General features: G+C 63.7%; 51 protein-coding genes, 1 tRNA gene and 1 pseudogene (1 of these 53 cut by a window edge). 21 read left to right on the forward strand and 32 right to left on the reverse strand.

The genetic code is table 11. The annotated features are described in order from the left end of the window. The 15 genes and pseudogenes from CFR78_RS08030 to gatC form a co-directional block, all read right to left on the reverse strand. Window positions 1-750: pseudogene (locus tag CFR78_RS08030) on the reverse strand (IS3 family transposase); the annotation flags it as partial. Between the two features lie 15 nt (window positions 751-765). Beyond that, window positions 766-2,721 carry a DEAD/DEAH box helicase gene (locus CFR78_RS08035; protein ID WP_456305882.1) on the reverse strand — a complete coding sequence of 652 codons (1,956 nt, stop codon included), beginning with the start codon at window positions 2,719-2,721 and terminating at the stop codon, window positions 766-768. Beyond that, complete coding sequence (locus tag CFR78_RS08040) at window positions 2,718-3,551, reverse strand: hypothetical protein (RefSeq protein WP_110581073.1); 834 nt, start codon at window positions 3,549-3,551, stop codon at window positions 2,718-2,720. The genes CFR78_RS08035 and CFR78_RS08040 overlap by 4 nt, the downstream gene beginning before the upstream one ends. Continuing rightward, entirely contained in the window at window positions 3,548-6,319 is a 2,772-nt protein-coding gene (locus tag CFR78_RS08045) for a class I SAM-dependent DNA methyltransferase (RefSeq protein ID WP_110581074.1), read from the reverse strand. Before CFR78_RS08045 ends, CFR78_RS08040 begins: the two co-directional genes overlap by 4 nt. Before the next feature lie 111 nt (window positions 6,320-6,430). Further along, entirely contained in the window at window positions 6,431-9,205 is a 2,775-nt protein-coding gene (gene mobF / locus CFR78_RS08050) for a MobF family relaxase (protein WP_110581075.1), read from the reverse strand. After that, window positions 9,205-11,094 (reverse strand): type IV secretion system DNA-binding domain-containing protein, encoded by a 1,890-nt coding sequence (locus CFR78_RS08055; RefSeq protein WP_110581076.1) that lies wholly within the window; start codon window positions 11,092-11,094, stop codon window positions 9,205-9,207. The genes mobF and CFR78_RS08055 overlap by 1 nt, the downstream gene beginning before the upstream one ends. After that, window positions 11,091-11,456, reverse strand: coding sequence for a hypothetical protein (locus tag CFR78_RS16600; RefSeq protein WP_258366026.1), 366 nt, complete (start codon window positions 11,454-11,456; stop codon window positions 11,091-11,093). The genes CFR78_RS08055 and CFR78_RS16600 overlap by 4 nt, the downstream gene beginning before the upstream one ends. A 207-nt stretch (window positions 11,457-11,663) precedes the next feature. Continuing rightward, the gene (locus CFR78_RS08065; RefSeq protein ID WP_110581078.1) at window positions 11,664-12,173 is read right to left on the reverse strand and encodes a hypothetical protein; all 510 of its coding nucleotides are present in this window, start codon (window positions 12,171-12,173) and stop codon (window positions 11,664-11,666) included. 116 nt (window positions 12,174-12,289) lie between these two features. After that, window positions 12,290-12,496: a helix-turn-helix transcriptional regulator gene (locus CFR78_RS08070; protein ID WP_015074059.1), complete on the reverse strand. Its 207-nt coding sequence runs from the start codon at window positions 12,494-12,496 to the stop codon at window positions 12,290-12,292. 100 nt (window positions 12,497-12,596) lie between these two features. Beyond that, window positions 12,597-13,544 (reverse strand): hypothetical protein, encoded by a 948-nt coding sequence (locus CFR78_RS08075; RefSeq protein WP_258366027.1) that lies wholly within the window; start codon window positions 13,542-13,544, stop codon window positions 12,597-12,599. Continuing rightward, complete coding sequence (locus CFR78_RS08080; RefSeq protein ID WP_110581079.1) at window positions 13,510-14,721, reverse strand: tyrosine-type recombinase/integrase; 1,212 nt, start codon at window positions 14,719-14,721, stop codon at window positions 13,510-13,512. Before CFR78_RS08080 ends, CFR78_RS08075 begins: the two co-directional genes overlap by 35 nt. A gap of 137 nt (window positions 14,722-14,858) precedes the next feature. After that, window positions 14,859-14,951, reverse strand: a tRNA-Ser gene (locus CFR78_RS08085). A gap of 100 nt (window positions 14,952-15,051) precedes the next feature. Then, window positions 15,052-16,500, reverse strand: a complete 1,449-nt coding sequence (gene gatB / locus CFR78_RS08090) for an Asp-tRNA(Asn)/Glu-tRNA(Gln) amidotransferase subunit GatB (protein ID WP_034928378.1) — start codon at window positions 16,498-16,500, stop codon at window positions 15,052-15,054. Next, window positions 16,497-17,981 (reverse strand): Asp-tRNA(Asn)/Glu-tRNA(Gln) amidotransferase subunit GatA, encoded by a 1,485-nt coding sequence (gene gatA, locus CFR78_RS08095; RefSeq protein ID WP_034928376.1) that lies wholly within the window; start codon window positions 17,979-17,981, stop codon window positions 16,497-16,499. The genes gatB and gatA overlap by 4 nt, the downstream gene beginning before the upstream one ends. Window position 17,982: 1 nt before the next feature. After that, a complete protein-coding gene (gene gatC / locus CFR78_RS08100; protein WP_014104509.1) occupies window positions 17,983-18,270 on the reverse strand; it encodes an Asp-tRNA(Asn)/Glu-tRNA(Gln) amidotransferase subunit GatC in 288 nt (95 codons plus the stop codon). A 78-nt stretch (window positions 18,271-18,348) separates the two neighbouring features. Here gatC and ruvX point away from each other — a divergent pair, with 78 nt between their 5' ends. The 3 genes from ruvX (at window position 18,349) to CFR78_RS08115 (ending at window position 21,686) form a co-directional block, all read left to right on the forward strand. Continuing rightward, a complete protein-coding gene (gene ruvX, locus CFR78_RS08105) occupies window positions 18,349-18,840 on the forward strand; it encodes a Holliday junction resolvase RuvX (protein WP_034928373.1) in 492 nt (163 codons plus the stop codon). 142 nt (window positions 18,841-18,982) lie between these two features. Then, on the forward strand, window positions 18,983-19,912 hold the full coding sequence (locus tag CFR78_RS08110) for an MIP/aquaporin family protein (RefSeq protein ID WP_007400602.1): 930 nt from the start codon (window positions 18,983-18,985) through the stop codon (window positions 19,910-19,912). 139 nt (window positions 19,913-20,051) lie between these two features. Next, window positions 20,052-21,686: a dihydroxyacetone kinase subunit DhaK gene (locus CFR78_RS08115; protein WP_034928370.1), complete on the forward strand. Its 1,635-nt coding sequence runs from the start codon at window positions 20,052-20,054 to the stop codon at window positions 21,684-21,686. A gap of 53 nt (window positions 21,687-21,739) precedes the next feature. Here the strand turns inward: CFR78_RS08115 and CFR78_RS08120 are convergent, their stop codons facing one another. Together CFR78_RS08120 and CFR78_RS16235 are read right to left on the reverse strand one after the other, a co-directional pair. Next, entirely contained in the window at window positions 21,740-22,090 is a 351-nt protein-coding gene (locus tag CFR78_RS08120; protein WP_007400598.1) for a zinc ribbon domain-containing protein YjdM, read from the reverse strand. Between the two features lie 67 nt (window positions 22,091-22,157). Then, a complete protein-coding gene (locus tag CFR78_RS16235) occupies window positions 22,158-22,313 on the reverse strand; it encodes a hypothetical protein (protein ID WP_156953844.1) in 156 nt (51 codons plus the stop codon). Window positions 22,314-22,421: 108 nt separating this feature from the next. Here CFR78_RS16235 and CFR78_RS16240 point away from each other — a divergent pair, with 108 nt between their 5' ends. After that, window positions 22,422-22,724: a hypothetical protein gene (locus CFR78_RS16240; protein WP_034928364.1), complete on the forward strand. Its 303-nt coding sequence runs from the start codon at window positions 22,422-22,424 to the stop codon at window positions 22,722-22,724. 113 nt (window positions 22,725-22,837) lie between these two features. Here the strand turns inward: CFR78_RS16240 and CFR78_RS08125 are convergent, their stop codons facing one another. Continuing rightward, on the reverse strand, window positions 22,838-23,812 hold the full coding sequence (locus CFR78_RS08125; protein WP_240471334.1) for an MBL fold metallo-hydrolase: 975 nt from the start codon (window positions 23,810-23,812) through the stop codon (window positions 22,838-22,840). A gap of 200 nt (window positions 23,813-24,012) precedes the next feature. On the opposite strand from CFR78_RS08125, the gene CFR78_RS08130 reads away from it, so the two are divergent. Further along, window positions 24,013-24,507, forward strand: a complete 495-nt coding sequence (locus tag CFR78_RS08130) for a YaiI/YqxD family protein (protein ID WP_034928446.1) — start codon at window positions 24,013-24,015, stop codon at window positions 24,505-24,507. Window positions 24,508-24,622: 115 nt separating this feature from the next. On the opposite strand, the gene pgm is transcribed toward CFR78_RS08130, so the two are convergent. After that, window positions 24,623-26,293: a phosphoglucomutase (alpha-D-glucose-1,6-bisphosphate-dependent) gene (pgm, locus tag CFR78_RS08135; protein WP_007400593.1), complete on the reverse strand. Its 1,671-nt coding sequence runs from the start codon at window positions 26,291-26,293 to the stop codon at window positions 24,623-24,625. 169 nt (window positions 26,294-26,462) lie between these two features. Between pgm and CFR78_RS08140 the strand changes: the two genes are divergently transcribed. Further along, window positions 26,463-26,921 carry a hypothetical protein gene (locus CFR78_RS08140; RefSeq protein WP_338075333.1) on the forward strand — a complete coding sequence of 153 codons (459 nt, stop codon included), beginning with the start codon at window positions 26,463-26,465 and terminating at the stop codon, window positions 26,919-26,921. A gap of 13 nt (window positions 26,922-26,934) precedes the next feature. On the opposite strand, the gene CFR78_RS08145 is transcribed toward CFR78_RS08140, so the two are convergent. Further along, window positions 26,935-27,384, reverse strand: a complete 450-nt coding sequence (locus tag CFR78_RS08145; protein ID WP_007400591.1) for a Fur family transcriptional regulator — start codon at window positions 27,382-27,384, stop codon at window positions 26,935-26,937. 128 nt (window positions 27,385-27,512) lie between these two features. Between CFR78_RS08145 and CFR78_RS08150 the strand changes: the two genes are divergently transcribed. From CFR78_RS08150 to mtnK, 3 genes are all read left to right on the forward strand, one after another. Continuing rightward, window positions 27,513-28,163 carry a hypothetical protein gene (locus tag CFR78_RS08150; protein ID WP_084149613.1) on the forward strand — a complete coding sequence of 217 codons (651 nt, stop codon included), beginning with the start codon at window positions 27,513-27,515 and terminating at the stop codon, window positions 28,161-28,163. Between the two features lie 24 nt (window positions 28,164-28,187). Continuing rightward, window positions 28,188-28,373: a hypothetical protein gene (locus CFR78_RS08155; protein WP_007400589.1), complete on the forward strand. Its 186-nt coding sequence runs from the start codon at window positions 28,188-28,190 to the stop codon at window positions 28,371-28,373. A 132-nt stretch (window positions 28,374-28,505) separates the two neighbouring features. Continuing rightward, window positions 28,506-29,750 carry an S-methyl-5-thioribose kinase gene (gene mtnK / locus CFR78_RS08160; protein WP_034928439.1) on the forward strand — a complete coding sequence of 415 codons (1,245 nt, stop codon included), beginning with the start codon at window positions 28,506-28,508 and terminating at the stop codon, window positions 29,748-29,750. On the opposite strand, the gene CFR78_RS08165 is transcribed toward mtnK, so the two are convergent. The 3 genes from CFR78_RS08165 to CFR78_RS08175 form a co-directional block, all read right to left on the reverse strand. Beyond that, on the reverse strand, window positions 29,747-31,387 hold the full coding sequence (locus CFR78_RS08165; RefSeq protein WP_110581080.1) for a class I SAM-dependent DNA methyltransferase: 1,641 nt from the start codon (window positions 31,385-31,387) through the stop codon (window positions 29,747-29,749). The genes mtnK and CFR78_RS08165 overlap by 4 nt on opposite strands. Before the next feature lie 12 nt (window positions 31,388-31,399). Next, window positions 31,400-32,449 carry an AI-2E family transporter gene (locus CFR78_RS08170; protein WP_034928359.1) on the reverse strand — a complete coding sequence of 350 codons (1,050 nt, stop codon included), beginning with the start codon at window positions 32,447-32,449 and terminating at the stop codon, window positions 31,400-31,402. A 218-nt stretch (window positions 32,450-32,667) separates the two neighbouring features. Next, entirely contained in the window at window positions 32,668-33,879 is a 1,212-nt protein-coding gene (locus CFR78_RS08175; protein ID WP_240471333.1) for a restriction endonuclease subunit S, read from the reverse strand. Window positions 33,880-34,000: 121 nt separating this feature from the next. Between CFR78_RS08175 and CFR78_RS08180 the strand changes: the two genes are divergently transcribed. Then, the gene (locus CFR78_RS08180; RefSeq protein WP_034928356.1) at window positions 34,001-35,359 is read left to right on the forward strand and encodes an MATE family efflux transporter; all 1,359 of its coding nucleotides are present in this window, start codon (window positions 34,001-34,003) and stop codon (window positions 35,357-35,359) included. Window positions 35,360-35,374: 15 nt separating this feature from the next. On the opposite strand, the gene CFR78_RS08185 is transcribed toward CFR78_RS08180, so the two are convergent. Then, window positions 35,375-35,881, reverse strand: a complete 507-nt coding sequence (locus CFR78_RS08185) for a hypothetical protein (RefSeq protein ID WP_034928353.1) — start codon at window positions 35,879-35,881, stop codon at window positions 35,375-35,377. A 150-nt stretch (window positions 35,882-36,031) separates the two neighbouring features. On the opposite strand from CFR78_RS08185, the gene CFR78_RS08190 reads away from it, so the two are divergent. Then, window positions 36,032-36,355, forward strand: a complete 324-nt coding sequence (locus CFR78_RS08190) for a superinfection immunity protein (protein ID WP_007400580.1) — start codon at window positions 36,032-36,034, stop codon at window positions 36,353-36,355. A gap of 34 nt (window positions 36,356-36,389) precedes the next feature. On the opposite strand, the gene CFR78_RS08195 is transcribed toward CFR78_RS08190, so the two are convergent. From CFR78_RS08195 to CFR78_RS08210, 4 genes are all read right to left on the reverse strand, one after another. Then, the gene (locus CFR78_RS08195) at window positions 36,390-37,829 is read right to left on the reverse strand and encodes a glycoside hydrolase family 32 protein (RefSeq protein ID WP_034928351.1); all 1,440 of its coding nucleotides are present in this window, start codon (window positions 37,827-37,829) and stop codon (window positions 36,390-36,392) included. Between the two features lie 164 nt (window positions 37,830-37,993). Beyond that, window positions 37,994-39,259 (reverse strand): phosphoglycerate dehydrogenase, encoded by a 1,266-nt coding sequence (serA, locus tag CFR78_RS08200; RefSeq protein ID WP_007400577.1) that lies wholly within the window; start codon window positions 39,257-39,259, stop codon window positions 37,994-37,996. A gap of 112 nt (window positions 39,260-39,371) precedes the next feature. Continuing rightward, window positions 39,372-40,181 (reverse strand): inositol monophosphatase family protein, encoded by an 810-nt coding sequence (locus CFR78_RS08205; protein WP_034928348.1) that lies wholly within the window; start codon window positions 40,179-40,181, stop codon window positions 39,372-39,374. After that, window positions 40,178-40,687: a c-type cytochrome gene (locus CFR78_RS08210; protein WP_034928434.1), complete on the reverse strand. Its 510-nt coding sequence runs from the start codon at window positions 40,685-40,687 to the stop codon at window positions 40,178-40,180. Before CFR78_RS08210 ends, CFR78_RS08205 begins: the two co-directional genes overlap by 4 nt. 143 nt (window positions 40,688-40,830) lie before the next feature. Here CFR78_RS08210 and CFR78_RS08215 point away from each other — a divergent pair, with 143 nt between their 5' ends. The 4 genes from CFR78_RS08215 to smpB all read left to right on the forward strand — a co-directional run bounded on the left by CFR78_RS08215 (window position 40,831) and on the right by smpB (window position 43,949). Then, window positions 40,831-41,574, forward strand: a complete 744-nt coding sequence (locus CFR78_RS08215) for a 3-deoxy-manno-octulosonate cytidylyltransferase (RefSeq protein ID WP_034928345.1) — start codon at window positions 40,831-40,833, stop codon at window positions 41,572-41,574. Next, window positions 41,571-42,416 (forward strand): prephenate dehydratase, encoded by an 846-nt coding sequence (locus tag CFR78_RS08220; protein ID WP_034928341.1) that lies wholly within the window; start codon window positions 41,571-41,573, stop codon window positions 42,414-42,416. The genes CFR78_RS08215 and CFR78_RS08220 overlap by 4 nt, the downstream gene beginning before the upstream one ends. Window positions 42,417-42,571: 155 nt before the next feature. Continuing rightward, window positions 42,572-43,450, forward strand: a complete 879-nt coding sequence (gene dapA, locus CFR78_RS08225) for a 4-hydroxy-tetrahydrodipicolinate synthase (RefSeq protein WP_034928339.1) — start codon at window positions 42,572-42,574, stop codon at window positions 43,448-43,450. Between the two features lie 4 nt (window positions 43,451-43,454). Next, window positions 43,455-43,949: an SsrA-binding protein SmpB gene (smpB, locus tag CFR78_RS08230; protein ID WP_007400571.1), complete on the forward strand. Its 495-nt coding sequence runs from the start codon at window positions 43,455-43,457 to the stop codon at window positions 43,947-43,949. A 227-nt stretch (window positions 43,950-44,176) separates the two neighbouring features. Here the strand turns inward: smpB and CFR78_RS16735 are convergent, their stop codons facing one another. Then, complete coding sequence (locus tag CFR78_RS16735; protein ID WP_084149612.1) at window positions 44,177-44,866, reverse strand: cold-shock protein; 690 nt, start codon at window positions 44,864-44,866, stop codon at window positions 44,177-44,179. Between the two features lie 379 nt (window positions 44,867-45,245). Between CFR78_RS16735 and acuR the strand changes: the two genes are divergently transcribed. Continuing rightward, a complete protein-coding gene (gene acuR, locus CFR78_RS08240) occupies window positions 45,246-45,977 on the forward strand; it encodes an acrylate utilization transcriptional regulator AcuR (protein WP_223846502.1) in 732 nt (243 codons plus the stop codon). Here the strand turns inward: acuR and recG are convergent. Beyond that, window positions 45,916-48,063 (reverse strand): ATP-dependent DNA helicase RecG, encoded by a 2,148-nt coding sequence (gene recG, locus CFR78_RS08245; RefSeq protein WP_034928336.1) that lies wholly within the window; start codon window positions 48,061-48,063, stop codon window positions 45,916-45,918. The two genes, acuR and recG, sit on opposite strands and share 62 nt — an antisense overlap. Window positions 48,064-48,168: 105 nt before the next feature. Between recG and CFR78_RS08250 the strand changes: the two genes are divergently transcribed. From CFR78_RS08250 to CFR78_RS08260, 3 genes are all read left to right on the forward strand, one after another. Further along, window positions 48,169-48,480 (forward strand): succinate dehydrogenase assembly factor 2, encoded by a 312-nt coding sequence (locus CFR78_RS08250; RefSeq protein ID WP_007400566.1) that lies wholly within the window; start codon window positions 48,169-48,171, stop codon window positions 48,478-48,480. Next, entirely contained in the window at window positions 48,477-51,959 is a 3,483-nt protein-coding gene (gene mfd / locus CFR78_RS08255; RefSeq protein WP_110581081.1) for a transcription-repair coupling factor, read from the forward strand. The genes CFR78_RS08250 and mfd overlap by 4 nt, the downstream gene beginning before the upstream one ends. 200 nt (window positions 51,960-52,159) lie before the next feature. Continuing rightward, entirely contained in the window at window positions 52,160-53,050 is an 891-nt protein-coding gene (locus CFR78_RS08260; protein ID WP_007400563.1) for an alpha/beta fold hydrolase, read from the forward strand. A 48-nt stretch (window positions 53,051-53,098) separates the two neighbouring features. Here the strand turns inward: CFR78_RS08260 and CFR78_RS08265 are convergent, their stop codons facing one another. Next, window positions 53,099-54,031: a hypothetical protein gene (locus CFR78_RS08265; protein ID WP_034928331.1), complete on the reverse strand. Its 933-nt coding sequence runs from the start codon at window positions 54,029-54,031 to the stop codon at window positions 53,099-53,101. A gap of 88 nt (window positions 54,032-54,119) precedes the next feature. Between CFR78_RS08265 and CFR78_RS08270 the strand changes: the two genes are divergently transcribed. Further along, window positions 54,120-55,079, forward strand: a complete 960-nt coding sequence (locus CFR78_RS08270; RefSeq protein ID WP_034928427.1) for a bile acid:sodium symporter family protein — start codon at window positions 54,120-54,122, stop codon at window positions 55,077-55,079. Between the two features lie 74 nt (window positions 55,080-55,153). After that, on the forward strand, window positions 55,154-56,587 hold the full coding sequence (locus CFR78_RS08275) for a pyridoxal phosphate-dependent decarboxylase family protein (RefSeq protein ID WP_034928328.1): 1,434 nt from the start codon (window positions 55,154-55,156) through the stop codon (window positions 56,585-56,587). A gap of 50 nt (window positions 56,588-56,637) precedes the next feature. On the opposite strand, the gene CFR78_RS08280 is transcribed toward CFR78_RS08275, so the two are convergent. Continuing rightward, window positions 56,638-57,280 carry the final stretch of a cobaltochelatase CobT-related protein gene (locus tag CFR78_RS08280; RefSeq protein ID WP_034928326.1) on the reverse strand. 1,256 nt of this gene lie beyond the right edge of the window, so 643 of the gene's 1,899 nt are visible here — the last part of the coding sequence; its start codon lies beyond the right edge, outside the window; it ends in the stop codon at window positions 56,638-56,640.

Here is a 57,280-nt window from a genome sequence, read left to right on the forward strand (position 1 = left end):
AGGACAGGACCTTGCGCGTGAACCAGTCCATGATCGCCACGAGATAGAGAAATCCCCGTTTCATGGGAATATATGTGATATCGGAACACCAGACCTGGTCAGGCCGATTGATGACCAGATCCCGTAGCAGATATGGATATTTCCGATGCTCCGGATGGGGCACGGTCGTGCGCGGCTTCTGGTAGATCGCCCGCAGGCCCATGATCGCCATGAGCCGCCGGACCCGCTTGCGGCCCACTTCATGTCCCTGGCGGCGCAGATGCCATGTCATCTGCCGTGAGCCATAATACGGCGTTTCCAGGAACTGGGCGTCGATCAGCCGCATCAGCTCCAGATTGGCTTCGCTCTGTGGCACAGGCCGATAGTAGACGCCCGACCGGTTGAGTTGCAGCAGCGTGCATTGCCGGATTATCGGCAGGCATGCTCTCTTCGGGTCAATCATCTGCCGCCTCTGATCACGCCCAACCGAGCAGAGGCATCCCGCAAAAAATCCCGTTCCACCAGCAACTGGCCGATCTTGGCGTGCAGTTTCTCTACATCAGCAGGGCTGACTGAAGGTTCCGTTACTGACTTACCAGAAAAAAGGCTTGCCATGCCTTCGATCGCCTGGCGCTTCCATTGGGCGATCATCGTCTGATGCACGCCATGTTTCGAAGCCAGTTCCGCCAGCGTCAGTTCCCCACGGATCGCCTCCAGCGCAACCCGTGACTTGAACTCTGCCGCATACCGTTTCCGCGTAACCTTGCCCATAAAACCCGTCCTCGTTCAGGCCAGATGATAGCTTATCGCCCTGTCCGAAAAATGGGGACCACCTCTTTCCAATGTCATCGTCGCACGTTTGGCACCGATTACGGCCGCAACCTGTTTCAGGCTCTCTTCGCTCATTGCTTTAGCCAGGATGGAATAAGCCTCACCAAACGGATTGATGCGATCAATCAGATCAATGTCCAGTTCTCGCACGTCCATTGCGAATTTACGCACGCCATCGATCAGGGCCGTGTTGGCTCCTGGTTCTCCATCGCCACTCGTCGCAATATGAGCCGCCTGTTGTGTCAGGTTCAGAGCCGCGATGGCGTGCTGTCGAACGGCTTCTTGATCTTCCTCATCCAGTTCGGGATATTTGTCTTTGATGATTTTTCCCATGCGGGAGATCGTCAATTCCTCCGGAACGAGTTCTTTGTCGAAAAGCCCTCGTTCAAGAGCGGTCTTGTCTTGCACAAAGGCAGTGATGACTTCGTTCAGGTCTTCCTGGCAGATGCGGGTTGCCTCTTCACTCTTGGGTTCGGACAGCCCCTTGATCTCGATCTGGAACTTTCCTTTCTCTTCGTTGAACCCGACATTGCATTTGTCCTGTTGGTAACCATCGTCTCCATAATCGAAGCCGTCAGTCGGTTCGTTGGTTGACACTTTCGATCTGAACTCGAAGCGGGGGGCGAGAACCTGTTCCATCAGCAGACTGGCGGCAATGGCTTTAAGGGTATCGTTCACGGCCTCGGTTACCGCCTCTTCTGAGGCATCTGGCTCTGCTATCAGGTTGGTAAAGCGAGCGCGGGTTTTTCCAGGCGCATCGCGGGTAGCGCGTCCTATGATCTGGATAATCTCGGTCAGGCTGGATCGATAGCCAACGGTGAGCGCATGTTCGCACCAAATCCAGTCAAAACCCTCCTTGGCCATGCCCAGGGCAATGATGATGTCCACATGGTCGCGGTTGTTCTTCTGGGTTGGGTCTTTCAGTGCGGTGGACACACGGTCACGCTTGTTCTTGTCATCGTCCACCAGATCAGCGATCCGCAACGTCCGGCCGTCTTCCGTTTTTACCAACTGAAAGCCGGTGACAGGGTCGGCTCCTTGCCAATCGCCAAGTTCCTCGATGATGTGCTCAACTTCCCTCATCTTGTCCCTCGTGCTTTCGCGCGAATTGACGCTCGGGATGTGAATGATGGTTTTTTGCTTTGGGTCGAGAACTTTCAAGATGTCGTCGGCGTAAGACCCGGAATAGAAGAAATAGCCGATGTCGAGATGCTTGAGGTATCGATAGCCGTTTAACTGCTCGTAATAGGTGTAGGTTACGGTATCAAACTTGGCCTCATCCTGTGGAGATAAGACATCGACCGCGTCACCCCGGAAATATGAGCCGGTCATGGCGACAATATGCACTTTGTCACGGGCAATGAACGCGCCGAGGTGATGACCCAGTTTGTTGTCTGAATCGGATGAGACGTGATGGAATTCATCCACGGCAATCAGACGATCGTCGAAAGCCTCAACGCCGAACCTGTCCACGGCGAAGCGGAAGGTGGCGTGCGTGCAGACAAGCACCTTGTCCTCACTATTAAGGAACGCCTCGACCGAATTGACCTTGCCTCCGTTATCGTCGCCGGCTGCATCACACAGGTTTCTTCTGGGTTCTACGTGCCAGTCTTCCGAGAAACCGAACTGGGTCAGAGGCTCGTCATGGAAACTTGCCCCGATGCTTCTTTCGGGCACGACGATAATGGCCTGCTTCAGTCCCTGGTTGGCCAGCTTATCGAGAGCGATAAACATAAGCGCCCGGCTTTTACCCGAAGCCGGAGGAGACTTTATGAGAAGATACTGTTCGCCGCGCTTTTCATAGGCGCGTTCCTGCATGGGTCGCATCCCCATGGCATTGGCCTTGGTTGAACTACCATTGGCCGCGTAAGAGACAGAGACGGAAGGAACGGATTGAATTTTTTGGGTCATGCTCTCTCTCCCGCGACACTGGCCAATGCCGCCTTTAATGTTTGGAAGCAAAGTGTCGCAGTGTGTTTATCTGGCGAGAAGCGCGATAACATTTGCGCGTATGGATGGATGTAATTTCGGAAATCACGGAGACCGTGACTAAATTTCTGCACGTCTGGTTTCAGAAGCCCTATTTCACACGAGACATCTATCAACTGACTAAGTGTCCAGTCATGGAATAGCTTGGGCTTGCCATCGGGGGATTTGGGGGAGGCAGATGAACGATTAAATCGTGCCGGCTCTTTCTGCGCGGCCCCCAAAAGAACGGCTTCCAACACGCTACCACACAGAAAAATTGTGGAAAGATATGCTTTTGCAGACATTGTCGCTTGCGCTTCTTTTAACCGATTTTCGATGATGGGCACGACTGTTGCTTCAACCGGAAGTTTCTGGAGGCTGGGGATGGAAAATTCATTTTGAAGAAAGGCTTCTTCAGCGCTCATAGTTTTAGCGGCAAGGGGTTTTCCGGTCAGACGTGCGACTACCTTTCGGGATTGTTCGAGAATGACTGCATCAGGTTGATTGCCGTTTAGGAGACAATTTACCTCATAGACGCCTAACATTTCGTCGAGGACTTGGCCGACAATGGCATCAGACTCTTTCTCCCAGAAGGCCCGCATTTTTCTAGCTTTTGATGAACCATACGTCTGATATTTTTGACTATGAATCTCAAGCCCGTAACGGGTAAAAAACTCCTGAAATGTTGTGTCTGAATAATCCAGAACGTAACCGCTCTGCATCCCAAGAATTTTTTCAAGGTATCTTTTGTCGATCTCTGTAAGAGTGCTCATGCCGCCCCTGCCTTTTTCTTATTCTTCGATCCGGTCTTGGCGGTCATTTTGGTATAGAGATCGAACAGCTTCTCCAACCGTTCTGTGTCATTGCGGAAGCAGCGGCCAATGTAGATGCGCTCCAGCACTTCGTCATTGCGCTCGTGCGCCTCTCTCAAATCAGCGGGCATTTTTTCGGGGTCATACAGTTCTGCAATAGTGGCGGGGAAATGCGCCTCGCGTGCCAACAGGATGTCTTCAGCGCAACGGGTCAGGTCGGCTTTCATCTTGTCGGTCAGGGTGGGAACGGGGAAGGTGTTCCAGCCGAGATCGCTTGAGTATCTATAATCCTCCTTAAACTTCCCGCAAATCGTAGCTACCCACACGAAATGGAGACGTGATAGCAAGATCGAGAGATTCCAGAAGTCGGCGTCTAGGATTGAAAAAGCCTGGCTCGAAATAATCGCCGACGCCGGGAGCACCCCACAAGGGAGATATTGCCGACGTTCTGATGTCATTCGCGGGACGATGAAAGAGTGCTGATTAGCTTGGTTGAACTCACGCATCTGGTGCGGACGGTCGGCTAATTTTCGATTTGAGGCGTCTGGACTTCGTAGCCGTATCTCGCGTGAGCGAATTAAGCGATCAGATATTAAGTCGATATCCTCAGCGCAAGAAAGGTCTTTGTCAGATATCCACAGACAGTATCGCGCCAAATCGTTATTATATTCCTTCGAGCCATAGAATCGCCTGATAAAATAGGATGATCTTTGATCGGCTGCATAGAACAATTCACGTTCCGAAAAGGATAGACTCAGTGCGCCTCCGTCATTGGGCATATTCCCCAAAACCATTTCAGACAGTTCTGGGGAGATCGGATTACTAGTTGGCTTGACTAGAGGGGTGAAACCGGCAGTTAGATATGGCGATATTTGATCAACTTTCCTGGCGATTGCACCATCGACCAGTATTCGATCGCCTGACTTTTTATCATCAATTCCGACTATGACGCAAAACACAGCCGCCTTGTTTGTGGCGCTGTTCGACCAACTGAAGGATGTATGAGCAAAGCGAATGTCTATTCCGTGACTCAGGACAAGCGGCCAAAGCGTCGGCGCTTGCCTCCCCATACAGACCGAGTTGGTAGCTACGAGTGCCGCTGAGGCATTTACAAACCGACAATAATCAGCGGCTTTTAGAAACCACGCGCCTACATAGTCGATATACCCCCAATGCTTTGTTCGCCCTCCAAAAATAGCAGCCATTTCGGACTGCTGATCAGTGTCCAACTTGCCTTTACCAAGATATGGCGGATTTCCGCAGATGTAGGTTTCCCCCCCTTCGTTCTCGAAATCGATATGCGGCTGATCTAGTGGGGAATGAAATAGATCATCTGCACTGTGTTTCACTCCGGTTCCGGTCGGCGGGCAGATGCTCAGCCAGTCCAAACGAAGAGCGTTACCACAGGTGATCCAGTTCTCTGCGTTCAGAGGAAGGAATTCGGCCAGAGCTAGCTTTTGACCGCGATACAGCACATCGCATTGGAATTCGGCGATAATGAGCGCAAGACGTGCAATCTCGGCAGGGAAATCACGCAGTTCGATCCCCCGGAAATTGGTCAGAGGAATCTCTGACGGACGATCGGCTTCCCCGCGACGACTGTTGATCTCAGCCTCGATTGCCCGCATTTCCTTATAAGCGATGACAAGGAAATTTCCGCTTCCACAGGCCGGATCGAAGACCCTGATCCTTGCCGTACGCTTGCGTAGGTTCAGGAGCATCCGGGCATTGTCGCCGGCCTCGTTTAGTCGTGCCCGCAGGTCATCCAGAAAGAGAGGGTTCAGCACCTTGAGGATGTTCGGAACGCTCGTGTAGTGCATACCGAGAGCGCCACGTTCCTCATCGTCTGCCACGGCCTGAATCATAGACCCGAAGATGTCCGGGTTGATTTTCGTCCAGTCGAGAGCGCCGATATGGATAAGATAGGAGCGGGCGATCTTGCTGAAACGGGGCACTTCGGGGCTGCCCGAAAATAGACCGCCATTAACGTAAGGGAACCTATCAGCATAACGAGCAATGCCCGCTTTCTTTCGCTCTGCCGTAGGGGTATTCATTGCACGGAACAGTTCGCCAATCACCTCGTGGGTGTTAGACGAATCTCGCTCGGTCATTGTATCGACCGTGTTTGTGAAAGAGTGCCCATCCTGGAAAATATCCGTGTCTTCGGCAAAGAAGCAGAAGATGAGCCGGGCCATGAAATGGTTCATGTCATGACGGCGGTCAGCAGTTCCCCAGTCGGGATTGTCCTTCAGCAACTCGACATACAGCCGGTTCAGCTTGCTGGTCGCGCGAATATCGAACGAACTTTCGCGGATTTGCTTGACTGTCGTGATGCCGGCTAAGGGCAGGAACGCGCCGAAATGATTCGGGAAGTCCGCATAGGCACAGGCGACGGTCTCGCCTGTATCCAATTCTTCGGCCTCGAAGGTCTCACCATCCGTCGCCAGGATGAACTTAGCCTTGGCCTTAGATGTGGCAGGACTATCCCGGAGGGCGGTCAAAGTCCGCGTCACCTCACCGAGCGGGCAGGTTGCAATATGGATGTTATTCCGCTGGAGAAGGGCACCAGGGATGTCAGAGGCATTGGTCGAGCCTTTGGCAGCCCGGAGACGCTTGATGGTGGTGTCTTTGTTGCCGAAGGCCAGGAGGAAAAGGTAAGGGAATTCTTCCGCATCAAAAGGTTGCTCCGCCAGCGCGGATACGGCTTCTTCAATTTCTACGGCGTTCATCGCCTCTACCCAATCCCGTTCTCAAACAAGGAGATAGCATCGCCATGCCCAGAACGGCACGGAATGCTTGCTCCTTAAACTTTACATATTCCGAGGCTATACAAATTTGGATTACAGGGCCATGCCTTTGGCAGCGGCCTTGCGTTGGGTGTCCCCAATCTGGGAGCCTGCCGCCGATGCAAGGGCAGTCTGCTTCACCCCAGAGCGTTCCTGAATAGCTGCGGCGAGCTTTCCGCGATCATTGGTATAGATGGCAACACTTTGCCTGGCGCGCGACAGGGCCACATAGAAGCTCTTCTGATCCACAAGCTGGCTGGCCGTGCTATCGGCATGAACCAGAACGCGATCGGCGGTGCGTCCCTGCGCCGCAAAAGCCGTGGCCACCCAGGCATGGGCGATGTGACGGTCGCGCGGATCGTCCGGCGTCAGATGCTCGATCCGGCGATTGGCCATGCGGAGCGTGACCGTTCGCGCTGCGGGATCGACACCGATCACTTCCCCTTGCTGGCCGTTGAGCCGCCGCGCTGCCCGATCGTTACGGGTGAACTGCACGCGGTCACCGGCACGGAGTTCGATCGGCTCGGCGGTGAACACCTGGGATTGCGTCGCGCCCCATTGCCGCAAGCGCCAGTCTATGCGTCGTCCGTCACGCGCCGTCAGGATCACGGCCGCCTTTTCCGTGTCGATGCCGGCCACGGTATAGGCATCCCGGCGGGAGACGCCCTTATCGGCATAATCCTTCGTGAAACGGACGACATCACCGATCGCGTAACTACTCGCCTCCTTCGCCTCGGTGCGGGTCATGTCTCTGGTTACGAGACGCGACAGTTCGATCGCCGGCCCACGCAGCGCACCCGCCCCGGCCAGCTTCTCGCGGATTTTTCCAGTCAGGATGTCGCGCCCGTCCCGCGACGGCTCGATGACCAGGGCGCGCTTGCGGGCTTTTCCGTCCAGCGCCGCGAAATCCCGCGCCATCTGCTCGAACCGTGCTTCCCGTCCTTCATGCTCGACGACATGCCCGCCACCCGAATCAAGGGCCGCCAGGGCTTTCTTCGCATCGCCGGCAAGGCTGGCATCCACCGCCGCACGGGCCTGCTCGTTGGTCTGGCGCAGAATCCGGGTGAGATGGGCGGTCTCCATGCCTGCCTGCTGAAGCTGCCCGAAGGCAGCACCGGCCTCGATCGAGCCGAGTTGCGCCGTGTCGCCGACCAGCAGCACACGCGCCCGATGGGTGTCCGCCAGAGCCAGCAGCTTCGCGGTATCGCGAGCCGACACCAGCGACGCCTCGTCCACGATCCAGAGTTGATCGGCGGCGGTCGGTTTGCCGGGTGCCAGAAGATGACGCGCGAGTGTGTCGGCGCGACTGCCGAGCGCGTCGCCCAGCACTTGGGCCGCCGAGGCGGTCGGAGCCAATGCCGTGACGCGAAGACCCTGCGCTTGGGCTTCCTCCGCGACGGTCGCCAGCACGGTCGAGGTCTTGGCGGTGCCGGCCACGCCCTGCAAGGCAACGATCCGGTTGCGACTGGCAAGAATCTGCGTCGTCGCCGCGCGCTGCTCCTCGTTCCATGCGTGACCCTGTGATTCCGCTCGCCGCTCCGCCTGAGCCACGGCACGCGCAGCGGAAACGGGTGCCAGGATCGGTTCGACCTGATTCCGCCCGCTCTCTTCAAGGCGCAGCAAGGCGGCCTCGGCCGCGATATTGGCGGCCGTGGTCAGCCCCTCGAAGGCCGCGCCCCGGCGATCAACAAATGAGCGGGCTTCCAAAGCACCGGTTTTCTGCGCCCGAACGATTGCGGCACCGATCTCGGCATGGCCGACCTCGCCGAAGGCGAAACGCCCCGCCGCCTCGTGCAGCGCGGCTGTGGCGAAGACCGATTGCCGCTCGCCGAGCATCGACGCGCCCCGCGCGACCGCCCGATCGGCGGCGCATTCGCGGGCGAAAGGGCTTTCCACGTCCTGGGCTGTGGCCTGGGTCCGGGCGCGCGCCTCGGCCCGTGCGACCGTCTCGCGCCGGGCCTGTTCGTTCCAGCCGGCGGAGTCCGCCACCGCGCGCCACTCCCGGACCAGATCGGCATGGGGCACGGCCTCCTTGGCCTGCCTGGTATCGAGTGCCGCCATCTGCTTCTCGGCGGCGCTCGCCTCTTCCCGGCTGGTCCCGCGCTCGCTGAGATGCGCTTCAATCGCCTGGGATCGCTGGCTGAACGCTTCCAGCGTCGCCGCGTCGAGTCCCGTGACCTCGAAGCCGGAGTCCTTGCCCTTGTCGATCGCATAGCCCAGACGCTGGACCTCGCCCGCCAGTTCCTGGCGGTAGATCGCGCCCAACTGCTTTTGCAACTGATAGAAGGCACGGGGTTCCAGGCTCCGCCATTGCCCGCCGTCATCCTGGGTCATGTTGAGAATGATGTTATGGCTGTGAAGCTGAGGATCGAGCGCGCGGCTGGTGCCGTGACGAAAGGTGGCGATGACCAGATTCCCCGTCGTCTCACGCCGGACCGCTCCATCCTCCCGGATGCGCGTTGCGGCGAAATGGGTTTCGGCCAGCCCCAGCGCGGTCCTGACCGCGCGCTCATGCGCCTCGACCAGGCGGCGGTCGCCCGCCACCTCGGCCAGGATCGACACCGATTTCGGGGCGCTGAAGGTCAAATCCCAGCCGGGCCGGTGCGCGATCTCGCCGTCCCGCGTCGCGCCAAGCTGCTGATCCGCGACCCGGCCTTCCAGAAGCCGGGAGAACTGGTCGTGTTCGACCGCGCCCTGCAACTTCAGCGCCTCCGCCCCTTTGCCCTGCCATTCGGACGGGGCGAGACCACCCTCGGCGTAATAATCGTCGGCTTCGTAGTAGCTCGCCGCCTGGGCTGCGTTGGTCAGGGCTGACAGGGTGGCGACCATCAGACCGGGCCGGGTTTGGAGGCCGGGTTACGTCGGGCGGGGCGGTTCGATGCCGGAGCCTCACCGGTGGGCTTGTCCTCCTTCTTCTCCTTTCCGGCCTTCGGCTCGTCCGGCCGCGTCTGTTTCCACAATGTCTGATCCAGGCCGATCGGCTCGAATGCCGGCGTTCCGGCCGCACCCCGCGCGATGATATGCGCGTTGGTAAGCGTGATCGGAGCCACCGGCAATCCGTCGGGCAACAGGAGATAGGCCCAGCCGGGCGGCAGACGCAAAGCACTTTCCATCACGGCCGGGCGGACCTCGCGTCGTGTGCCGACCGTGATCTGTGGCTTGCGCGTCTTGGGATCGAGATTGGCCGAAAGGGTCTGGATTTCGACCTCGGCCTGACCGATCGTCTTCGACGCCCACTCCCGGCTTTCGACATCGGCGAGCTGAAGGAAGAGCTTGGTGTTGCAGCTTCCCAGCACTGTTTCGGCGTCCTTTTCCCCGTACCGGCTGCGCATCTGGTCGATGGCCTGGAAGGTCAGGATCACGGCCGCGCCGAACTTGCGCCCCTGCGGCAGCAGGCGGGTCATGTTGTCCACGCGCGGCAGGTCCGGGAACTCGTCGAGCAGGAACCACATCCGGCGGTGATCGGAGGGCGGCAAGCCAAGCGTCGCCGAGGCCGCGCATTCCAGCCACAGCGCCATCAGGGGTTTGATGGCCTCGAAATGGTCCTCCTTGCGGGGCACGAAAATCCACGGGTGACGGCCCTTGTGGTTGTCGAATCCGGCGAAGAAGCTGGCGAAGGAAAAGCCTTCGCCGCCTTGTGCCGGTTCGGCGCGCAGGAACATGAGCAGGTTGGCGGCCCTGGCGAGCATGAACAGGACGCTGGCCGTAGCGCGCTCGGCGTCCTGGGCGAACGTCCGCGCCGAGGAGGTATGGGCCAGCCAGCGCTCCATGTCCGCGCTGGACATATATTGCAGCGTATCGAGCAGCCGCGCCGGTGTGCCGTGTTTTTCCTCCCAGAGTTCACGCAGGATATTGGCCACGAGGATGCGGGCCGTTTCCAGCCAGACATCGCGGTCCCGATCGCCCGTCTCGCTGATCAGATAGCGGGCGATCCGCGCGGCGTCGGCGGGATGGCGGATTTCGTCGAACGGGTTCCAGTAGACGCCCCGCGCATCGAAAGGATTGAGCAGGATGTCGCCCCGGACGGGGTTGTAATACTGGGCGACGAAATCCCCCGATGTGTCATAAACGAGGGCTGCCTCGCCACGGGCTTCGATCACGTCGAGAAGCTGGCGCAGGGCGGTGGTCTTGCCTGCGCCCGTGGTGCCGATCATCGCCAGATGGCGCGTCTCGATCGCGCGCGGCAGGGCGACGCTGCCCAGCCGCAGGGGCGCGGGATCGTCTGTATTCTCCGTGGCCGCCGCCAGCGTGGCTTCGGACACGACCCGACTGCCGGCGATGGTGCGGTCGGCCAGTTCCTGCGCGCGTTTACGCCGCCGCTGCCCTGCGGTCAGGGCAAAGGCACCGATGCCCAGCGCCATGCCGAGCAGACCACCCAGGCCAGTGCGTTCGATCAGGGTCAGGACGCGATGTTGGACGTCTTCGCTACCCAGCAGCTCGTAGGCACCGGTCTCATAGCGTCGGCCATCAAGGATGACGATCATCGGCGCATCCCGATGGCTGATGGCCATAATGGGACGCTGGGCCTCGGCGAGAAGAAACTGCCCGGTTACGGTCAGTTCTTCGGCCGAGGTGGTGGCGACCGCCACCAGCCCGCTACCGGCCAGCAGGCCGAGGCTGGTCACGAGGAAGCCAGCACGAAAGCGTGCGGTGCTCTGGGCGCGGCGGATGGCGCGCAGGGCGCGGGCATGCGCCTGCTGGTCGAGATCACTGGTCATGGGGTGTCTCCCGCCAGGGCAAGCTGGCGCTGAAAGGCTGCATTGATGTCGTCGGTGAGACGGGTCTCGTCGATGCGGGTGGGGGCTGCGGCGCGGGCGAAGACATAGGCGGCGCAGGACACATACAGCGCGCGCTCGGTCAGGCGCTCGACGTGGACGATCCGCGCGCCGACCTGATCCAGCTCCTCGGCCAGTTCGGCGGAGATTGGTCCCGTCGTGCCCTCCTGCGTCATGGAGGCGAGGCCGATGCGGACGCAGTCCTGCAACAGGGCATAGGGGGTCATCTTGCGCTGTGCGGCAAGCTGCCGGAGTGTCCGATCCAGCACGATCGGCAGGCGGACGGAATGCTGGACGTGCCTCATGGCCACCGCTCCAGCCGCACCCGATCCGCACGCGCGCAAAAGGGCGGAAATCCGCCACATATCGAGCCGCGAAGGCAGGCGCACCCCGATCGCACCCTCGAAAAACGGCAGAAAACCGCCGCAGGCCAGTGCGTGAGGTGTGTTCTTCTTTCTGTGGCCCGATGCGCAGCATCGGGGCCGCTGGTCGCATGGAAAAACCGGCATGCGTCACGCATGCTCCGTGCCCTCCTGGCGATGCTGAGCGGCCCAATGGACGATCAGGACAAGGGCCTCGCGATCCGCTGTCCGGCGGTCGAAAGGGAGATCAAGGCAGGGCAGATCGTAAAGCTCATGCTCGGCAACCCAGGCGCGGATCACGCGCTCGATCGCGTCCCGAAGACGCAGGTCTAGCGCGTTCGCCTCGAAGGGTGTCAGATGGGCTGTCACGCCTGGCGTTTCGATCAGGCCGCCCAGAGGAAAGTAGGTGCGCGCCGCCGCCTGCAACGGGCCGTCTATCCGGCAAGTTGAGGTATCCCCCCGATAGACGACAAGCGGTGGGCGCACGGCATGACACCAGAAGGCGATGGCGCATCGGTAGGTCTCGCCGTCCGGGGTATCAGCGAGCAGTTTTTCGATCAGCGGGAGGGCTTCTCGGGCAATCCGGGGATGGACGCGAAAACGTAGCGTGACCCGGTTGCCAAGGTGAAGCCAGTCCAGCATGGCGCGGACAATGGGCATGGGGTATCCTTTCGTGAATCACGCGAAACACGACGAAACGGGGTTGTCGGAGGAAGTTCGGGAGCAGGCGCGGCGTGGACCGCCCCCAAATGGCTGGGGCCGCGCCGCGCCTGCGGTCAAATGTAAGTCTGGATCGGGAGGCCCTGGAGCCAATGTTCGATCTCGCCTGCGCGCCAGCGGACGCGCCCGCCACCGATCACCACGGGCGGCGGGCAGCGCTTCTGGCGCACCAGGCGATAAATGCTCGACCGACTCTTATAACCGGTCAGGCGCATCACATCGTCGATCGTCAGCAGTAGGGTGAAGGCGGCATTCTGGTCCATCGGACGGCATCCTGTTTGATGGCGTGCCGTGGACGCTAAACCGCTTCAAATCCGTGAAAAAAGCCCGTTAGCCAACGTTATCCGATGCAATAAGGACCAATCAGGAGCCTCTGGGGTCGAAATATCTCTTGATATCTTTCCGCCCCTGCCTGCCGCTCAAAAGTGCCTTGAGCGATGAGGTCGAATCGCCACCTTGCGGACCCAGGTCGCTGCCCAGCGACACCACGAGTTCCTGCTTGATGACCTTGATCGCGGCAGCCAGAGCCCCGTGTTGAGCGCCTTTTCGCATTTCACGCCTGGCAACGGTAAACGCCGTCCGATACCACGGCTGATCGTCGGGAGAGATATTCTCGCGCAGAAACGCGTCGAGATTGGTCATGAATTCCGGCATCGTACCGCCGACCAGCCAGCGGAAGCGCGGATCGGTGTTGAGGCATGGTGCCTCGTCGCCGTCAGGCACGGTATCGGTCACGACATAGATCGGACGGGTGAATGACCTCCGAAAGGAAAGCCAGAACAGCCCCCAGAATTTTGCCTGGCACGAGAGGAGCAACGGGGAGTAGCGGTTAGAAAAGGTTTCGGGCGAAACCCGTCCATCCAGCAGAACACCATCGGACGCCTGCACGGCACTCAGGACTGTGTTGCCATAGCCGGCGCTCGTATAGGCGGAAAGCCGCCCGCTACGGAGGTCCGACATGAGCAGTTCCAACTCGGCGGGCAGTACAATATCGTAAGGCGTTTTGACGAACAAAATTTTTCTGGTCTGAAACCATCTGATGCCGGTCGCCGAAAATACCATGACGAAAAAGCTGGTCAAAAACAAAATGAGATACGTGATATAGGCAGGAGAATTTGGGTGATGAAAAATAAACGAAAATAGAAGAATGCCAGAGGTCAAACTCAGAATGAAAGATACAACAAATATAGCAACAAAAAAACTGAACGCCTTGTCAGATTTTCTCTTCAGATCGACAATCGCCTGATCAACCAGTTGATAGCCTTTTTCCAGATTATCAGGGTTCAGCTTCTGGGCTGCGAGCAAGCTCAATCGGACTGCTTTCATTCCCCTCGTCTCGGCATTTCTCTTGGCAACAATACGCTCCCCAAGCTTCCATCAAAATACGCCGTTTTTCCAGAAGATTACCACGCCGATAGGCAGCTTCGACCTTATTGCCGATCGTATGGGCAAGCGCCATCTCGGCAATATCACCGTCGAACTGGGTTTCCTCGGCGACCCAATCGCGAAACGATGAACGAAAGCCATGAGGAACCGCCGCGATGCGCGCGTCCCGGCAAATCTTGGTCAGCGTCATATCGGACAACGGCTTGCCCGCGCGCTGGCCAGGAAACACAAGCTGACTTCGTGCCTCGCGATAACCTTGAGCAAGCTTGAAGACGTGACACATCTGCGAAGAGAGCGGGATGACATGCTCCCGACCGGCTTTCATCCGCTCGGCGGGAATCGTCCAGAGCTTGTTCTCGAAGTCGATTTCATCCCATGAGGCGCTCCTGATCTCCCCCGAGCGTGTGGCGGTCAGGATAAGAGCAGTCAGAGCCAGGCGCCCGATCGAATCGCCGGATCGGAGATAAGTGAGGAAAGCCGGCACCTCGGCGTAGGGCAACGCTGTGTGATGAACGGTCTTGGTCTTCGCCTTGGGAAGGGATTTATCCATTGCCGCCAGCGGCAGGGGAAGCGTGCGGTAGCCTTTGCCGATCGCCCAGTCCGTGACGTTGCTGATCCGCTGCCGAACCCGGCGGGCGGTTTCAGGCTTGTTGAGCCAGATCGGGGCGATTGCTTCGCGTACATGATGGCCGTCGACGTCAGCGATCGAGACGTCACCGATCAGCGGGAACGCATAGGTCTCAAGGGTCGTCAGCCATTGAGCCCGGTGCTTCTTGTTCTTCCAGGTCGCCTTGTTCTGCGCGTAGACCTCAAGGGCGGCTTCACGGAAGGACGGGATGCCCGCCTCCTTGCGGCGCTCGGCCACGGGATCAAGGCCAACTTCAATCTGCATCCGCGCCTTGACGGCTCGTTCGCGCGCCAATGCCAAAGATACCTTCTTGGCGCTGCCGAGGCCGATGTCACGCCGCTTGCCGTTTTTCTGGACCCGGCAGACCCAGGATTTGCCACCCCGTGGGCTGATGACGAGATAGAGCCCGTCGCCATCGCCATAGCGACCCGGCTCCCTGATGGCCTTCACGGCTGTTGCGGAAAGACGCCCCATTTTTATCCCACACTTCTTACCACGCGAGGTGTGGGATAGGATGCGATTCCGTGCATCGACATGCAACACGAAATGACGTGAATTCCGCAGAATTCCGCCACTTTTGGTAGGCTATGACATTGAATAAAAAAGGGAATTGGCGGAGGGGAAGAGATTCGAACTCTCGATACGACTTGACATCGTATAACGGTTTAGCAAACCGCCGCCTTCAGCCACTCGGCCACCCCTCCGCCGAAGAGCGCGCATTATCAAGTAACACGGCGTTTGCAGGGCTGCTTTTAGCGTGTAGCCGCACCCCTGCAAAGCCCTAAAATGCGCTAGCGCCCGTTTTTACAAAACTTTTTTCAAAGCCTCGTTCACCATGGCCGGATTGGCCTTGCCTGCCATGGCCTTCATCACCTGACCGACAAAAAAGCCGAACAGCCGGTCCTTGCCGCCACGGTATTCTTCCACCTTGTCCGCATTGCGCGCCAGCACGTCAGCCACTGCCGCATCAATCGCACCGGTGTCGGTTACCTGCTTCAGGCCCTTACGCTCCACAATCGCGGCGGCACTGTCACCGGTTTCCAGCATGTCCTCGAACACTTCCTTGGCGATCTTGCCATTGATGGTCTTGTCGGACACCAGATCCAGCATGCCACCCAGCGCCTGAGCCGAAATCGGGCTGTCGGTAATGGTGCGGCCCGTACGGTTGAGCGCACCGAACAGGTCGCCCGTCACCCAGTTGGCGGCAAGGCGGGCATCGCGGCCCTTGGCCACTTCCTCGTAATAATCGGCAATGGCCTGCTCGGCCACCAGCACGCTGGCGTCGTAACGGGGGATGCCATACTGCCTGACGAAGCGGTCACGCTTGTCATCAGGCAGTTCGGGCAGGCCACGCTCCAGCTCGTCCACCCATGCCTGTTCCACCACCAGCGGCAGCAGGTCAGGATCAGGGAAGTAGCGGTAATCGTGTGCGTCTTCCTTGCTGCGCAGCGAACGGGTCTCGTTGCGGGCCGGATCGAACAGGCGGGTTTCCTGATCGACTTCGCCGCCTTCTTCCCACACCTCGATCTGGCGCGTGGCCTCGACCTCGATCGCATGCATGACGTAGCGGATCGAGTTGACGTTCTTGATCTCGCAGCGCGTGCGGAACGGCTCACCCGCCTTGCGCACCGACACGTTTACGTCGGCGCGCATGGAGCCTTCCTCCATGTTGCCATCACAGGTGCCCAGATAGCGCAGGATCTGGCGCAGCTTGCGCAGGTAGGCACCGGCTTCTTCCGGGCTGCGGATGTCCGGTTCGCTCACGATCTCCATCAGCGCCACACCGGCACGGTTCAGGTCGATGAAGGAGCGCGCCGGGTCCTGGTCATGCATGGACTTGCCCGCATCCTGCTCCATATGCAGCCTTGTGATGCCAATATGGCGCACCGTGCCGTCCGCCAGTTCAATCTCGACCGTGCCTTCCCCCACGATGGGATGGGTAAACTGGCTGATCTGGTAGCCGGTCGGCAGGTCGGCATAGAAGTAGTTCTTGCGGTCAAACCGGCTTTCCAGATTAATGCGCGCGCGCAGGCCAAGACCCGTGCGGATGGCCTGGGCCACGCATTCCTGGTTGAGCACCGGCAGCATGCCCGGAAAACCGGCATCGACCAGGCTGACATGGGTATTCGGTTCACCGCCATAGGAAGCGGAGGCACCGGAAAACAGCTTGGAATGGCTGATGACCTGGGCATGCACTTCCAGACCCACCACGATTTCCCATGTGCCGGTCCGGCCTTCGAGTGTGTAGCTCATTTCACCACCTCCGCACGCAGGGCAGGGCGATGGGTGAAACCTGCCGCGGCTTCCAGCGCGCTGCCCGCGGCCAGAAGCGTTTCCTCGTCAAACGGGCGGCCGATCAGCTGCAGGCCCAGCGGCAGGCCGGTGGTCCCCAGCCCCACGGGCACGGACATGGCGGGCATGCCCGCCATGGAGGCCGGCACGGTGAAAATATCGTTCAGGTACATCTGGACCGGATCATCGCTCTGTTCACCCTGCGCGAAGGCGGGCGTGGGGGCCGTTGGGGTCAGCAGCACGTCAACCTGCTGGAAGCTTTCGGTAAAGTCGCGGCGGATCAGGCTGCGAACCTTCTGGGCCTTCAGGTAATAGGCATCGTAATACCCGGCTGAAAGCACATATGTCCCCATCATGATACGACGGCGCACTTCCGGGCCAAAGCCCGCGCGACGGGTGGCTTCGTACATGGCGTCCAATGTATCGCCGGGCACGCGCTCGCCAAAACGCAGGCCGTCATAGCGGGCCAGGTTGGAGGAGCACTCGGCGGGGGCTACGATATAATAGGTGGCAAGACCGTATTTCGTATGGGGCAGGGAGACATCCACAATCTCGCAGCCCGCGTCCTTCAGCCAGTTGATGCCCTGCTGCCACGCGGCCTCGATCTCGGCGGACAGGCCCTCGGCACGATATTCGGCGGGAATGCCCACCTTCAGCCCCTTCAGGCTGCGACCGATGGCGACGGAATAATCCGGCACATCACAATTCACGCTGGTGCTGTCACGCGCGTCAAACCCGGCCATGGACTGCAGCAGGATGGCGCAGTCACGCACGGTGCGCGCCATGGGGCCGGCCTGATCCAGCGAGGAGGCATAGGCAATGGTGCCAAACCGGCTGCACCGCCCATAGGTCGGCTTCAGCCCCACAATGCCACAATAAGCGGCAGGCTGGCGGATGGAGCCGCCGGTATCGGTGCCGGTCGCCCCCATGGCAAGCCCGGCCGCAACGGCGGCGGCCGACCCGCCCGATGAGCCGCCGGGCACGAGGGCCGCATCATCCCCCCTGCGCTTCCAGGGGTTTTCCACCGGGCCGAAGGCGGAGGTGATGTTGGCCGACCCCATGGCGAATTCGTCCAGGTTGGTCTTGCCCACGAACACCGCGCCATCGCGCAGCAGGTTGGCCGTGACCGTGCTTTCATAGGGGGGCACGAAATTCTTCAGGATGTTGCTGGCCGCCGTGGTCCGCACGCCCTTGGTGCAGAACAGGTCCTTGATCCCCAGCGGAATGCCGGTCAGGGGCTTTGCCTCGCCCTTGCCCAGAGCTTCATCCGCAACGGCCGCTGCCTGCAGCGCCGCATCCGATGTGGTGGTGATATAGGCGTTCAGGCGCGGGTTGAGCGCGGCAATGGCGGCGTTATGCGCGCCCACCAGTTCGGCTGCGCTGAATTTGCGCGCCCGCAGGCCCGCTGCCGCATCGGCGATTGTCAGTTCGGTCAGGCTCATCTTATTCAACAACCTTGGGCACGGTATAAAAGGGACCAACGGCATCGGGCGCGTTGGACAGCACGGCCTCGCGGCAGTTGCCGTCGGTCACCACGTCAGGCCGGGTGCGAAGGGCGGCATGGCCCGTGCCGACCATGGGGGTCACGCCTTCGACATCGACCTCGTTCAGCTGCTCGACCCAGCCGAGGATCCCGTTAAGCTCCCCTTGCAGGGCAGGGACATCAGACTCGTCAATACCAATCCGTGCCAGTCTGGCAATGCGGCGGACGGTCGCGGGATCAAGCGACATGAAGCAATAACTTTCCATCATAACAGGGGAAGAATATCCTGCGGCGCAGGACGACCGCCAAGGAACATACCCCCGACCATGCCCCTGTTCAACATATCCCATCTCCGCACGCTCCTGCGCCGCGACCAGCGCCTGCTGGGGCTTGACCCCGGCAGGAAGACAATCGGCGTGGCCCTGTCCGATGTGGGGCTGATGCTGGCTTCCCCCCATACGGGACTGAAGCGCGCGAAACTGTCGGTCAATGCCGCCCAGATCAGCACGATCGCCCGCGCGCAGGACGTGGGCGGGCTGGTGGTGGGGCTGCCGCTGTCGCTGGATGGCAGCTTTGGGCCGGCCGCGCAGGCGGCGCGTGACTGGACGCTGAACCTGTCGGAGCTGACCGGCCTGCCGGCTGCCATGTGGGATGAACGGCTGTCTTCTTCTGCCGTGAACCGCTTCCTGATTGCCGAAGCCGACATGACCCGCCAGCGCCGGGGCGCGGTGGTGGACCAGATGGCGGCGGCCTACATCCTGCAGGCCGCCCTTGATGCCTCGATCACGTCGAACCAAGGGGGAATTGCGAATTCGTGATGGCATGACTGGATTGTTCTAAAACCGGACCCGGCCGGTGCGCGGGCTGCTATGGTCCGCCAACCACCGGCCCGCACCGGGAGGCGCTTTCCCCCCATGCACCATTCCGCCGGACCCGTACACAAAAACGAGGATACCGGCCATGCGCCTGCCGCACCTGCATCTGCCCTACCTGCATGTCCATGTGCATGACCGGCCACTGGCGGGCGACCCGCACCCGCATAATCCGTTCCACTGGAAACTGTATTTCTGCGAGACGGTGGCCACCGCCATACTCATGGTCCTTGGGCTGAGCGGGGTCATCCTGCTGACCGCGCCGGGTAGCCCGCTGTCGCCGCCGCTGCTGCATCATCCCTATGTACAGACCGCGCTGTGCGGGCTGGTATTCGGCCTGTCGGGCACGGCGGCGGCCATGACACCGTTTGGCAAGGTCAGCGGGGCGCATATCAATCCTTCGGTTACGCTGGCCTTTTCACTGGCAAAACGCATCGGGGGGGTGGATGCGCTCAACTACATGATCGCACAGGTGATCGGCGCCTTCCTGGGTACGGCGGTGGTATACGGGCTGGGCAGGCTGGTCACCTGGTGGGGCAGCATGGCCGTGGCCGTACGCTACGGGGCCACCGTACCTTATGGCCGGATCTCGATCTGGTGGGCCATGTGGTCGGAAATGTTCGTAACCGCGGCGCTGATCGCCATGCTTTACTGGCTGGCGGCCCATCCGCGATGGAAGTTCATCACCCCATGGTCAGGCGGACTGTTCTTCCTGATCATGAACCCGTTCACGGCGTGGCTGTCGGGCAACAGCGTCAATTTTGCGCGCACGCTGGCCCCGGCGCTCTTTTCAGGGCAGTGGACGGGGCTGTGGGTTTACGTTGTCGGACCCTTTGCCGGGGCATCGCTTGCCGTCATGGCCATCCGCATGAACCTGATGGGCAGGCTGCACCTGCTGGAGGCACGGCTGGTCAATTTCGGCCATCATGGCCGCGTGCCGGGGCTGGATGACCCGCATCGCAAGCTTAACCACCCCGATGACCCTGACCATGTTCCCCCCGGAACCGGCCCGGCATAAGCGCCGCCGCCCGCCCGTGCCCCGCATCTGGCGCAACCCTCGCCTGCCATATTCCGTTGTTCTGCATGACGGATATAAGCGGCAATAGTCACGCTGGCATCATGGCCAGCCATGGGCCGGCAAGGGAGACAGCACGATAATGAAGCGTTTTTTCAACACGCGGGAGACGATCGTAACCGAAGCGCTGGACGGGTTCCTGCGCTCGGCGGCGGGCCAGCACCTATGCCGGCTTGATGGCTATCCCGATACCTGCGTGATCATGCAGCGCGAGCCGGAGCGGGGACTGGTCTCGGTCATTTCCGGTGGCGGGTCGGGGCATGAGCCCGCCCATGCGGGGTTTGTGGGGCGCGGCATGCTGACGGCCGCCGTATGCGGGGCGCTGTTCGCATCACCCTGCGTGGATGCGATCGTGGCCGCGATCCTGGCCACGACGGGGGAGGCGGGCTGCCTGCTGGTGGTCAAGAACTATACCGGCGACCGGCTGAACTTCGGCCTTGCGGCAGAACGGGCGCGTGCCCTGGGCAAACAGGTGGAAATGGTGATTGTGGGCGACGACATCGCCCTGCCGGATTCCGCGACCCCGCGCGGGGTCGCGGGCACGGTCCTGGCGCACAAGCTTGCGGGATACGGGGCGGCACAGGGCTGGCCGCTGACGCGCGTGGCCCAGTTCGTGCGCGACGGGGCGGGGCGCATGCGCACCATCGGCATGGCGCTGGAGGACTGCAACCCTTACGAGGCAGGCCGCACCAGCCGGCTGGCGGCGGACGAGGCCGAGCTTGGCCTTGGCATCCATGGGGAACCGGGGGCGCAGCGCATAGCGCTGGCATCGGCCAGTGAACTCATGCGCAGGGTAACCGAAACGCTGGAAGCCAGCCTGCCCGCCACCGTGCGCAATACCCGCTTTGCCGTGGTGCTCAACAACCTTGGCTGCGTGCCGGAAGTGGAGATGGCGCTGCTGCTTGAAGCCTTCAGCCATACACGGCTTGCCCGCCGCGTCTCGCATGTCATCGGCCCGGCACCGCTCATGACCGCGCTGGACATGAACGGCTTCTCACTCACCCTGATCGAACTGGATGAGAGCATAACTCATGCGCTGCAGGCGCCTGCCCAGCCGCCTGCATGGCCTAGCATGGTGCCGCTGGGCAGTCCCGCCGTGGCTCCCATGCCCGTCATGCCCGATGCCTTTCCATACCCCGCCAGCACGGACCCCACCGTCCGGGCCATGCTGGAGCATGGGGCAAAGGTGCTGATTGCGAATGAAGCCCCGTTGAATGAACTGGATGGCAAAATTGGCGATGGTGATGCCGGTTCGACCTTTGCCGGGGCCGCGCGTGAAATCACGGCGGCACTGGACCGCCTGCCCATGGCGGACCCGCATCAGCTCATGACCACGGTCAGCAATATCCTGACCCAGCATGCGGGCGGATCAAGCGGCGTGCTGTTCGCCATCATGTTTTCGGCAGCGGGCCGCAGCAGGGCACCATGGCGGGAAGCACTGCGCGAGGGGCTGGAACACATGATGGCCTGCGGCGGGGCAAAGCCCGGTGACCGCACCATGATCGACGCCCTGTATCCCGCGCTGGAGGCACTGGCCAGAACCGGCAGCCTGAATGACGCCGCCCTTGCCGCGCGAAAGGGGGCGGACGCCACCACCACCATAGAAACCGCGCGCGCCGGGCGTGCGGCCTATGTACCGAGCGCGCATGTACGGAACGTGCCCGATCCGGGAGCCGAAGCCGTGGCCCGCCTGCTTGAAGGTCTGGCCAGGGGCTGAAAGACCCGGCCCACCTGTGCTGCGGCTGCGGCACGGGTGGGCAACGCGGCGGGTCAGGCTTTCCTGACGAATTCGGATTTGAGGTTGATCGCGCCCACGCCCGCGATCTTGCAGGCGATGTTGTGGCCATCCGTGCCGTCAACCAGCCGGATGCCCCTGACCTTGGTGCCGCCCTTGATCACGGATGAAGCCCCCTTGATCCTGAGATCCTTGATGACGGTCACGCTATCCCCATCAGCCAGCACATTGCCGTTGGCATCACGGATTTCAGCCGGTCCGGCCGTATCATCCGCCCCGCTGGTCTCGGGGTTCCATTCATGCCCGCATTCAGGGCATATCCACAGGCTGCCATCGGGGTAGGCATGGGCGCATCCGCATACGGGACATTGGGGGTCGGTGCTCATTATCATCCTCACAGGGTTGTGGGCCGATGCTCTTAAAGCACGCGCCACAGGCTGCAAAGGACATGGATCATACCGGGCTGGCACAGGCCGTGCCATACCGGGCACAGGCTGCCCGCCGCCCTGCCTTACTGCCGGGGTGCAGTACCGCCATGGGTGCCGCCACCGCGACCACCCCCACCATCCGCCCCGCCACCGCCGGGTCCGGGTCTAACACATCCGGCACGACAGCCCGGAACGGTTGCCGCAGGCATTATCCGCGTAATGTTGCGCATCGGTTTTCCCCCCGCCAGGCATTCTGGCCCTGCAGGGGGTTAAACCGCCGGACCGCGCCATGGTTACGCGCGGAAACGGGGCAGCGCCGCAGGAGCAGGCTGACACATGTCATGTCACGCATATGCCCGCAGAAGCGATGACGGTGCTGAAAGGAAAGGTATTCCATGCGGCCGGTATCCCTGTCCTGCGCCCGGTGCTAACGGACCGCCTGCTTCCGGAAAAAGCGCTCGATCCCCAGCATGAAAAGCAGAAGTGCCACCCCGAACCCTTCACGCATATGACCGATGAGGTAACGCATGCCAACCTCCTCTTCATGATGATCCGGGCCATGGTGACGCATCATGCCAGTAACCGGAAGTAAAAACGCATCACGCGCTCTTCACAATCACACGGTGCGGGCCTTTATCCCTGTAATGAACGCGGCGGATCAGGCCATGGTTCCCGGGCAGGGGACAGGGCTGTCAGGTCCGGCGCCTACCGGCCCCACCGCAGCCGCATGCCCTGTTCGGGCACGATAAAGTCCACGCCCATGTCGTTGCCACTGCGCAGTTCCGCGGGGATGACCGCAACCGGATCGGGCCCCCTGCGCAGCGATGGCTTCATATGGGCCACAAGCACCGGCATGCCGCGCAGCGGTGTATGCGCGATATCCTGCAGCGCCGCCAGTTCGCGCAGGAGCCAGCGCGGCGAGAGATGACCCCATAGCTGCGTGTCGGGATGGGTATCGTCATAGGAACATTCAATCACGATACCCCGCAGCCGGTGCGCGCGTACCAGGGGCGCCACCGCCTGCCACAGGGCACGCAGCCGCGTGCTGTGCTCGACCGCGTCAGCCCCCGTGTCCCCAAGATAGAGCATGGCGTCACCGCCGGAGCGCAGCAGGAATGCCGTTGATTCCACGCTGCCGTGACTGAGCGGAAAGGCGGTAACCCGCATCCCCGTGCCCGCCAGCCCGACCGGCCTGCCCGCCACGAGATCCTGATAATGGTACAGCCCCAGTTGTGGCGGTGCCCCCCGGTCGCCGTTATTGGGCCATACGGCGCCGTTGAACAGATCACGCGAAAGGACCATGTTGACCGAGGGCAGGGCATAGATGGGCTTGGCGCTGTCATCGGGTGAAACCAGCACCAGTCCCGCCACATGGTCCAGATGCGCGTGACTGACCAGATAGCCCCTGATGACGTGGTGCAGCACATAGCCCGGCCGGGTTTCCGGCGCCTCCGTCGGCATGGGGACATCATCCAGCGCGCCATGCCGGTCCGCCACCTGCAGGCCATGCAGCACGTTGCCCGCATCGCACAGGACCGCGCGCGGATCACCGATGGGGTGGATCATATACGCGCTCAGATTGCCGTCTTCCAGTCCGCCACGCGCACCCAGCACCGTAATGTCAAAGCCGGCCGCAATGGCCGGCAGGGGGGTAGCCCCGACCACGAGGGCCGTGAGCATTCCCATCCAGGAACGCGGTACGGGATATGATGGCATCTGACGGTCCTTCCTGCAGTGATCCTGATGGTATTGTTCCGCAAAAGGAACATATACGATACCCGCCCTTCCTGTCACAAACTTGCCACCGGGCCCCGTGTCGGCATAGGACAGGGCATGCCAGCATGCCCCTCATGTCCCATCCGGCGGGAAAGGCCGCTTCCTTGACCCGTATTTTCATCGATGCCGATGCCTGCCCCGTGCGGGACGAAACCTATCGTGTCGCCCTGCGCTACGGACTGAACACCTTTGTCGTCTCCAACAGCATGATGGCCGTGCCCGATACGCCACTGATCGAACGCGTGGTGGTGACACAGGGCATGGACGTGGCCGATGACTGGATTGCCGAAAACACGGCCGCGCATGACATCGTGATTTCCGCCGACATCCCGCTGGCCGCGCGCTGTGTCGCGCGCGGGGCCTGCGTGCTGGACCCACGCGGGCGCATCCTGGATGAGAACGCCATCGGCATGGCCCTGGCGGTTCGTAATCTCATGACCGACCTGCGCGATACGGGGGCCATAACCCAGGGCAATCGCAGCTTTACCCGCGCGGATCGCTCCACCTTCCTCTCCGCACTGGATACGGCCGTGGTACGCGCGCGCAGACAGGCGGCGGGGAAGGGCCGCAGGCTGCCCTTCATTCCGCCTGACCCATAAGGGCGCCCTCCTTCTTTTTTTCGCGACCTGCCGGAAACTGGCCACAAAAAACGCCGCCCGCCCCGCAGGGTGCGGGACGGGCGGCGCAATCCGGTCAGGCGGGCAGAGGGGCCGGTCAGCCCACCGTCTCAGCCGCCTTTGCCCTGGCGAACAGGGCGGAAATCGCGTCCTGTGCCTCGGTCTGGATGGCCTTGAGGTGCTCGGCGCTCTTGAAGCTCTCGGCGTAGATCTTATAGACATTTTCCGTGCCGGAGGGCCGGGCGGCAAACCAGCCGTCCTTTGCCGTGACCTTGAGCCCGCCAATCGCCGCCCCGTTGCCCGGTGCGTTGGTCAGCGTGCTCTCGATCGGCTCGCCCGCAAGCTCGGTCATGCCGATCTGCTCGGGCGAGAGCGCCTTGAGCAGCGCCTTCTGTTCCGGGTCGGCCGGGGCATCGATACGCGCATAGTACGGCGTGCCCAGGCGCTGCGTCATGGCTTCGTACGCGGCACCGGGGGTCTTGCCGGTACGGGCCGTGATCTCGGCGGCCAGCAGGCCCAGGATGATGCCGTCCTTGTCCGTGCTCCACACCGTGCCGTCACGGCGCAGGAAGGACGCACCGGCACTTTCCTCACCACCAAAGCCCAGCGTGCCGTTGTACAGCCCGTCCACGAACCATTTGAACCCAACCGGCACTTCCACCAGCTTGCGGCCGATTTCCTTTGCCACGCGGTCGATCATGCTGCTGCTGACCACCGTCTTGCCCACGCCTGCGGCCGGGTTCCAGGCATCGCGGTTGTTGAACAGGTACTCGATGGCGGTGGCCAGGTAGTGGTTGGGGTTCATCAGCCCGAATTTGCCCGATACGATGCCATGGCGGTCGGCATCGGTATCATTGGCGAAGGCAATGTCGAAACGGTCCTTCATCTTCACCAGCCGCGCCATGGCGTAGGGCGATGAACAGTCCATGCGGATCTGCCCGTCCCAGTCGGCGGTCATGAAGCGGAAGGTGGGGTCCACTTCCTTGCTGACGATGGTGGCGTTGATGCCGTATCTGTCAATGATCGGCTGCCAGTAATCCACCGCCGCCCCGCCCAGTGGGTCAATGCCGATGGAAATGCCCGACTGGCGGATGATTTCCATGTCCACCACGGCCCCCAGGTCATTCACATAGGGGGTGATGTAGTCATGGCGCTTCGTGGTCGGGGCCTTGAGCGCATCCTCGAAGGAGATGCGGTTCACACCTTCCATCTTCCTGCCGATATAGGCGTTCGCCGCCGCCTCGACCACCTTGGTGATGTCGGTATCGGCCGGGCCGCCATGGGGGGGGTTGTACTTGAACCCCCCGTCCTCGGGCGGGTTGTGCGATGGCGTGATCACCACGCCATCGGCCAGTTCCGTGCTACGGCCCCGGTTATAGGTCAGGATCGCATGCGAAATGACGGGGGTGGGGGTATAGCCGTCCTTCTCGTCAATGCGCACTTCCAGCCCTGCCGCGGCAAACACTTCCAGAGCGGATCTGAGCGCGGGGCGCGAGAGGGCATGCGTGTCGATGCCAATGAACAGCGGGCCGGTGATGCCCGCGTTCCTGCGATAATCGACAATCGCCTGGCTGATGGCCAGGATATGGTTTTCATTGAAGCTGGTGCTCAGCGAGGAGCCCCGGTGCCCCGACGTGCCAAAGGCCACACGCTGCGTGGCAATGGCGGGATCGGGCTTGCGGGTATAATACGCGTCAAGCAGGGCGTCGATATTGACAAGACGGTCCGGATCGACCGGCTTGCCGGCAAACGGGCTTATGCTGGGCATTGACTGCTCCCGAAATGTAATAATGAAAAAGCGCGTATTCCGACAAATTCCCTTACAGGCCGGAAAATCGACCGTCCAGCCGCAAACGGCGGCAACGGCCCATGCGGGCCGGAAAGGGGGCAGGCAGGAAAAAGCATCATCCCCGGACAGTGGCGCGCCGATCGGGCCTGTGACATTGAACTATATCAAGTTCGGTGTCTTTTTCGTGACCACGGTCCCATCACGTTCCAGCACCCCGGTTGCCGTGGGCCGGCACAGTACCTATCGTACGGGAATGGACATACCCACGGCACCTTCCCCATCCCCCGCCGGCACGGCCGAACACATGCGCCGCAGGCGGCTTGAGCGGCTGCTCAGGCGGTTGCCCGCACGGGGCGAACAGGCCATGCGCTGGCTGCTCCAGCCCGGCAGGGCGGGACTGCGCCTGGTACTGGGCTGCCTGCTGGCGGTGGGGGGCGTATTCAGCTTCCTTCCCGTACTGGGACTGTGGATGCTGCCACTGGGCCTGATCCTGCTGGCGGAGGACGTGCCGTTTTTCCGCCGCCTCAGCGCGCGCATGCTGGAATGGATCGAACGCCGCCATCCGAACTGGATGGCGCCGGAAACCGGGCCCCCGCATTCATCCTGAAGCCCGTCGGCGTTCAGTCGCGCGTCCCGCCCTTTGCCTTCGGACGCCCCACTACCGAAAGCCGGGTGGTGACCAGGTCATAGCCCATCTGGCGCACGATTCCCGCCAGCAGGGAGTCCAGTTCGGTGTTCTCGAACTCGATCACCCTGCCGCTATCGGCATCGATCAGATGATAGTGATCGCCCTGATCGCCATCGGCCACTTCATAACGGGCGCGGCCACCACCAAAGTCACGGCGCTGGAGGATGCCATTCTCCTCGAACAGGCGCACGGTGCGGTACACGGTGGCTATGGAAATACGGGGGTCCACCTCCACCGCGCGGCGGTAGAGTTCCTCCACATCCGGGTGGTCATCACTGTCGGACAGGACAAAGGCAATCGTCCGGCGCTGGCCGGTCAGTTTCAGGCCCCTCTGGCGGCATAGCTCCGCGAGGGGGGAATCGGGGGAATTCGGCTCTTTCATCGTTATGTAACGTAAGCCAGACAGACCGCCCCGGTCCAGTAGGGATGCAACGGGACATCGACCGATTTTAATTGCAAATGATAATCTTTCTCATTATTGGGAGTCTATCGACACAACAGGAGCGGGCCATGCCACGGCCCGAGCGGATGATGACCGACACGACCATTTTCATGAATGATCTCTCGTGCAGCGAACGCCTGCTGGTCTGGTGCGTGCGCCGCCTGAGCGGGGAAGGCAGGACAGGGGGCGGCATGCCGGGTCTGGCGCTGCCATGCTTCAGGGCGGATTTCGCCGCCGTGGTCGAGGCCTTCCACATGGCGCTGGGCCGCCTGCGGGCCTACCAGCGCGAGCCGGTGGACGTGGGAATCTGCAACGCAACCCACCTGACCGGCACGGAAAGCCGCTTCCTCCTTGCCGCCGCGGCGGCACAGGAAGGCCGCGAGGCGGAAGTGCGACGCACCCTGCGGCCCATCTTTGCCCATCATCATGTCCTCTCGCCCTTTGCCGCCGCCATTACCCAGCTTGGGGCCTGCATGGCGGGTGCTGGCTACTGGCTGCCACGCCGGGCCACCACGCCCGCATTGCCGAACCGGCCCCCCGTCACGCAGTTGCGCCGCCCATCCCGGGATGCGGCGGCCCGGCCGCAATCCCCATCCCCCACCATGTCCCAGCCCGTTGGCGCGGGATGCCTTGCCGCCATGCGCTGGCATGATGCGGATATGGGGAGCGCACATGTCATGTGGCCCGGCCATGCGCTGCCGCAGGCGGGCGGACTGTAACCCCGCCCGGCCCGGAGAACGGACATGGCCACACCCCGCCTGTCGCTGCGCCATGCGCGCCTGTTCATGGAAAATGCTTTCCTTGATCTGCTTGACATCCTGGCCTGGCAGGAAGGAACGACCCCGGGGGCGGCCACCCTGACCCGTCATCCGGGCGCGGAACGCCCCGCGGACGGGGCCGGGCCACGCCGGGCTGCCATACGGCGGTAAGCCGGTGGCGGGTTTTCCGGCCCGCCGGGCCGCATGACCGGCGTGATGGGGCATAAAAGCGTTGCATGCCAGCCATTTGCGCGCAAACCTGCCACATCCGCCGGTCGCGGCGCAGGACAGGAGAAGAGCCGCATGAACCCCACCACCTACCGCACGCTTGATGCCGCGGCCATCCGCGCGCTGGTGGCGGGCCTGCCCGCCATTGCAAGCCGCCTGGGGGGGCCGCCCGCGCAGTGGCGGGTGCGCGAGGTCAGTGACGGCAACCTGAACAATGTCTTTCTGGTGGGGGGCGTGAAGGGGGAGGTGTGCCTCAAGCAGGCACTCCCACATGTGCGGGTGGACCCGACATGGAAAATGCCGCTTGACCGCACGTTTTTCGAATCCGAATGGCTACGTGCCGTCCAGCCGCTTGCACCCGGCCTGACCACGGAATTCCTGCATTATGACCCGGAGCTGTATGTCCTGATTGTCGAAAGCCTGTCCGGACATACCGTGCTGCGCACGGCCCTGATGCAGGGGGCACGGTGGCCGGGCGTGGCGCCGCGTATCGGCACGTTCGTGGCCCATGCCTCATTCGGTACCTCGCTTCTGGCCCGTCCGTTCGAGGATGTGTTCACCGCCCGCCGCCTGTTTTCCGCCAATCTGGCCCTGACCCGCATCACGCTGGACCTGGTGCTGGATGATCCTTACCGCGACCATCCGCGCAATCACTGGCACGATCCGGCGCTTACGCCCATCGTGCTGGACATCCGCTCCAGTGCCGCGACCCTGCTGGCGGTGGAAAACCTGCGCCGCCGCTTCCTGTCACAGCCACAGGCGCTGCTGCATGGGGACCTGCATACCGGCTCGATCATGAGCACGGCAGATGATACCCGAGTGATTGATGGCGAATTCGCGGTCTATGGCCCCATCGGGTTTGATTGCGGGATGTTTGTCGGCAATCTGGTGCTGCATTACTTCGCAACGCCGGACAGTGCCGCGCGCCAGGCCACGCTGCATGATATCGCGGCGTTCTGGCACAGCTTCCATGAAGAATTCCTTACCTTGTGGACCAGCCATGAAACCCCGCCACCGGGCACGCTGCGCCCGCTGGCCTATGGCCCGGCCGCCCGTGTGGCCCGCCAGCGATTCATGAACGAGATCATGGCCGATACCATCGGCTTCGCGGGGGTGGAAATCATCCGCCGCATCATCGGCTACGCCCATACGGCGGATTTCGACATCATTGCCGATCCCCGCCAGCGCGCGGCCTGCCGCGCGGGCGCGCTGGGCTTTGCCTATCATGTGCTCGAACATCTGGACGAGATCCGCACGATGGCCGATTTCCTCCGCCATCTGGCCGAACAGGGCAGGGCAGGGCTGCACGAGCCCCGCTAGTCCCCGTCATCCCCGGGCATGAGGGCCGCAAGCCGCGCCATGGAACGGCGCAGTTCCGCCATGATGGCGGCCAGCGGACGGGGGGTGGCAGGCCGGCTGAAATACCGCGCGAACGATATGGCGCAGCCCGTGGCGCAGCGCGCCATGTCCAGCTTTGCCGTGGGGTCGAACGGCAGGATCATGCGCGCGAACCATGAATCCGGGTCGTCCGCCATGTCCATGGTGAATGTGGTGCGCGCCGCCGCGCCGGCCTCCCGCACCCTCCGTTCCACGCTTACGCTGCGATAAAGGAAATCCCGCCCCGGCACGATGCGGGACAGGGGCACGCATCCCGTCCCGTCCTGCCCCTCCGGCCCGTCACAGGCCACGGCCTGCCAGCGGGCGGGCGCGCCATCCGCACCGGGCTGGACAATCAGGTCCATGTCCGTACCTGCCAGGGCGGCCTGTACCACGGTGGCGATATGCGCCTGCGTCATCTCGCGCCGCTTCTCGCCGCTGCTGCGCGGGCAGCGCCGCCACAGGCCGGTGGCATCCACCAGCCGCACCATGCCCTGCCGCCCGGCGGCCTTGCGGTTGTCCAGTATCCACACATAGGTGGCAATTCCGGTATTGACGAACATGTCCCCCGGCAGGGCAATGACGGTATCGATCAGGTCATGATCCACCAGATGGCGGCGAATGGCCGATTCACCGGAATCCGCGCCGCCACCGGCCAGCGCCGCGCCATGCGTGACCATTCCCACACGCGCGCCACCCCGGGCGGGGGCGCGCATCCGGGCCAGCAGGTGCAGCATGAACAGCATGGACCCATCCGCCACGCGCGGCAGGCCAGCGGCAAAACGGCCGGCGCTGCCCGCCGCATGTTCAGCCTGGACCAGGGGCCGGATGGCGCGCCAGTCCACCCCGAAAGGGGGATTGGCCAGCATGCGGGCAAAGCGGCGGCTGGCATGATGGTCCACCGCCAGTGTGTTGCCGGGCAGGATATGCGCGGGGTTGCGCCCCCGCAGCAGCATGTCCGCCTGACATATGGCGCAGGCACGTGCGCTGATTTCCTGACCGAACAGGTCCACCGCCACGCCGCGCCCGGCCAACCGGTCCGCCGCCCGGCCCAGCAGCACGCCCGTGCCCGCAGCCGGATCATACAGCGCGTGCCGCGTGCCTGCCGCATCCGGGGCAAAGACGAGATCGGTCATGAGATCGCCAATCTCCGGCGGGGTGTAATGCGCGCCCGTTGCCTGACCCGCATCAAAGTGACGGACCAGTTCCTCAAACAGCCGGGCCATGGCCTGGGTACCATAAAGCGCGGGGGAAAGATCCAGCGCCGCGAAATGCGCCGCAACCCGACCCAGCACACCCGCCCGCGCAAGCCGCGTGGCCAGCGGCCCCATTTCCATCTGCGCCATCATGCCGCGCACCGGGGCGGGCAGGCGGCCAAGCAGCGTTTCCAGCCGGGCCAGCGGGTCCGCCACAGATGCGACCGCCGCCAGCGCCGAGACCGGGCGCCCGCGCGCAAGCTCCAGCCTGCGCAGCACGGTAAAGGCCAGTATGACCGGCCCGTATTCGCCCGGTGGCACCACCCCGCGCAGCAGTTCGGCAATACGCCAGATGGCTGGCGCGGACAGCAGGGCCGCCGGCATGGGGACTTCGCCCTAGCGCGCCTGTTCTTCCGCCGCCGCCGTGCGCCACAGCGAAAGGGCGACCGCGATGACCGTAGGCCCGATGAACAGCCCCAGCAGGCCAAACATGTGCAGGCCCCCCAGGATGGCGGTCAGCACCGCAAGGAAGGGGATGCTGGTGCTGCCGCTGATCAGCCTGGGCCGGACAAAATGGTCGCCCGCGCCATAGGCGATGGCGCCGATCACGCCCACGATCACCGCCTGGGTCACGCCATTGGCGGCAAACGTCATGAGCATGGTGGCACACAGCAGGACCGGCCCGCAGAAGGGGATGATGCTGACCACCGCCGTCAGCAGCGTCAGCAGTGCCGGGTGCGGCGTGCCCGCGATGAAATAGCCGATCCCCACCAGCACGCCCTGACCCAGCCCCACCAGCACCAGCCCTGCCACCGTGCCCCGCACGGCGCCCACGGTGTTGCGGATCACGTCCCGCGCGCGCGCGCCCAGAAAGCGGCTGCCCACGGCGCGGATATCGGCCTGCAGCGTGCGTGACGCCGCAAGGTAGAAATAGACCGACAGGGTGGCGATGACGAAAGTCTCGGTCATGTCCATCACGCGATGCGGCAGTTCACGGCCGTCGCCGGTCGCGAACATGCGTGAGGCGACGGCCGTCCAGTGGCGCAGTTCCTCGGGGTCGGACAGGTAATGCCGCCACAGCCCGGCAAGGCGCGGCCCGATGCGCGGAATCGCGGCCACCTGCGGCGAGAGCGGAATGCCATCATGCAGCGCGCCACGCCCCCATGCCATGAGCGATGGCAGTTCCATCCCCGCCCGGACCGCCATGGCAATCATGGGCACCGCCAGCAGCGCGAAGATGGCCGCCGCGATCAGCCCCGCCGCCAGTCCATTGCCCATGCCCCGCTGGACCAGCCTGCGATAGAGCGGATAGGTGGTGATGCTGAGGATTCCCCCCCACGCGAAGGCGAACAGGAAGGACTGTTCGATCCATGCGGAAAACAGCAGCACCACGCATACGAACATGAAGGTGCCGATATACTGGGTCCGGCTTCGGTTTTCATCCATGGGGCTGGATCTGTCCTGTTATGTTGGGATAAGGGGCCGCCACATGCCCGTGCAGCGTCCCGAACCTGCAATGTAACACAAACGCGGCGCCCGCTAAGGGTGATAATGGAGCGCGCGACGGGCAGCAGGCCCCGATAACCGGCCCGCGCACCGTGCCATCAGATGCATGACCACGGCGCGCCCGCTGGCCTGACGGCGCCGGTGGCCCTGGCATGCGTTCAGTCCTCGGCCAGACCGGCCACCCGGGCATGGCGCAGGGCCGGGCGGTACTCGTGCAGTGCGGCCACCATGGCCGCGTGCGCCGCATCCTGCGCCGCCAGTCGCGCCATGGTCGCCCATGCCGTCCGGGCCACCGCGCGCTGGATGGGCAGGGGGGGCAGGGGCAGTTCAAGCGAGGCAAGGGTGGCGGTATCCACCTCGGCAAACACGCTACCCCCCGCACGCTGGCGCAGCACGGGGGCACGGGCGCGCAGAAGGAAGGCCGCATAATCCAGTGCCACATCCCCCCCACGGGGCACCAGCGCCTTGCAGCCCTGGCTGACCGATACCGCCACCTCCGTCATGCCAACCCGCCCCACCGGCGCACGGGTGGACACGACCAGCGCGCCAGGCGGCACGAGCGTTGCCCGGCAGGCGGCCAGCCCCGCAATACTCAGGTCGCGCGCGCCATGGCGCAGCCTGACGGGTGCCCCGGCCGGCAGGTCGGCGGGGGTGAGCCATGGCACGTCCCCGCCCCAGCAGTCGGCCCGCGCGGTAGGGGGCGTGCCCCCGCCCACGATATCAAACACACTGCCCAGCAGCCGGACCGGATGGCCCCCATCAGGCTGCACGGCATGCCACAATGCGGCATCGGCCTGTTCGCGCGCCAGTGCCGCCTGCACCGACAGTTCATGCAGCTGGCGCGCGATACGTGCCAGCGCGCCATCCAGTTCCCGCGCAATGCGGCGCTGGCAGGCAGGCGGGGGACAGGGGACGGGCAGGCTGTTCATGCGCGCACGCGTCAGCTTGGGGCGTGTCGCGCCTTCCACATACGCATCATAGGCCACGGTATTGAGCGCATGGGCCACGAAGCGCCCGTCCACACCCGCGCGCGGACGCAGCACATGCACATGATTGCCCGCCCACAGCGGTCCTTCATGGAAAAACGCCACATCCCGCGCGGGGTCGAGAAAGGGGGCGCCATCCTCTCCCAGCAACACGAGCGGACCATCAAACAGGGCACGGTCCACATAGCCGATCACACCGCTGGCACCATGATAGGGCACATGGCCGGGACAGCGCGCGCGCTGCGCGCGGCTGAGCGGGATGCGACGGGCATCCAGGCATTCCACCAGCGCGCCCAGCGGCACGCATGGCCATCGCCCTTCCCGCGCGTTCCGCCTGCCGTCATGTCCCTGCATGGGGCGGTGGTGAAGATAAAAGGGGTTCAATGTCAAGCATATCCGGTGCGTACTGGCAGGCCGTGGCCAAGTAGTATAACCATGGGCGGGCCCGCGCGGCCTGCGGGCGCAGGACATGGCCATACCGCGCCATGGATGATGACAGGGTTTCATGACACGTCCAGCCAGACCATTCAGGGCGGAATTAGGCGCCATCCTTGCCATAGCCGGGCCGATGGGCCTTTCGCAGTTCACACAGATGCTCATGGGGCTGACCGATGACGTGCTGCTGGGCGGGATCGGGGCACAGGCGCTGGCGATAGGGGGCCTGGCCACCGGCACGTTCTTCACGCTCAACGCCATCCTTGCCGCCATGATCGAGGCGGGCGGCATCCTGCTGGCCCAGGCGCGCGGACGCGGAGACCATGCCAGCCTGGGCGCCATCATCACCTCCATGCTGGCGGTCGCCTGCGTGCTGTGCCTGCCTGAACTGTTCTGCCTGTACCATGTTGACCGGCTGCTGGCATGGCTGGGCGAGCCTGCGGGCATCCGCGCGCCGGTCACGGATTTCGTGCATATCCTGATGTGGGCGGTGCCACCCGCGCTGATGGGACAGGGCATTCTGGCCACCGCCCTGCCGGTCATGGGCGCGCAGGGTATCCTGATGCGCGTCATGCCCGGCATCATGGTGCTCAACGGCGTGCTGAACGCGACCCTGATCCATGGCTGGTTCGGACTGCCCGCGCTGGGGCTGCATGGCTCGGCCATGGCCACCGTCATCACGCTGTGGTGCATGCCGGTCGTCCTGCTCTGCCTTGCGGTGCGCAGGCCCGCGCTACGTCAGGGCCTGTGCCCGCGCGCGCATGACTGGGGGCACACGCTGGCCCTGCTGCGCACCGGGCTGCCCATGCTGGCAAGCGCCATGGCGGAGGTCACACTGTTCCAGACCAACAGTCTGGAGGCCGCAACCCTGGGCAGCAACGCGCTGGCGGCGTTCCAGATCATGCTGGGCATCGGCCTGCAGTCCTTCACGCTGTACATCGCACTGGGACAGGCGTGCAACATCCGCGTGGGCTACTGGACCGGACGGGGCGACCCCGCCATGGTACGCAGCGCGACCGGGGCGGGCATGGTACTGGGCATAGCGCTGGCTGGCGCCGCGACCCTGCTGCTGGCGCTGGGGCGGCATGACATTATCGGCTTCTATCTGGATACGGCGCGACCCGCCAACGCGCAGGCGGTGCGGATTGCACTGGACGTGCTGCTGATCGGGGCGGTGTTCCAGCTGCCCGACGCCCTGCAGGCCATTGCCACCGGCGTGCTGCGCGGGCAGGGGGATACCACCATTCCCATGCTGGTGGCCATTGCCGGGTACTGGGGCATCGGCTTCCCGGGGGGGCTGTACCTTGCATTCCACCGTGGCCTGGGGGCGTGGGGGCTGTGGTGCGGCAACGGGATCGGGCTTGTATGCGTATCCCTGCTGCTGGGCGCGCGCATCCTGTGGCGCCTGCGGGCGCGACGGGCAGGGTAGCGCACGCCATGCCGCCTACAGGCGCTTGTGCATTTCCTCACGGATGCTGTTGCACTTCTTGGTAAATACGGCGGCCTGCGAGGCGGTCATGAAATTGATCAGGAACGCCCCCAGCAGCGAACAGAAGGACAGGATGATCAGCACCCGGCCCATAAGCGATATGGTGCCGCTGTAATGCTCGGCCGAATACCACAGCAGCCCCAGGCTGATGACGGCACCGAACACGCCCAGCACGCCGGTGGAACGGATGAGCGATTCCTCCTCGCGGATGAAGGTGGAGGATTCCTGCCATAGCACGAACAGCTTGCGGTCCATTTCCTGCACCGCGGCCGCGTAGTCCTCGGCATCATCGGGATGCTGGTGATCCGTGCCGCCCCGGTGCAGTTCAAGCTCCTGCCGGGCCTTGGAAAAGACGCGCCTGCGTTCCTTTATGGCGGGCAGGCTGATATCGACAAAACTGAGAATGGCGACATTCAATCCCGCCGAAAGCTGGATGACCGCCTGGAAATCACCCCAGATCACAGGTTGCCCCCCAACAAGGGCCGATAAGACTGCGCACTGTAGAAAATCCTGATAGATTGGCCTTTTCCCGCCCATGCGGGCTGCATGCCGGACCCCGGCGCACCATACGCCCCGCCAGCACGCCTGCGTTCAGGACTAGCACGAACCGCCATGAATATCCATGTTCCCACCACTTACGAGATTTACCGCGGCTGGCAGTCCGTGCAGGGCACGGGACTTGAAATCGGCACGACGCTTGTGCTGGGTCTGGGCATGGCATGCATGCTTGGCATTCTTGCATTCCTGCTGCCCACCTTTATCGCCTGCCGGCGCAGGGTGCACAATGCGGCGGTGGTCGCCGTGGTGAACTGCACGCTGGGCATGACCGGCATTGGCTGGGTCATTGCCCTGCTGATGGCCTGCATGCTGGAGACGGATGCCGCCCGCCATGCCCGCCTGCGCCACAATGGGCAGACCTTCCTTGGCACGCCATAGCATCAGGCTGCCCCTTTTGCGGGCCGGGCGGCCTTCAGGGCTCCGCCGTAAGCCGGTCCGGTGAAATGGGGTTCATGTGCCGTGCCTGTACGGATGCGCGTGCGAATGTACCTTCCATCTTCAGTACGAACGGTCCCGCCGGGTCACCATAGGCGCGCGCGCTGAGGGAGATGCCACTGGACGTAAAGATCTCGATGACCGACGCATCGACCAGAATGTCGAGCATGCCCTGTTCAGCCAGGGGCAGCGGGGCGGCTTCCCCATTGGCAATCAGTTCGCGCCCGGGCCGGTAAGGATCATAATCAAGGTCAAGGAACGCATCGCGGTTGCCAAAGGTGATCCGCCCTGCCGCCATGGCGGAAAAGGAAACGCGGATACGGGCATTCGGCCCCTCGGCATGGCCCGGCACCCGGCCATCGCCCTGCATGAACATCGCGCCCTCAAGCATGGTGATGGCCGGGTGCGGGTCAACCCTTACATGGCCATCCGCCCCGATGCTCATGACGCGCGGCAGGGACATCACGCCACTCCACCCCGCCTGCATGGCGGCCTTGGCCCGTTCCGGCTTTTCCTGAATCCAGCCCCACAGCACGCGCCTGCCCGTGGCATCCAGCATGCTGCGCGCGGCATAGAACCGGCCATAACCCAGTTGCACGACATGACGGGGGCGAAAATCATCCCGGACGAACGTGCCCACGGCGGCATAAACCGCATCGGCCAGTGAATAGACAAGGACCTGACTGTTATCGAGCGCAAAAAAATCCGGACATTCGATTGCATCGTCATACCCGCCAGGGATATGGGTCGGCCCGTACAGAACCTTGCGGTATGTCCATGTCAGCAGGTCGGGGCTGTCGTAAAACAGCACGACACCACCCGGCCCCGTGGGGGAAGCATGCACGTTGGCACCCAGTACCATGCACCACCGGGTTGCCTGCTTCCACACCATCGGGTCACGAAATCCCTCCACCTGCAATCCATCGGGCGGGGTGGCGATAACGGGCACCGGGTGGCGCGTCCAGTGCATCATGTCCAGGTCAGATGTGGCCATGCACTGCACTGACGGCTCGATGCCGGTATAGAACGCCACCGCCCGGTTGCCATCGATTACCACGCTGCCGCTGAACACGCCCTGTGCATCCGGGCCACCGGGCACGGGAGCCAGCGCGGCAGGCAGGTTGCGCCAGTGCACAAGGTCCGTGCTGGTCGCATGCCCCCAGTGGATATCGCCAAAAGCCGCCTTGTCAGGCCCCCACTGGTAGAACATGTGATAGCGCCCTGCCGCCCAGACAGGCCCACAAGGGTCGTTCATCCAGCCATAGGGGGCGAGCAGATGGTATTGCGGGCGCAGCGGGTCGCTGGCCAGGGCCTGCGCCGGGGGCAGGCGTGACGGCCGTGCCTGCACCTTCCACCCGGCTGTGCAGGAAAGCATGCCAAGACCGCCAATGACGGAACGCCGGGAAATTTCGGGCATTTCTTCCTCAGTCCATTTCGGTCTCGTTACTATCGGCCAGCATGCCCGTCCCTGACAAGGCCCCGCAGATATGCCACGACCTGCCCCGCGCAACCCCACATGAAAAAGGGGACGCGCCCTGCGGCACGCCCCCTTTTTTTTCGGTCTTTAACGGAAAAAACGGCTTACTGCTGCTTGTACAGCAGCCGTGCCCGCAGCGTGCCCTTGAGTGCCCGCAGGCGGTCAAGGATACGGTTGTCCTTTTCCACATCGCGGCCGGTATCGGCCTCGACCACCACGTAGCCCAGCTCACCCGCCGTCTGCAGGTACTGCGCGGTCACGTTGCAGGATTCAGAGGAGAAGATCTCGTTGATCTGCAGCATGATGCCCGGCACGTTGCGGTGCACATGCATGAAGCGCGTGCCATGCGGGTTTTCAGGCAGCTGCACGGTCGGGAAATTGACCGCGCCCAGCGTGGAGCCGATATCGGAATATTCCACCAGCTTGCGCGCCACTTCCACGCCAATGCGCTCCTGCGCTTCCGCCGTGGAGCCACCGATATGCGGGGTCAGGATCACGTTGTCCAGGCCACGCAGCGGGGTTTCCAGCGCCTCGCCCGCCTGCTTGGGCTCCTTGGGGAATACATCAATGGCCGCACCCAGCAGGTGTCCGTCCTTCAGGGCCGCGGCCAGCGCATCAAGGTCGACCACATTGCCGCGCGCGTTGTTGATCAGGAAGGACCCCTTCTTCATCGCACGGATCTGGGCTTCGCCGATCATGCCGGCGGTCTCGGGCGTCTGGGGCACATGCAGGCTGACTACATCACTGACGCCCAGCAGGTGCTCCAGCGTGTCGACCGGGGTGGCGTTGCCATGCACCAGCTTGTCGATCACATCGTAATAGAACACGCGCATGCCAAAGGCTTCGGCCAGAACGGAAAGCTGCGAGCCGATGGAACCATAGCCCACGATACCCAGTGTCTTGCCGCGCACTTCCCAGCTGTTGGTGGCGGATTTCTTCCAGATACCCGCGTTGCATTCTTCCGACTTGGGGAAGATGCGGCGCATCAGCATCACGATCTCGCCCATCACCAGTTCGGCCACCGAGCGGGTGTTGCTGTAGGGGGCATTGAAGACCGGAATGCCCGCCTCACGCGCCGCACCCAGGTCAACCTGGTTGGTGCCGATGCAGAAGCAGCCGATGGCGATCAGGCGATCCGCCTTCTCGATCACTTCGCGCGTCAGCTGCGTGCGCGAGCGGATACCGACAATATGCACGCCTTCCAGCGCCTTCTCCAGCGCTTCGCCTTCCAGGGCGGTCTTGAGGCGGGTTACGTTTTCGTACCCGTTATCCTTCAGCAGGTTGACGGCACTGTCATGTATGCCCTCAAGCAGCAGGATGCGGATCTTGTCCTTGGGAAGGGAAAGGTGGCCGTTGGGTTGGCTGGTCATGTCACGTGCTCCCGCTTTTGGTACACTCGTCAGGGTGGGTCGTCCCTATCCGATTGGCCGCCCGCCCGCTAGGGGAAAGATGCAAATTGGCCCATGGGCCTTATGCGGCGGGTTACGCCGCAGGCGTGTCCAGCAGGGCCGTGACGCGGGGCAGCAGGCGCCCGTCACCCACCGCCAGGACCGTGCCGTCACCATCGGCGCGCAGGGGCTGGCCCGACCAGTCGGTCATGCGGCCGCCGGCCCCTTCCACGATCGGTACAAGGGCGGCCCAGTCCCATATCTTCATGGTGCATTCGGCAATGATGTCGATCTGCCCCAGCGCGAGCAGGCCGTAGGCATAACAGTCCCCCCCCCAGCTAGTGCGCCGGGCGGCGGCGGCCAGGGCGTCAAAGCCGGGGCGGTGGGGGGCATCGAGTATTTCCGGCGCGGTGCAGGACAGTTCGGCTGCCGCCACCTGCGCGCAGGCGCGCGTGGCAGGATGACCGGGCAGGGCGGACAGGTAGCGCGTGGGCGCGCCACGCAGGCCGATCCACCGCTCACCCGTGACCGGCTGGTCGATCAGGCCCAGCACCGGCACATCGTTATGCAGCAGGGCGATCAGCGTGCCGAAGGTGGGCCTTCCGGTAATGAAGGCCCGCGTGCCGTCAATCGGGTCAATGACCCAGCGATAGGGGCTTGCGGCCGCCTCCAGCCCGAATTCCTCCCCCATCAGGCCAAAACCGGGCAGGCGTTCGGACATTACGGCGCGAATCGCGCGCTCCGCCGTGCGGTCGGCCACGGTGACGGGGCTGGCATCGGCCTTGTCATCCGCACGCACACCACGGCGGAAGAAGGGCAGCACCACACTGCGCGCCACATCGGCGGCGGCGGTGGCGGCTTCCATTACGGCATCATGCGGGAAGTCGGGGGGGAGGGTGGTCATTCCGGCTTCTCCGGGTGCAGGCTGCGCAGATAGGCGATGACATCCGCCCGGTCGGTATCGGACTCAATGCCGGGAAAGGACATCTTGGTGCCCGGTGCGTATTCCGCCGGTCCCTTCAACCAGGCGGACAGGGTGGTGCTGGTCCATGTCTCGTCCCTGTGCGCCTTCAGCGCGTCCGAGAATTCATAGCCCGGTATGTCCCCCACATGCGTGCCCACCACGCCGTACAGGTCCGGCCCGATTATGGCGGGGCCGCCGGGGGCCATGCTGTGGCACATCGCGCATTGCCGTTCGGCAATGCCGTGGCCCCTGTCCACACTGGCCCTGGCCACCAGTTCATCAATGGATGGCCCCTGCCGTGCGGCGGGGGGGCGGGGTATGGCCACGCCGGGCCGGGCGGGCAGGGGTTCAGGCACCGCCGTATGGGCAATCCCCCAGCTTGCGCCCACCACCAGCACGGCAATGAGACAGGCCGCCCCAAGCTGGTTGAGCCTTACGCTATCCATGAAATGCCGCACCCTTCCGCTGTGGTTGCATGAAAACCGCTCCTTACCTAGACTGCCGCGCGCCCTGTGTGAAGCACGCGGGGCGCGCGGCGGCGGGACCCCTGCCACCGCTACAGATTACGGATGGCCCAGACCCAGATCCCATGAACCCCATTGTCCTGATACCCGCCCGCATGGCCTCGACCCGCCTGCCGGGCAAGCCCCTTGCCGACATTGCCGGCCATCCCATGATCGTGCATGTGCTCAGGCGCGCGCAGGCGGCAGGAATTGGCCCCGTAGCCGTTGCCACGGCGGAGCGTGAGATCGCGGAAGTCGTGGAACGGGCGGGCGGCACCGCCATCCTGACCGATGCCAGCCTGCCATCGGGTTCCGACCGGATCTGGCAGGCGCTGTGCAGGCTGGACCCGGCCGGGACGCATGACACCATCATCAACCTGCAGGGCGACCTGCCGGGTGTGGCGCCGGAATGCCTGCGCGCCGTCCTGCGCCCGCTGGACGATGCCACGACCGACATCGCAACCCTTGTCGCCCCGGTGCGTGACAGGGCGGAAGCGGAAGCCCCGTCAGTGGTCAAGGTCGCGTGCAGCCTTGACCCCCATGGCGGGGCGGACGTGGCGCGCGCGCTGTATTTCTCCCGCCTGCCCATCCCGTGGGGGCAGGGGCCGCTATGGCATCATGTCGGCATTTACGCCTATCGCCGCGCGGCGCTGGCCCGCTTTGTCAGCCTGCCCGAAAGCGGGCTGGAACAACGTGAGAAGCTGGAACAGCTCCGCGCGCTGGAAGCGGGCATGACCATAGGCTGCGCACGCATCGGCACCGCCCCCTTTGGCGTGGATACCCCGGCCGACCTGGAGCGGGCGCGCCGGACACTGGGGGTCGCGGCATGAGCAGGCCGGGCATCATCGCCTTCCAGGGCCGTCCGGGCGCCTATTCGGATCTGGCCTGCCGCACCGCGCGGCCCGGCTGGGCCACCCTGCCATGCCAGACCTTTGCCCAGGCCATCGGCGCCGTGCATGACGGGCTGGCAGATCAGGCCATGCTGGCGTGCGAGAACAGCCTGGCGGGACGGGTCCCCGACATCCATGCCCTTCTGCCGCAGGCGGGGCTGTTCATTGTGGGTGAACATTTCCAGCGTGTGGAGCACTGCCTGATGGGCGTGCCGGGCAGCACGCTGGGTGCGGCAAAGCGGGTGCATACCCATCCCGTGGCCATGGCGCAGATACGCGGCGTGATTGCCGAACTGGGACTGGAGCCGGTGGTGGAGTTCGATACCGCCGGTGCGGCCGAAATGGTGCGTGAGTGGGGCCGCAGGGAAGACGTGGCCGTGGCCTCCGCCCTGGCGGCGGAGCTGAACGGGCTGGAAATCCTGCGCCGCAATGTGGAAGACGCCGCGCACAACACCACGCGCTTCTATATCGCCTCACGCAGGCCCGTGGCCCTGCCCCCGGCGGGGCCGGATTACATGACCACGCTGCTCTTCCGCATCAACAACCATGCGGGCGCGCTGTACAAGGCCCTGGGCGGTTTCGCCACGACGGGGGTGAACATGACCCGGCTGGAGAGCTACATGCTGGAAGGTTCCTTTTCCGCCACCCAGTTCCTGCTGGACGTGGAAGGCCACCCTGACACCCCCCCCCTGGCGGAAGCCCTGCGGGAACTCTCCTTCTTTGCGGAACAGCAGGAGATCCTGGGCGTCTATCCAGCCTCCGCCTTCCGTCGCCAGACATGAGCGGGCGGCAGGGGAGCATGCCACCATGTTTTGCCCCCGGTGGCGTATTACCTGTATAGTAATGCGCGAGACGGGGCAGCCAGACGATACCGCGGGAATGCCAGCCCGGTGGCGCCCGCATAGAAAAAAGATACAGGATCCAGGTGGAAACAGCCATGTTCAAGGGTTCCATTACCGCCCTTCTTACCCCCATGAATAAGGATGGATCGCTGGATCTGCCCTCCATGGGCCGCTTCATCGACTGGCAGGTCCAGCAGGGCACCAGTGCCGTGGTCCCGGTCGGCACAACAGGGGAAAGCCCGACGCTTACGCATGATGAACATGCGCAGGTAGTGGAATTCACCATCAAGTCGGTTGCCGGGCGGGTTCCGGTCATCGCGGGGGCCGGTTCCAACAGCACGGCAGAAGCCGTGGGCATGGCCCAGCAGGCCCAGCGCGCGGGGGCGGCAGCCGTTCTGGTGGTCACACCCTACTACAACAAGCCCACACAGGAAGGGGTGTACCGCCATTTCATGACCATTGCGGATGCCATTGGCATTCCCATCATCCTGTACAACATTCCCGGCCGTTCGGTCATCGACATATCGGTCGAGACAATGGCCCGCCTGGCCCAGCACCCCAACATCATCGGGGTCAAGGATTCCACCGCCAATCTCCTGCGCCCGCTGCTGGTGCGCCGGGCGGTGAAGAAGCCGTTCAACCAGATCTCGGGCGAGGACGGAACGGCGGTTTCCTTCCTGGCCGCAGGGGGCGATGGCTGCATCAGTGTGACCGCCAACGTCGCCCCCGCCCTGTGCGCGCAGGTGCAGCAGAGCTGGGCGGACGGCAACGTGATGAATGCCATGGAACTGCAGGACCGCCTGCTGCCCCTGCACGATGCGCTGTTCTGTGAAAGCAACCCCGTACCCGCGAAATTCGCGGCCAGCGTGCTGGGGCTTATGGGCGAGACCTGCCGCCTGCCGCTTGCCCCCCTGAGCGATGCGGGCCGCACGCAGGTCAAGGCTGCCCTCGATGCGGTCGGACTGCTGGGCTAGGCACATGGCAGCAAAAAACAGGGGTAGCGGCATGATCTCCACCGGGATCGCCGCCCAGAACCGCAAGGGCCGCTTCAACTACACCATTGTCGAGACGGTGGAAGCCGGGCTGGTGCTGAAAGGGCCAGAGGTCAAGAGCCTGCGCATGGGCCGGGCCACCATAAACGAAGCCTATGCCGGTGAGCGCAACGGCGAGCTGTGGCTGATCAACAGCTACATCCCCGAATATCAGGGCGGGGTGCTGTCCCGCTTTGAACCGCGCGCACCGCGCAAGCTGCTTTTGCACAAAAAGCAGGTGGACAAGCTGCTGGGCGAGACGGCGCGCAATGGCGTGACCCTTGTGCCGCTGGACATCCATTTCAACAGCCGTGGCCTGGCCAAGCTGACGCTGGGCGTGGGTGAGGGGCGCAAGAAGGCCGACAAGCGCCAGGCCATAGCCGACCGTGACTGGGCACGCGACAAGGCCCGCCTGATCCGCAACAAGGGGCGCGACGATTAAACGCGTGCACCATGGGGAACCGCACCCCTCTGGAAGCGCCTGCGCCACCCGTTGCATTTACGGCCCATGACCGGTTCCGCAGCGCCGCTGCGGCGTGCAGGAAGCTGCATCGCAATGCGGCAGACCATTACCGGGCAATAAAAAACAGGGCCACCCCAGCCGGGATGGCCCTGTTTCCTTATCCACCCATTCCCTTCCGCCATGGCGGAAGGGAATGAAAGCGGCAATCAGTCAACCGACAGTGCTGCTGCTTCCGGGCCTTTCTGGCCTTCGACAACCTGCACGTTCGCCGTCTGGCCTTCTGTCAGCCCGGACAGGCCCGAACGTTCCAGGGCGGACGCATGGACAAAAATGTCCTTGCCGCCATTTTCCGGCGTGATGAAACCAAAACCCTTGGTGGCATTGTACCACTTGACCGTGCCACGCATGTCCTGCGCATGGGAGAGGTCGGGGGCGGGACGACCGGAACGGGAGAACCCGCCACGCGCGCCGCCTGCCGCACCGAAGCCTGCCGGACCGCGCGGGCGCTCGGGCTGGGCCGTGCTTTCGTCAACGGAAAGGACGGCGGCGACCTGGCGGCCCTTGGGGCCCTGACCGATCTGCACCACCAGCGTGGTTCCGGGGGCGACCGTGGCATGGCCGGTGGGGTTCAGGGCATTGGCGTGCAGGAACACGTCACCCGACCCGTCGGACAGCTCGACAAAGCCGAAGCCTTTTTCGCTGTTGAACCACTTTACAGTGGCGCTGATTTCCGGCCCGGATGCGACGATCTGCGGACCACCACCTCCACCACCAAAGGAGCGGCGCGGCGGCGGGGCGCTGCCGCGGTCACCAAATGAAGGCGACGACATGAAATCGTCGTCAAACCCGCCGCGGCGCGGGGAGCGGGAGCTGCGGTCGGTCCTGTTACTTCTCAACGGTCGTAATCCCGAGGTCTAGGTGGCGGATGTTCCCTTTCGGAACACCACCGAATGAAAGCACGTTTGCGGGATAGAGTCTGGCCTGTCTGGCGTTACCGCGGATGCGGGCGGACCGGATCAGGAAAACATTCTCTACTCCTGCGGTGACCCTAGCATAAATCGCATCGGCATCAACAACACCAAAGCATATTCCGCATGATGGTTGCCACACGAATTTTCATTCTGAACGGTTTGTGAGGGGCAGGAATGCAAAAAGATGTAATCACAAAGTTGCAGATAAAATTCAGCAATTCTCCTTGCATTCCATTCTCACTCGCACATTATCGTGGAAAGACATCGCCCTGTCGTATTTTCTCCTCTGGTAAGAAAACCGTTCATGTCCAATACCATCCCCCCCCGGCGCGGTCGGGGCCGACCGCCAAAGACCGCCCGTGCACCCGAGGGCACGCGCGCCATGCTGGTACGCGCGGGCGTCGGGCTGCTGACAGAAAAGGGATTTTCCTCCACCTGTGTCGATGACGTGCTGAACGCCACCGGCATATCCAAGGGGTCGTTCTATTACTGCTTCAGCAGCAAGGAAGAGTTCGGTCAGGCGCTGATCGAGTATTATGCCGCCTATTTCAATGAAAAGCTGGATCTGTGGCTGACCGACCGCACGGAACCGCCGCTGCAGCGCCTGCTCAATTTCATGCATGACGCGAAAGCGGGCATGCAGCGTCACGGCTTCCGCCGTGGGTGCCTGATCGGCAACCTGAGCCAGGAAATCGACACCCTGCCCGATTCGTTCAACGGCCAGCTACTGGCCATCATGCGCGAATGGGAACAGCGCGTGGCCACCTGCCTGCTCGATTCATTCGCCCCCCATCCCACCGCCGGGCAGAAGCGGCTGTGCACGGCGCTTGCGCGTTATTTCTGGATCGGATGGGAAGGGGCGGTGCTGCATGCCCGCATGACGCATGATGCCGCCCCGCTGGAACTGTTCGCCAGCTTCTACCTGGCGCAGACGGCGCAGCAGCTGGGTGTCAGCCTGCCTGTCGCGGCCCGGCCTAGCCCGCGCGTATCGCCCGCACGGCCCGCGCCCGAGAAAACAGTTCAAGCAGCAAACTGACGGCAGGCTCACGCGCCCGCAGGGCAGGGGGGCGCTGGTCGGGCGGGGTGTCGACCAGGCGCCTTGCGTCCTGTGCGGCAAGGGTCAGCAGCATGTCCACATGCAGGGGGCTGGCCAGCCGCATGTCCGGCAGGCCCGACTGCCGCCGTCCCGCCACGTCGCCACCGCCGCGCAGGCGGAAATCCTCGTCAGCGATCAGGAACCCGTCTTCCGTCTCACGCAATAGCGCCAGCCTGCGCCGCGCGGTCTGGCCCAGCGCGCTGTCATGCAGCAGCAGGCAGTAGGATTCCGCCCGCCCGCGCCCCACGCGGCCGCGCAGCTGGTGCAGCTGGGCCAGGCCGAAACGCTCGGCATGCTCGATGATCATGACCGTGGCGTCGGGTATGTCCACCCCCACCTCGATCACCGTCGTGGCCACAAGGATGCGCGTCCGTCCCGCCGCAAAATCGGCAATGGCCTGCTCACGCAGGGCAGTGTCCTGCTGGCCGTGGGCAAGACCCACCGATTCCGCCCCGAAATGCGCGGCCAGTGCCGCATGGCGGGCTTCGGCGGCGGCGATGTCGGTCGTCTCGCTCTCGCTCACCAGCGGGCAGACCCAGAAGATGCGCGCGCCACGCGCCAGTGCGCGTTCCATCCCCGCCAGCAGGTCATCCATGGCCGACAGCGCATGCAGCGACGTGCGCACCGGCTTGCGGCCGGCCGGTTTCACATCCAGCCGGCTGACCTGCATGTCCCCCCACTGCGTCAGCAGCAGGCTGCGCGGGATGGGGGTGGCGGTCATGACCAGCACATCGGTCTGGGGGCCTTTTTCGCCCAGCATGGCGCGCTGTTCCACGCCAAAGCGGTGCTGTTCGTCGATCACGGCAAGGGCAAGGTCCTGGAACACCACGCTTTCCTGAAACAGGGCATGCGTGCCGATGACCAGCCGCGCCGTGCCATCGGCAATGCGGGCCAGTGCTTCCCGCCGGGCCTTGCCTTTCACGCTCCCGCTCAGGAAGGCCACGGGCACGGGTGAGAGTTTTGTAAACGTCGCCAGATGCTGGCGGGCCAGGATCTCGGTCGGCGCCATGAGCGCGGCCTGATGCCCGGCTTCAACCGCGCCCAGCATGGCCTGCAGGGCAACCAGCGTCTTGCCCGCACCGACATCCCCCTGCAGCAGCCGCGTCATCTGGCGCGGCGCGGCCAGATCCGCATCGATTTCCGCAAGGGCGCGGACCTGTGCCGTGGTCGGTTCATGCCCGAAGCGCGACAGCGCCACCCGGCGCAGGCTGCCATCGCCCGCAACGGCGCGCCCCGGCCGCAGGCGGTTGAGCCTGCGCGCCTGCGCCATGGCCACCTGCTGGGCCAGCAGGTCATCACAGGCAAGGCGGGCGCGGGCGCGTTCGGATGCGCCGACCAGCGCGTCACCTTCCATCAGTTCGGGCAGGTCACAGGGGCGGTGAAGCGTGCGCAGCGCGTCCTCGAATCCCGGCCACCTGCGCTGCCTGAGCACGGTGGCATCCTGCCATTCGGGCAGGGGGGGGAAAATATCGAACGCAGCCCTGACCGCAGAGCGCACCTGACTGGAAAACAGCCCCGCCGTAAGCGGCCAGACCGGATCAAGCAGCGGGATTTCGCCCATGCGGGCGGCCGGGACAAGATAATCCGGGTGCGCCATGTTCAACCGCTCCCCAAACCGCTCCAGCGTGCCCGATACGCATATGTCCTGACCCGCCTCCAGCCTGCGCACCAGATGGGGGGAGAAGAACACCAGCTCCGCATCCCCCGTGCCGTCACTGACCAGCACACGCCATGGCCGCCTGCCCCGGCCGCCGCCGGGCGCGGGGGGCACCACACGGCTGACCGTGACATGCAGCGTGCACACGCGCCCCGTCTCGGCAGTGCGCAGGTTGGGGCGGTAGCGCCGGTCCACCACCGATTCCGGCAGGTGGAACAGAAGGTCGATCACCCGCGCGCCACCCGCAACCCGCGCCAGTAGCCGGGCGGTGGCGGGCCGCACGCCCTTCAGGCTGTCCACGCCCGCAAGTAACGGGGCAAGAAGGGGATTGGGGAACGGGGCAGTGGGATCGGACACGCGGCGGTTCATCCTGCGGGGTGGCATGCTGGTCTTGCGGGCTGACAGATGCCCGCATGAGGGCTATAGGACACCTGCGTTACGGAACAAAACACAACCATACAGGGGTGGAACGCAATGGAAGCCAGAACGCCAGACCTCTCCCGTCTCGATACACGACGCCGGAAGATCTATTACCGCGCCACGCATCGTGGCACGCATGAGACCGATGTGCTGATTGGCGGCTTTGTCGCCCCCCGGCTGGAAGGCATGACCGAAGCCCAGCTGGACGCGCTGGAAGCGGTGATGGACTTGCCGGACGCCGATCTGGCGGACTGGCTGAGCGGCCGCCGCCCCGTGCCGGAGGAACTGAACACCCCCATGATGAAGGAAATCATGGCCGACGCCACCGATCCCGCCCGTCTTGCCGCGATCCGGGGCGGAAAATGAACACGACGGCAGGCTTCTCCCTGGCACCCGACGCGCCCCTGCCCGTATGGGGCGTGCCGGATGGATATGACGCGTTCCTGCTTGCACGAAGGCTGCGCGAGGGGCCTGGCCCCGTGCTGCATGTCTGCCGCGATGATGCGGGCCTGGCCCGCGTTGCCGACCAGCTGGCCTTTGTAGCACCCGATGCGGAAATCCTGCGTTTTCCCGGATGGGACTGCCTGCCGTATGACCGCGTCTCCCCCAATCCCGCCATCGTGGCGGAGCGGGTGGCAACGCTGACCCGACTGCTGGAAAAGGCGGACCGGCCCCGCATCGTGCTGACCACGGTGATGGGGCTGGTGCAGCGCGTGGCCCCGCGTGCCGCCTTTGCCGGGCAGTCCATCACGATTACGGCCGGGGAAAGCCTTGATGCCCCGTTCCTGATGGAACTGCTCATCGCCCATGGCTACAACCGCACCGACACGGTGATGGAACAGGGTGAGTTCGCAACGCGCGGTGGCATATTCGACATTTTCCCCGCAGGCGAGAGCGAACCCGTACGCCTTGACCTGTTTGGCGACGAGGTGGAGAACATCCGCCGGTTTGATCCCGGCACCCAGCGCTCGACCGCGAAGATCACCAGCCTGACCATGCGCCCGGTAGCCGATTTCAGTCTCGACCCCGCGGCCATCTCGCGCTTTCGCACCGGCTGGCGCGACCTGTTTGGCCCGGCGGCGGCCAGTGACCCGCTGTACCAGCATATATCCGATGGCAGGCGCCACGCGGGCATGGAGCACTGGCTACCCCTGTTCCATGAACAGATGGAAACGCTGGTGGATTACATGCCCGGTGTCTCCATCTCGCTGGCCAACCAGGCCGAGGAAGTGCTTGCCACGCGGCTGGAAATGATTGCCGACCATTACGATGCCCGCAGGCAGCCCACGCGGGAAGGGGAAGTGCCCTACCGCGCCCTGCCGCCGCACCTGATGTATCTTGACCGCAAGGGGTGGGACGCCCTGCTGGTGGGCAAAAAGGCCGTGGTGTTCATGCCCTTTGCCCAGCCCGATGGCGCGCCGGGCATGGATGCGGGCGGCAGGCCGGGGCAGATGTTCGCCAAAAGCGTGACCGACGGGCGCGAGAACGTCTTCCCCATGCTGCATGCGAAGGTGGAGGAATGGGCGCAGACCGGCCGCCGCGCGTATGTGACCGCATGGAGCCGTGGCTCGTGCGAGCGTATTGGCGTGCTGTTGCGTGAATACCGCCTGCCGGTCCAGGGCTTCGCCACATGGAAAGAGGCGCAGAATCTCAGGCCCGGCACCGTGGGGCTGCTTACGCTGGGGCTGGAACGTGGCTTTGTCGCTGACAATCTTGCCTTTGTTTCCGAACAGGACCTGCTGGGCGAGCGGATCTCGCGCCCGCCCCGCCGCCGCAAGAAAGCCGACCAGTTCATAGCCGAAGCCTCCGAAATTGCGGAAGGCGATCTGGTCGTCCATCAGGATTATGGCATCGGCCGCTATGACGGGCTGGAGACCATCGGCGTGGGTACCGCACCGCATGACTGCCTGCGCCTGATCTATGATGGCAACGAAAAGCTGTTCCTGCCGGTCGAGAACATCGAGCTGCTCAGCCGCTTCGGCTCGGACCAGGCGCATGTGGCGCTGGACAGGCTGGGTGGCGTGTCGTGGCAGTCGCGCAAGGCGAAGATGAAGCAGCGCATCCGCGACATGGCGGGCGAACTGATCCGCACCGCCGCCGCCCGTGCCCTGCGTGAAGCGCCCGCGCTGACACCGGAGGACGGGATGTGGGATGAATTCTGCGCCCGCTTCCCCTTTGTCGAGACCGAGGACCAGTCCCGCGCCATAGCCGACGTGCTGGACGACATGGCATCGGGCAAACCCATGGACCGGCTGGTCTGTGGTGATGTGGGCTTTGGCAAGACGGAGGTGGCGCTGCGGGCCGCGTTCGTCGCCGCCATGTCGGGCGCGCAGGTGGCGGTTGTGGTGCCGACCACGCTGCTCGCGCGCCAGCATTACCGCACCTTCTCCGCCCGCTTTGCCGGGTTGCCGGTCAATGTGGCGCAACTGTCACGCATGGTCACGCCAAAGGAGGCGACAGCCGTGCGCAAGGGCCTGGCCGATGGCACGGTCAATATCGTGATCGGCACCCATGCCCTGCTGGCCAAGACCGTCAAATTCGCCGACCTTGGCCTGCTGATCGTGGATGAAGAGCAGCATTTTGGCGTGGCCCACAAGGAAAAGCTGAAGGCGCTGCGCGAGGACGTGCATGTGCTTACCCTTTCCGCAACGCCGCTGCCGCGCACGCTCCAGCTTGCCCTGACCGGCGTGCGGGAAATGAGCCTGATCGCAACGCCCCCCACCGACCGGCTGGCCGTGCGTACCTTCATCATGCCCTTTGACAGCGTGGTGATCCGCGAGGCGATCCAGCGCGAACGCTTCCGTGGCGGGCAGGTCTTCTGCGTGGTGCCACGCATCGAGGATCTGGACCGCATGGCCACGCGCCTGAGCGAGATCGTGCCCGATGCACGGCTGGTGCAGGCCCATGGCCGCCTGACGCCGACCGAACTGGAACGGGTGATGACCGAGTTCAGTGACGGCAAATACGACATCCTGCTGTCCACCAACATTGTGGAAAGCGGGCTGGACATGCCGGCGGTCAACACGCTCATCATCCACCGCGCCGACATGTTCGGCCTGGGCCAGCTCTACCAGCTGCGCGGGCGCGTGGGGCGTGGCAAGCAGCGCGGCTATGCCTACCTGACATGGCCACAGACGCATGTGCTGTCAGCCGCCGCCCAGAAGCGGCTGGAAGTCATGCAGACGCTGGACACACTGGGGGCGGGCTTCACGCTGGCCTCCCACGACCTTGACCTGCGCGGGGCGGGCAACCTGCTGGGGGATGAACAGTCGGGCCATATCCGTGAAGTGGGCATTGAACTGTACCAGCAGATGCTGGAAGACGCCGTGGCCGACCTGCGCACCGAAAAGGGACGGCGCAGGCTGCAGGACCGCGACTGGACCCCCAACATCATCCTTGGCCTGCCGGTACTCATACCCGACAGCTATGTGACCGACCTGCCGGTGCGCCTTGGGCTGTACCGCCGCATCGCGGGCCTGGCCAATGATGCGGAGGTGGAAGCGATGGAGGCCGAACTGGTGGACCGCTTCGGCACGCTACCTGATGAGGTACGCAACCTGCTGGATGTGGTCACACTCAAGCGCATGTGCCGCGAGGCAGGGATGGAGCGACTGGAAGCCGGGCCAAAGGGCATGGTCATCCAGTTCCGTGGCAACAGCTTTGCCAACCCGGCGGGACTGGTGGCGTGGATTGCCCGGCAGAAGGAAGCCAATGTCCGCCTGCGCCCCGACCACAAGCTTGCGGTCATACGTGAAATGACCAATGCCCAGCGCATCACGCAGGCGCGCAAGGTGCTTGCGGCACTGGTCAGGCTGGCGCAGGAGGGGACGACCGTTCCGGCCTAGGCCGGGACCGGTTCGCATACGCAGGATCGAAAGCCCCGAGGGCGTTATTTCGATTTCAGAATGATTCTGATGGCCTGCCGCCGCCCGATATCCTATTTCTGTGCCGGGAGCGAACGGCCCCGGCTGGCGCCGCTCCCTTTCGTTGCATGGCCCGTCGTTCCTGCTGTTCGGAACGGGGCGGAAAAAGGGATGGAGATGCCATGATTCATAAAGGGATACGCCGCCTTGCAGGCGCACTGGCGCTGGTATCGGGCGTGATGGGCGGCCTGTCCTGCGCCCATGCGGCCGACGGCATGCAGAGCGTGCGCGTACATGGCCAGACGATCCGCTTCATAGAGGCAGGTCACGGACCCGATCTGGTTCTTGTGCATGGTCTGGGCAGCAATGCGCGGTTTGACTGGGGCAACGTTATTCCCGAACTGGCCCGACATTACCATGTTCTGGCCATGGACCAACTCGGCTTCGGGCAGTCGGACAAGCCCCTGGTCGCCTATGGCGTGCAGACCTGGGTGGATATGCTTGATGGCTTCCTCAAGGCCCGCCATGTCACCCATTTCATGCTGGCCGGTGAATCGCTGGGGGGCTGGATCGCAGGGCTTTACACGGTAGAGGCGGAAAACAATCCTGCCATGGCCCGGCCTGAAAAACTAGTGCTGACCGATGCCGCGGGCCACCAGAGCCTGTTCAGCAAGGGACCACTGCCTTTCAGCCATGCCCTGTCCATTGAGGGCACGCGCACTGGCCTGGGCGTGCTGTTCCATGATCACGCCCTGATTACCGACGCGATGGTGAAAGACTCCTTCGAGACCCGCCTTGCTGAAGGCAGCCAGTACACGCAGGACAGCTTCCTGCGCAATGTCAATGATCCGGCGACTTTCCTTGATGAGCAGATTGCGCGCATCACGGTTCCCACGCTTGTGGTCTGGGGGCACGATGACCAGATCATACCCCTTGCCGATGGCCAGGATTTCGCAAACCGGATAAAGGGCGCCAGACTGGTCGTGATCCCCGCATGCGGTCACGGGCCCGCCATAGAACAGCCGCAGCAGTTCCTGCAGGCAGTCGAGCCTTTCCTGGCCCCGCATGGCTGAAAGGGCAGGGCCGCGGGCACTGTTTCCCGCAGGGCGGTGAACGCGGACCTAATGAATGGGCAGGGGAATGTGGTTGACGGTCATGACCCCGCCCTCCCAGCTTACATCCCATGACGTACCGCCCGATGCCGCCTTGTGCCCGAACAGCTTGGCCAGCACCAGTGCGGCACTGGCGCGTGTCTGGCCCGCGTTGCGCAGGGTGTCGATCACCGCGTCAAGGTTCTGCACCTGTATGTGCCCGGTGGCGGAAGAGGCATCGGTATTGCCGGTCAGGTTGGCATCGCCATTGCCCGTGATCTGCATGCTGCCGCGCTGCGCGTTCAGCGCGGAGACATGCAGCGGCACCATGACGTTCTGCCCCGGATGGCCGGTAATGGCGGCGGCCAGCGGTACCAGCGCCGAACCGGGGACCGAGGCATTGGCCGTGGCCTGCTGGGGCAGGGCGCTGGCCAGCAGGATATTGTGGGTGCCGGTTATGCCAATGCCCTGTGTATCCAGCGTCAGCGTGGCGGGCGTAGTGTCGCTTCTGGCACCAACCAGATGCAGGTGCGCGCGATGGAAGGACAGTTTTGTCTGCCCGCTGGTCAGCAGGCCGTCCTGCCATGTCAGGTCATAGCTGCGCCCCGCGCGCAGGCCCTCCATGATGGGGGTGGCGGCGGCGGTGAAATACGCCTGCGCGCATCCCTCCGAATGGTGCCCGGTCAGGGTGGCAAGCATGACGAGGGAGGCCACGTCCTCCATATCCCGCAGGGCCTGGGGGTCAAGGCCCGTGCCCGTGGCCGCGATGTCGGTCGCGTGGAACTTCCGGTCCTCGTCACCCGCAAGCGACAGGTCATAGCCATGTCCGGACAGGGAACCGGCCCCATGGGGCTGGCTGGCGGCCATGCTAACATGGCCACAGGTTGCGGGCAGGGCGGTTGCCCGCGCCACCCCGATGCAGGACAGGGCGGCGATGGCGGTGGTAAGGAGGAATGTCTTCATTTGCGGCACAAGTTGGCGTGATTACAGGCCAGATGCAATGCGATATGATATGGGCGGCCATCACAGTTTCCTACCGCAGGCATCAATCATGTTCCGCAAGCTCGACTCTTTTCTCCTGTGCCTGCTTGCCACCGTGACACTGGCCAGCGTCGTGCCCTGTCGTGGCGCGGGGGTGGGCGTGTTCAACATGCTTGCCCTCATCATGATTGCGAACATGTTCTTCCTCCAGGGCGCGCGCCTGTCGCGCCGCGCGGTGGTGGAGGGGATGATGGACTGGCGAATCCATCTGGCCATCGGGCTGTGCACGTTTGCCCTTTTCCCCCTGCTGGGCATGGGGCTGCATGCCCTCGTGCCCGGCCTGCTGGACGGCCCGATGTGGACGGGGGTGCTCTTCCTGTGCTGCCTGCCCTCCACCGTGCAGTCCTCCATCGCCTTTACCTCGATTGCGCGCGGCAGCGTGGCGGCGGCCATCTGTTCGGCCACGCTGTCCAACATACTGGGCATTTTCCTGACACCGCTGCTGGTCGGCCTTGTACTGGCGCGGCATGCGGCGGCAGGGGGCGGGGGCATCGGGCCGATCGTGCTGCAACTGCTCGTCCCCTTCATCGCGGGGCAGGTGGCGCAGCCATGGATCGGGGCCTGGGCGCACCGGCACAGGAAGCTGCTGTCCTTTTCCGACCGGGGTTCGATCCTCGTGGTGGTCTATACCGCCTTCAGCGAGGCGGTGGTGCAGGGACTGTGGCACCGCCTGCCACCCATGCAACTGGCCCGCGTGGCGCTGGTGGACATGCTCATCCTGGCCATCGTGCTGGGGCTGACGCGGCTGGTGGGGCGCATGGGGGGCTTCGGGCGGGCGGACAGGGTGGCGATCCTGTTCTGCGGGTCCAAGAAATCGCTGGCATCGGGCGTGCCGATTGCCAGCGTGCTGTTCGCGCATGCCGATGTGGGGCTGATCGTGCTGCCGGTCATGATCTACCACCAGATCCAGCTTTTTGTCTGCGCCACCCTTGCCCGCCGCCTGGGCGCGCAGGCGGAAGGAACGGAATGACACCGCATTGCACGCAGGCCCCAATCCCCCCTATGTAGGCACGCCATAGACAACCGCATGGATGGGTAGGAAAGATGACAGGACTGGACCCGGATAACTGGGACGCGCTGCGTGCACTGGGCCACCAGATGGTGGATGACATGTTCAACCGCCTGTCCACCCTGCGCGCGCGCCCGGTCTGGCAACCCATGCCCACCGCCCTGCGTGAACAGCTGCGCACCGGCCTGCCGCACGAACCCACCCCGCCACAGGAACTCTACGCCCGCTTCCGTGAACTGGTGGAACCCTATTCCACCGGCAACATCCACCCCGGCTTCATGGGCTGGGTGCATGGCGGGGGCACCGCAGTGGGCATGCTGGCCGAACTGCTGGCGGGCGGGCTGAACGCCAATTGCGGCGGCCGCGACCATGCCCCGATCGAGGTCGAGCGCGAGGTCATCCGCTGGGCGGCCGAGATGTGCGGCTTCCCGGCCGAAACCACGGGCCTGCTGGTCACCGGGTCATCCATGGCCAACATGATTGCCGTGATCACCGCCAGCCGCGCCGTGCCGGACGGGCTGGCCATGCGCGCGCAGGGCGTGGGCACGCGCCCGCTGGTGGGCTATGCCGCCGCCACCGCCCATGGCTGCATATCCCGTGCTTTCGACCTGACGGGGCTGGGTACCGACAGCCTGCGCGTGATCGGGATCGATGCGGATAACCGCATGATCCTGCCCGAACTGGAACAGGCCATTGCCCGTGACCGGGCGGCGGGGCTGGAGCCGTTCATGGTGATTGGCACGGCAGGCACGGTGGATACCGGGGCGATTGATGACCTGGATGGCCTGGCCGATATCGCGGCGCGGGAGAATATCTGGTTTCATGTCGATGGCGCATTCGGCGCGCTGGCCATGCTGTCCGACACGCTGCGGCCGATGCTGCGCGGGCTGGAACGCGCCGACAGTGTTGCCTTCGACTTCCATAAATGGGCACAGGTGCAGTACGACGCGGGCTGTATCCTGGTACGCAGGCCCGGCGCGCAGGCAGCGGCCTTTGCCCAGTCACGCGCCTATCTTGCGCGTGAGGACCGTGGCCTTGCCACCAATGCGCCATGGTACTGCGACCTGGGACCGGACCTGTCACGCGGGTTCCGGGCGCTCAAGGTGTGGATGACGCTGGGCACCTATGGCGCGGATGGCATGGGGGACATGATTGCCAACTGCTGCGCCATAGCCCGCCATCTTGCCCGCATGGTCGAAGCCAACCCGCGGCTGGAACTGCTGGCGCCGGTCACACTGAATATCGTGTGCTTCCGCATCATCGCACCCGTGGCGGATCTGGACCATTTCAATGGCGAGGTGGTGAAGGACCTGCATGAAAGCGGGATTGCGGCACCGTCCACCACCATCATCAACGGCCACAAGGCGGTGCGGGCCGCCATTGTCAACCACCGCACCACCACGGCCGATGTCGACCGCATGCTCGATGCCCTGCTGGAACTGGCCGACCGCAGGCTTGTCGCGGCCTGAACATGAAAAACCCCGCTCCATGACCGGAGCGGGGCACAGGGGCGCGCGGTTCAGCCGCCGCGGCGGGGCTTCCCGCGCGCTGCTTCCTCGGCAAACAGTTCGGACAGCTTCTTCATCATCGTGCCGCCCAGTTCCTCGGGGTCGGTAATGGTGACCGCGCGGCGGTAATAGCGTGTCACGTCATGGCCAATGCCGATGGCCAGCAGTTCGGTGGTGGTGCGCGTCTCGATATGGGCAATCACTTCACGCAGATGGTTTTCCAGATAGGAACCGGGATTGGCGGACAGCGTGCTGTCATCCACCGGCGCGCCATCGGAAATGACCATCAGGATCCGCCGTGCCTCGGCCCGCGTGGCCAGCCTGCGCTGCGCCCAGAGCAGGGCCTCGCCATCAATGTTTTCCTTGAGCAGTCCCTCGCGCAGCATAAGGCCAAGGTTGCGCCGCGCGCGCCGCCACGGCATGTCGGCGGCCTTGTACACGATGTGGCGCAGGTCATTGAGCCGGCCGGGATTTTCGGGTTTGCCCGCCTGTATCCAGGCCTCCCGGCTGCGGCCGCCCTTCCACGCGCGCGTGGTAAAGCCCAGTACTTCCACCTTTACCGCGCAGCGCTCCAGCGTGCGGGCCAGGATATCGCCGCACATGGCGGCAACCGAGATCGGCCGCCCGCGCATGGACCCCGAATTGTCGATCAGC

Source organism: Komagataeibacter rhaeticus, assembly GCF_003207855.1.
Classification (GTDB): Bacteria; Pseudomonadota; Alphaproteobacteria; order Acetobacterales; family Acetobacteraceae; genus Komagataeibacter; species Komagataeibacter rhaeticus.

Bases quoted from the DNA above. Each gene is read 5' to 3' on its own strand.
- serA (WP_007400577.1), bottom strand. From the start codon at position 39,259: ATGACCAGCCAACCCAACGGCCACCTTTCCCTTCCCAAGGACAAGATC.
- CFR78_RS08170 (WP_034928359.1), bottom strand. From the start codon at position 32,449: ATGGATGAAAACCGAAGCCGGACCCAGTATATCGGCACCTTCATGTTC.
- CFR78_RS08210 (WP_034928434.1), bottom strand. From the start codon at position 40,687: ATGGATAGCGTAAGGCTCAACCAGCTTGGGGCGGCCTGTCTCATTGCC.
- CFR78_RS08270 (WP_034928427.1), top strand. From the start codon at position 54,120: ATGTTCCGCAAGCTCGACTCTTTTCTCCTGTGCCTGCTTGCCACCGTG.
- CFR78_RS08155 (WP_007400589.1), top strand. From the start codon at position 28,188: ATGGCCACACCCCGCCTGTCGCTGCGCCATGCGCGCCTGTTCATGGAA.
- CFR78_RS08110 (WP_007400602.1), top strand. From the start codon at position 18,983: ATGCGCCTGCCGCACCTGCATCTGCCCTACCTGCATGTCCATGTGCAT.
- smpB (WP_007400571.1), top strand. From the start codon at position 43,455: ATGGCAGCAAAAAACAGGGGTAGCGGCATGATCTCCACCGGGATCGCC.
- dapA (WP_034928339.1), top strand. From the start codon at position 42,572: ATGTTCAAGGGTTCCATTACCGCCCTTCTTACCCCCATGAATAAGGAT.
- CFR78_RS08055 (WP_110581076.1), bottom strand. From the start codon at position 11,094: ATGACCAGTGATCTCGACCAGCAGGCGCATGCCCGCGCCCTGCGCGCC.
- pgm (WP_007400593.1), bottom strand. From the start codon at position 26,293: ATGCCCAGCATAAGCCCGTTTGCCGGCAAGCCGGTCGATCCGGACCGT.
- CFR78_RS08275 (WP_034928328.1), top strand. From the start codon at position 55,154: ATGACAGGACTGGACCCGGATAACTGGGACGCGCTGCGTGCACTGGGC.
- mtnK (WP_034928439.1), top strand. From the start codon at position 28,506: ATGAACCCCACCACCTACCGCACGCTTGATGCCGCGGCCATCCGCGCG.
- CFR78_RS16240 (WP_034928364.1), top strand. From the start codon at position 22,422: ATGGTTACGCGCGGAAACGGGGCAGCGCCGCAGGAGCAGGCTGACACA.
- mfd (WP_110581081.1), top strand. From the start codon at position 48,477: ATGAACACGACGGCAGGCTTCTCCCTGGCACCCGACGCGCCCCTGCCC.
- CFR78_RS08065 (WP_110581078.1), bottom strand. From the start codon at position 12,173: ATGCCCATTGTCCGCGCCATGCTGGACTGGCTTCACCTTGGCAACCGG.
- CFR78_RS08070 (WP_015074059.1), bottom strand. From the start codon at position 12,496: ATGGACCAGAATGCCGCCTTCACCCTACTGCTGACGATCGACGATGTG.
- CFR78_RS08180 (WP_034928356.1), top strand. From the start codon at position 34,001: ATGACACGTCCAGCCAGACCATTCAGGGCGGAATTAGGCGCCATCCTT.
- gatB (WP_034928378.1), bottom strand. From the start codon at position 16,500: ATGAGCTACACACTCGAAGGCCGGACCGGCACATGGGAAATCGTGGTG.
- CFR78_RS16600 (WP_258366026.1), bottom strand. From the start codon at position 11,456: ATGAGGCACGTCCAGCATTCCGTCCGCCTGCCGATCGTGCTGGATCGG.
- CFR78_RS08220 (WP_034928341.1), top strand. From the start codon at position 41,571: ATGAGCAGGCCGGGCATCATCGCCTTCCAGGGCCGTCCGGGCGCCTAT.
- CFR78_RS08215 (WP_034928345.1), top strand. From the start codon at position 40,831: ATGAACCCCATTGTCCTGATACCCGCCCGCATGGCCTCGACCCGCCTG.
- CFR78_RS08195 (WP_034928351.1), bottom strand. From the start codon at position 37,829: ATGCCCGAAATTTCCCGGCGTTCCGTCATTGGCGGTCTTGGCATGCTT.
- CFR78_RS08250 (WP_007400566.1), top strand. From the start codon at position 48,169: ATGGAAGCCAGAACGCCAGACCTCTCCCGTCTCGATACACGACGCCGG.
- CFR78_RS08150 (WP_084149613.1), top strand. From the start codon at position 27,513: ATGCCACGGCCCGAGCGGATGATGACCGACACGACCATTTTCATGAAT.
- CFR78_RS08190 (WP_007400580.1), top strand. From the start codon at position 36,032: ATGAATATCCATGTTCCCACCACTTACGAGATTTACCGCGGCTGGCAG.
- mobF (WP_110581075.1), bottom strand. From the start codon at position 9,205: ATGGTCGCCACCCTGTCAGCCCTGACCAACGCAGCCCAGGCGGCGAGC.
- acuR (WP_223846502.1), top strand. From the start codon at position 45,246: ATGTCCAATACCATCCCCCCCCGGCGCGGTCGGGGCCGACCGCCAAAG.
- CFR78_RS08045 (WP_110581074.1), bottom strand. From the start codon at position 6,319: ATGAACGCCGTAGAAATTGAAGAAGCCGTATCCGCGCTGGCGGAGCAA.
- recG (WP_034928336.1), bottom strand. From the start codon at position 48,063: ATGAACCGCCGCGTGTCCGATCCCACTGCCCCGTTCCCCAATCCCCTT.
- CFR78_RS08040 (WP_110581073.1), bottom strand. From the start codon at position 3,551: ATGAGCACTCTTACAGAGATCGACAAAAGATACCTTGAAAAAATTCTT.
- CFR78_RS08080 (WP_110581079.1), bottom strand. From the start codon at position 14,721: ATGGGGCGTCTTTCCGCAACAGCCGTGAAGGCCATCAGGGAGCCGGGT.
- CFR78_RS08145 (WP_007400591.1), bottom strand. From the start codon at position 27,384: ATGAAAGAGCCGAATTCCCCCGATTCCCCCCTCGCGGAGCTATGCCGC.
- CFR78_RS08265 (WP_034928331.1), bottom strand. From the start codon at position 54,031: ATGAAGACATTCCTCCTTACCACCGCCATCGCCGCCCTGTCCTGCATC.
- CFR78_RS08165 (WP_110581080.1), bottom strand. From the start codon at position 31,387: ATGCCGGCGGCCCTGCTGTCCGCGCCAGCCATCTGGCGTATTGCCGAA.
- gatA (WP_034928376.1), bottom strand. From the start codon at position 17,981: ATGAGCCTGACCGAACTGACAATCGCCGATGCGGCAGCGGGCCTGCGG.
- ruvX (WP_034928373.1), top strand. From the start codon at position 18,349: ATGCCCCTGTTCAACATATCCCATCTCCGCACGCTCCTGCGCCGCGAC.
- gatC (WP_014104509.1), bottom strand. From the start codon at position 18,270: ATGTCGCTTGATCCCGCGACCGTCCGCCGCATTGCCAGACTGGCACGG.
- CFR78_RS08035 (WP_456305882.1), bottom strand. From the start codon at position 2,721: ATGACCCAAAAAATTCAATCCGTTCCTTCCGTCTCTGTCTCTTACGCG.
- CFR78_RS08115 (WP_034928370.1), top strand. From the start codon at position 20,052: ATGAAGCGTTTTTTCAACACGCGGGAGACGATCGTAACCGAAGCGCTG.
- CFR78_RS08120 (WP_007400598.1), bottom strand. From the start codon at position 22,090: ATGAGCACCGACCCCCAATGTCCCGTATGCGGATGCGCCCATGCCTAC.
- CFR78_RS08205 (WP_034928348.1), bottom strand. From the start codon at position 40,181: ATGACCACCCTCCCCCCCGACTTCCCGCATGATGCCGTAATGGAAGCC.
- CFR78_RS08125 (WP_240471334.1), bottom strand. From the start codon at position 23,812: ATGCTCACGGCCCTCGTGGTCGGGGCTACCCCCCTGCCGGCCATTGCG.
- CFR78_RS08260 (WP_007400563.1), top strand. From the start codon at position 52,160: ATGATTCATAAAGGGATACGCCGCCTTGCAGGCGCACTGGCGCTGGTA.